The following is a 57,671-nucleotide window of genomic DNA, read 5'->3' on the forward strand; positions in this document are numbered from 1 at the left end:
CCCTTAAAGGCCGTCCCCCACCGTGGGTGCCTGCGTGCATCGTCCATCGTCCATCGGCCGCAGTCCAGCGTCCATCGTCCATCGTCCATCGTCCATCGTCCATCGTAGATTCCGCTCTCGTACTCAAGAGCTTGGTTCGAGGTCGGTCGTCCTCGCGAGGCACGGACGGGTGCGACGCTGAGGCGACGGTGCGCCAACGGCTCCCTCGGGCAATGGCATCGTGCCGGCAGACGGCTCCTCGGCTATCTCGGCACCCGCGACCGAAGCCGCATCCGCGGCCACCTTGGTTTGCGGACGTCTTGAGACTGCGCAGACAACTGATCAACCACAGACTCGAGCGCGATAACAGTCCGGGCAGCTTGTTCAACCCACTCGCGCACGTTAGCTGGGTATTCTTCCTCAGTCACTGCCTGGGTAGGGCTATTGAACGGCGAGGTGTGTCCGGCAGCGCCTCGTTTCGCACCCAACGTCGTCAGGGCGGCGAGCTGGATGTCCACGGCGTCATCAATGACGGCCCACTCTATGCCAACTAGCTTGGCGAGGTCTCGCACGTTGTCCGCCTTCAGGCCATGATTTTCGCGCACCTCGCTCGTGACGTACTCGATGGCCAACGGGGACGACATCACGCCCAGCCATTGTCGCTTGTTGTAGGTGGGTATGTCCCGATTCCACTCCAGCGCAGCTGCGAAGAAGGGCAGCAATCCGACGGGCACGGACACACCCTCGGCAATCACCCGACGAGCGCGGTTGAAGTGTTCCAGGAAGATTCCCTCGATGCGTTCCTCTAGGATCGCGTGCGCAACCAGTAAGTACGCCCTCGTGACTGTGCGCTCGCGGGTCGACAGCGGATCGGGTGGGGCGGTCGACACGTCGGAAAGGAGCGTCGACTCGATCTCGGCGATCTCCGCCAGGAGAGGATGATTAGTCACGTCTCAGGGAACCCGGCAACTCGTAGCTGACGCCAGTCGCTTCTTCTACGACCGACCTCCACACACGATGACGCGTGATGAACGCATCCGCTGTCTTCGTTGTAGCGCTTATGGATCGTATGAATGAGTCGTCGGACTCGCACCGTGACTGATACGCACCAATTACCACCTCAGCCTTTTCAGCAATGGCCATGCGCACCTCTGGAAGGCTGAGCGAGTATGCCTGGAAGTCGAAGACAGCGCGGTTGAGCGCCCGCTCCCACTTGCCACTGTTTCCGCTTTGGTCCGGGCCGGTCCACTTACGACAGAATCTGGAACCGAAAAGATATTGTCCAACTTCCAGCCCCTCAGCGAACTCCCCATACTCGTCCTGAAGTGAGGGCTCAATCTGCGGCCAACTCTTGGTGAATGTGCGCGAGGTGTCATCGAGGAAGCCTTTGAGATTACCCCGATACCGAAGCGGTGACTTACTGAACGCAATATGGCGGAGCAGGAGCTCGGCGTCAACCATGCGACGATCAGGATGCGAGATTCCCAGGAGCTTCTGGATCGACGGAGATGACCCCGACGTGTGATCGATCCATTGCATAAACCGGCCGGGGATAAGCGCTTGGCGCAGTTCCTGGGGCGAGAGGGCGACGCTACCCGTGTTCAAGCGAAGAAACAGAGAGAGAAGCAGGGCCTCTGAGTTCCAGCTGCTCAGAACCACTGTGCGGATGGTGGAGTTCTCAAGCGCGCTAAACGACTCAGGACGCTGCCCCTCGAGGTCGACGACGCTAGTTCCATTCAACTCTGAAAGGACTTCCAAGCCGGACAGGCGGAGCGCATCAAACTCGCCGTCTCTGGCGTCGTCGGCTACTGCAAAATACTGACGAAGGGCAAGCAATCGCTGCTTGCCGTCAAGAACAAAGTACTGTCCCCGCTGCCCCGGCTTCTCGGCCAGCACGATTTGGGGGATTGGGAAGCCCAAGATGATGGACTCAATTAGCTTGCTCTTTCGGTTCGCAAGCCACGCGTTTCGCCGTTGGAACGACGGATCCAGATCTATGCGTCCCTTCCGCATTTGATTTACGAGGGTCTCGACCGTCCAGTCCGTGCCACTGACGGAGGCGCTGAAGCCGTCCGCAGGAGGAGCCGCGTCCTCCTCTGACTCACCCTGGAACGGAACCAAGGGGATATCGTCGAAGGCCGCGTCGCTGTCGTAGTCCGCCGATTCGATGCTCACGCGACAATCCTGGCAGACTGCACGCCGAGGAGTTGAAGAGTCACGGTGGCCCTCGGGCGCTGGGTAAGTGATGTGTGGGCAGACTGCCGCGAGGAGAAGAGATTCTCTCCTTGGAGACGGAGACACGCACTCTCGCCACATTTCGCCGTTGCGGGCGACGAGATCTCCCGCAGGCACTAGAGAGGCGTGCCGCTCGCAGCCCAGCCGAGGCGCGTAGTGAGTGGATCTCTAGACAAGTACTACCGTGCGCTCGGGTGCACGTGTGATATGTCCGAGTTGTTCAAGTAGTGTGCGAGCGACGGCCTTGCCCGATTGAACCGCTCGACTTCACAACACACGGGATCTCCCGGTGGGCGTCCGTGTAGGGAGCTCCACCCTGTGGACGGCGGAAGCGAGATACGTCTTGAATGCAGTTAGGCGTCGGAGGCCGCCGATCTTGACTGAAGAGCTAATGCCACGGCCTCGAATTCAGCAAGTGCCGCGGCAAGATCTTCCACGATCTCGCGCACGATGACGTCGGGCGCTGGCAAGTTATCGAGATCTTCAAGCGATTCGTCGCGGAGCCAGGTGATGTCGAGGTTGACTTTGTCGCGTGAGATCAGATCGGCGTAGTCGAACGCCTTAAACCGCTCGGTCTCGACGCGCGCCTCGTGGTCGCTCCCGAACGACTCGACGAAGTCCTGGAGGTGCGCGCGGGTCAGCGGGTTCTGCTTGAGTGTGAAGTGCTGGTTGGTGCGCAGGTCATAGATCCAGAGCTTCGAAGTCCATGGACGCTCGCCCGCCGGCTTCTTGTCGAAGAAGAGCACGTTGGCCCTGACACCGCCGGCGTAGAAGATGCCTGTGGGCAGGCGCAGCATCGTGTGAAGGTCGAAATCCTTCAGCATGCGCCGGCGCAGGGTCTCGCCAGCGCCTCCTTCGAACAACACGTTGTCGGGCAGGACGACGGCGGCGCGACCGTTGATGTCGAGGATCGTCGCGATGTGCTGCAGGAAATTGAGCTGCTTGTTCGAGGTCGTGACGACGAAGTCCTGACGCTCGATCTCGAGGTCTTCGCGCGCTTCCCGTCCGTCGGCGCCGACCATCGTGAGAGACGACTTGCGCCCGAACGGCGGGTTCGACAGCACGACGCTCCAGCGCCGCCCCGGATCGGCGATGAGCGAGTCCTTGACCTCGATGAGCGACGGGCCGTTGGCCTCGCCGGCACCGTGCAGCAGCAGGTTCATCGCGGCCAGGCGCGCCGTTCCGTCGACGAGTTCCACGCCGTGGATCAGCTGCTTCTGCAGGTGCTCACGCTGCGGAGGAGTGAAGGATGCCGCGTCCCGCGACGCGTACTCGAACGCCTGCAACAGGAATCCGCCGGTGCCGCAGGCTGGGTCCGTAACGGTGTCGGCGACCGTGGGGCGGACGCAGTCGACGATCGCGTCGATGATCGCGCGCGGAGTGAAGTACTGTCCCGCCCCCGACTTGATGTCTTCCGCCCCCTTCGCGAGGAGAGACTCGTAGGCGTCACCCTTGATGTCGACGCCCGTCTGCGACCACTGCTCGGCGTCGATGAGGTCGTGGATGAGCCGCTTGAGCTTGGCCGGATCCTGCACTCGGTTCTGCGCCTTACGGAAGATCACGCCGAGCGTGCCCGGCTCGCGGCCGAGTCCCTGCAGAATGCGCGTGTACTCGGTCTCGAGCTCGGCTCCATCGGCGTCGAGTAGCCTCTGCCACGAGTACTTGTCGGGCACAATGCGCTCAGGACGCAGGGCACGCGTCGCCCGTTCGTGGGCCATCTTGAGAAACAGCAGGTAGGTGAGCTGCTCGGTGTAGTCGATGGTGCCGACGCCGTCGTCGCGCAGCACATTCGCATACGCCCACAGCTTGTCTACGAGGCGGCGGGGGTCGGTCATGAAGCGGGCTCCAGGTCGTGCGGTTCGGACGGCAATCGGGTCGAGTGGTGTGACTTCGTTACGGGTTCTGGCGACGTGTCAAGCGATTTGCCACGTCGACCGTGCGATGGGACTTGTCATGGCGTGCGCTCGGGACTACCACAACGACAAACTCGCGGTCACAGCGCAGCCGCAATTGCCTCGATGCGATCGGAATCGGACGCCGCGCCAGTGAGCTGCCCGGAGAAGGCTGCTGCGAGTAGGGCGCGGCGGAGCATCGAACATCGCTCTTGCGATACCTCGATCGTTCCGTTGAGTCGTGTCCGATCGTCCACAAGATCACTCAGCTCATTCGCGATTCGCGCTTGCTCATCCACGGAAGGCACTGGGAACAGGATGTGATCTCGGAACCGAGTCAGGCTCACCTTCCGCTGGGCGACACCACTTGTGATTCTGTCCATAACTCGTCGCACACTCGGTGACTGCATGGCGAACATCAGGTACGACGAGAGAAACCCCTCGGCAGGTCGCAGACGGATGACGTCCGCCGTGACGATTCCGGGCTTGATCGAGTCGTACACAGCTGCACTACCGGGCGGATCACCCATCTTCGTAATGACGAGATCGCCGTATCGCACGCCGTGCGCAGCTAGATCCGCAGCCTTCTCCGCGCTCACGAATCGGGTGGGCGATGTGAAGTCTCCTCGCACAACGTTTCGCACGAAGACGAGGGGGACTCCGTCGTCGCGGTAGTCCTTGGTCGTGAGGTTGCTACCGAATGGGCCAATGATGCTGCGAGAGCGGTCGCCGCCGGTGATCTCGTCCACCCCCACTTCGCGCCACCCATCAGGCTGCCAAGCGAAGGACTGTGCCACGTAGGCGCGCTCAAGGCCAGCGGCCCGAGCCATCGCCCGCGCGAGTGACGATTCCGCCGCGTCAAGGCGAGAGAGGTGATCATCGAGCAACTCGACGATTCGTCGCTGCTCGCTCAACGGCGCCGCCGGGATGGGGATCTGACGAATGGTCTTGAGGCCAAGCCTCGGCCGTCCGACCCCATGGAGCTGATCTCTCGCCCAGTCGCGAGCTTCGGGCCGCTGAAGCGCATAGAGCACCCAACGGGGTTCGACATCCATGGAGAGGCGTACCCGAATACAGTCCGCCTTCACGATTGCGGGACCAATGTCGGCCGGCATCAGACAGGCACGTGGAAGAACCTCGCCAAGCGACGCAATGAGCAGATCGCCTGCGGAAACCTCGTGCTTGCGAAGCATATCGAAGTGGTCGCGCGAGATATGAGCCGGTGAGCGTTTGTACTCTCCGTCACCGATGTTCTGCAGGCGAACGACCTGAGGGCCGCTGTCGGTGTAATGGGCGCTCGTGAGGTTCGAACCAAACGGACCATCGGTGATCGCACCCCGTTCCGCGCTCGCGAACGACTCGAGAGGCAGCTGCTTCCACGATGTCACGCGGTCAGCTCCGCGTTCAGTTCCTCGATCAGCATCCCCGCACTCGCTCCCAGATCACGTACCGCTCCATCGACCCCGCCGCGCTCCGTGAAGGGAGCAACGTCGAGATCAGCATCCGTCAATCCTGCCGAATTCGCGATGACGTCCGCCATTCGGTCGAGCCACCAACGCTGGGAGTCGGTGAAGGCCACGCCGGCGAGCTGCTGACGACCCAGCCACTCGTCGTAGCGCGAGCGCACCACGTCCGCATACGGCACGAGGTCGGTATCCTCCCCCAGTTCGTAGCGCAGGAGCGAGACCAGGTCGGTCAGTCGTGCGTGATCGTTCGGCCTGACCCGCTCGATCTGCACGGCTTCGTAGGCGTGCCAAATGAGGTCGACGGTCCAGTTGTGCGGTGGGCGTGCGATGCGCTCGGCAAGCTCCGAGATCGCGGCGAACGGCACACGACGAGTCTTCGCCTCGGTGAGCAGCTGGATCGCGCTGATCTCGCTGCGGTGCTCGGCGAGGTACGCGCGCCACGACTCGACGATCGAGCGAGCGCGGCTCGTGTCGACCACACCGTACGCGTCGACGAGCTCATCGACGGTGACCGCGTCGATCACCCGGTCGTGCGCGCGGCGCAGCTCTAGGATGCGCGAGCGCAGGTCGGGGTTCGCCGCGAGCGGCTCGATCGCGCCTTCGATGAGCGCGGTGACGGCCTCGTCTCGGTCGACGGCTGACGCCACCGCGGCGGCTTGTTTGTCGGGGTCGACGGCATCCACGATCCCGCGGACGATGTCGCGCAGTGATCCGCCGGCGACCTCGTCGAGTTCGGTGCGCTCGGCAGTCGTGAGCTGCAGCTCGAGGGCAGCCAGACGTGAGGCGAGGGTCGCGGTCTCGTCCTCGGTGATGGAAAGGTCGGCGACCTTCGCGAGCAGCTTTTGCAGCGAGATGCCCCGGTCGCGGTTGAGCGGCGGCTCGACGAAGGCGTGCTCGGTCACCCCGACGGCGTCGACGATGACGAACCGGGTCTTTTCCGTAGCATCTGGAGTCACGGCCTGAAAGTCGGCCGACGCGATCGTGCGCGCGCCGCGGCCCTTCATTTGCTCGAAGTACTGCGCGCTGCGCACATCTCGCAGGAAGAAGACGCACTCGAGCGGCTTGACGTCCGTGCCGGTCGCGATCATGTCGACCGTCACCGCGACGCGCAGCGTCGACGAGGTGCGGAACGCCTGCAGGTGTCCCTTCGGGTCCTTCGCGTTGTACGTGATCTTCGCCGCGAAGTCGTTGCCCTTGCCGAATACCTCGCGCACGAGGGTGACGACAGTCTCGGCGTGGTTGTCGTCCTTGCAAAACATCAGCGTCTTCGGCACGACGCGACGCCCCGGGAAGATCTCCGGCATGCGATCGCGGAAAGTCTCGAGGATCGTTCGCAGCTGTGACAGGTTCGTCACGGCGCGGTCGAGCTGGGACGGCGTGTAGTCCAGGTCCTCGTCGAGCGCTTCGAGCCGCTGCTGACGCGTGCGCCGGTCGACCTTCGGCACGACCGTGCCCGCCTCGATCAAGCCGCCTTCGTCGCTGACCCGCGTCTTGATGCGGTAGACGTCGAAGTCGACGTTGACGCCGTCGGCGACCGACTCGGGGTAGGTGTACTCCGACACGAGGTTCTGCTGGAAGAAGCCGAACGTCTGCTTGCCCGGTGTCGCCGTGAGGCCCACGATGTGCGCGTCGAAGTACTCCAGCACGCCGCGCCACACACCGTAGATGGAGCGGTGCGCCTCATCGACGATCACAAGGTCGAATGCCTCGGGCGGCAGCGTCGCGCTGTAGGCCACCGACACCGGCGTATCAGGCACGAAGTCGTCGATCCCCGGGTCGTCCTGGTCATCGACTTCCTTGCCCTGAAGTGCCCGGTGCACTCGCTGGATCGTCGAGATGACGACGCTCGAGGACTGCAGCATCCCGGCGCTCGTGAGCTTCGCGACCGGGTAAAGCTCGGTGAATCGCCGCCCGTCCCCGGGCGTGCGATAGTTCTGGAACTCCGCGAGCGTCTGATCGGCGAGGTTGTTGCGATCGACGAGAAACAGGATGCGGGTGAAACCGCCGAAGGCGAGCAGGCGATACGCCTGCGTGACCGCCGTGAAGGTCTTGCCGGCGCCGGTCGCCATCTGGATGAGTGATCGCGAGAACCGCTGCTCGCGCAGCGAGCGCTCGACCCCTTCGATCGCGTCGATCTGCGCCGGTCGCAGACTAAACGTGTCGAGCGCGGGCAGGGAGCGCACGTGCGCACGCCAGGTGGGGGCATCCGGTCTTTCGACGGCCTCCCGAACGTGCCGCGCGAGAGTCCTGGGTTGGGGAAACGCGAAGAGCCGTCGGGCGCGCGCATGCGGGTCGTAGCCGTTCGTGAAGTGCGTCTCGACTCCGGATGCCTCGAACACGAACGGCAGACGCCGGTCGACGACCACGGCGCGCTTGGCGTGCGCATCGGGCAGACCTGTCGCGTACATCGCTGACTGCCACTCGACGCCCGACAGCGGCGTACCGACGGGCTTCGCTTCGATGACGCCGACGACCTTCTTGTCGACGTACAGGAGGTAGTCGGCACGACCGTGGCCGGGCGCCATGATGAACTCGCGAACGGCGATGCCGTCCCCGGCGAAGAGGTTTAGCGCCTTGCGATCCTGCACAACCCAACCGGCCGCTTCGAGTTGAGAGTCGATGAGCTTTCTCGCCCGCGCTTCGGCAGGGAGGCGGTCATCGGCTGGCATGCCGTCAGAGTATCGAACGAGGAGAGTCTGCCATCGGATTGACCGGTCAGGCCGCACTGGTCTCTGCGAATCTCGGCGCTTCCCGCTAGGGATCGCGGCGGTGCAAGAGAATGTGAACATGCAACCTGACCTGCAGACCCCTATGAAGGTGTTTGGGCTGCCGCAGCATCTTGTGGTGCCGATTTATCAGCGTCCGTATGTGTGGAAGGAGGACGAGCAGTGGGCGCCGCTTTGGCATGACGTTCGACGGATGGCCGAGCTGAGGCTCGGCTCTTCCCAGTCCGGCGCCTCGCACTTTCTCGGTGCCGTCGTGCTGCAGACGCAGGAGGCGGCGCACGGCTCCGTGCCAGCGAGCAATGTGATTGATGGTCAGCAGCGTCTCACTACCCTGCAACTCCTGATGGATGCTGCCGGCGCCGTCCTCGATGAGTTCGGCGAGGATACGCTGTCGGGCCGGTTGGCCAACCTCACACACAACCAACCGATCTTCGTCGCGGATGGCGAAAGCCCACTCAAGCTTCGGCATACCAATCGCGACGCATTGGCCTTCGACGAGGTCATGAACGCGGAGCCACCCGTTGATCATCGATCGTTGCGGCATTCCGGCAGCAGGATTGTGCAGGCCCACGCGTACTTCGTGGGGTCGTGTCGCACCTGGCTGGACGAGGCAGCCCCCGAAGGACGCTCCGCGCGCGCGAGTGCACTCGTCAGCGTGCTGGAACAAGGGCTTCACCTCGTGACCATCACGCTGACGGCCAGCGAGAATTCGCAGGAGATCTTTGAGACGCTCAACGCACGGGGTACGCCCTTGTCCGCGGCCGATCTTATCCGCAACTTCGTCTTCCAGAAGCTAGCGCAGGAGGGAGTGGACACGGCGACGGCTCACAAGGAGCATTGGCCGTTCGAGACCGACTTCTGGGAGCGCGAGGTGAGCGTTGGTCGCTACTTCGTGAGCCGGAGTTCGCTGTACTTCAACCAATGGCTCGCATCGCGCACCGGCGAAGAGGTCAGCCCGCTCTCGACCTTCGCCAGGTTCAAGACGTACGTCGAGCATGAATCCGACACGCCGCTGAGGGTCCTGCTTCCCGTGATCAAGGGTCAGGCCGACCTGTACGAAGTGTGGACCCGCCATTCCGAGCAGGCTGACAGGCAGCTATCGCCGGTCGAGATGTGCATGTACCGCATGCGAAGCAACTCAATCGAGGTGCTGAAGCCCGCCATGATCTGGCTTCACGAGCCCGATCTCCGAATCCCCCAACCGGTCGCGGATGCGGTGATCGCGATCCTTGAGAGTTGGGTCATGCGCCGGTTGCTCCTCCGTCTAACAACTTCCGATCTCGGACGAATCGTCGCAGATGCGATCAAGGCGAACCGCGACGCTGCCCCCGATGAGCTGGAGAGTCGCGTCCGTTCTCACCTCGAGCGACTCAACCGAGCGAGCACATACTGGCCGGGGGACGAAGAGCTTCGAGAGGCGCTACGCACGGATCCGGTCTACCGACGCTTTAATCGGGGTCGCCTTCGCGTGATTCTCGAGGCGGTGGAGGACCGTTTTCGCGCCTTTACCAATCAGCCACAGGTTCCCCGGCGGGGATATCCCATCGAGCACGTTCTTCCGCAGAAGTGGGAGGACAACTGGCCGGTGCACGACGAGGTAGGCGCCGCGGTACGCGCGGACCACATCCATCGACTTGGAAATCTGACGCTCCTGACGACGAGTCTCAATTCGAAGGTCTCGAACGGGCCGTGGGAGGTGAAGCGCGAGGCGTTCCAAGAACATGACACCCTCCTTCTCACGAGTCGACTGCTGAAATCGGTTGAAGGAGCGGATTGGGATGAGTCGACGATCGACGCACGGACCGACCTCCTCACGGACGCGCTGCTCGCAATTTGGCCGGTATCACCGGGCCACACCGGGGCCATTGCTGATCCGCAATCTCGTGTAAGTGCGGAGGTGACCATTCGCGACCTGATCAAGAGTGGGGCACTTCCGGCCGGCACTCGGCTTCGACCACGTCATGGCGATCCCGCCAAGTTTGAGGCGGTAGTCGCGGAAGACGGCAGATTGCGCATTGGAGGGAAAGTCTTCGCGACTCCCTCCGGAGCGGGCGCCTTTGCACTTGGCCGAGCGGTGAACGGGTGGTACTTCTGGTTCTTACCCGACGGTCGTCTTCTCGAGGATCTACGTGCGATCCACCGTGGCCAACCGGTGTCCGCCCCTCGGTTCGACTGGGCGCCTCTGCACGCGATCCTCGAGGCAATCCCCGCGGGTCGCTGGACCACGTACGGGGCACTCGCGGAAGTCATCGGCACGGCTGCCCAGCCGCTTGGGGCACATGTTGCCGATTGCCAACAGTGCTCGCACGCGTATCGCGTTCTCACGAGCGATGGTCGTGTGTCGGGAGGGTTCCGATGGTCGGACGACGGGGATGGCGGGGACCCGACAGAAAGGCTCGCTGCGGAAGGCGTTCTATTCCAGGCAGGGCGCGCCTCGCGCGAGCACGAGCTCACGGCAGACGAACTCGCCGAGTTGCTGACGGAGGAGTGAGAGGCACGCTATATCTGTCCCCGTCCCCTTCTCCTCGGCACGCCGCCGAGGGTGAATGGCCCGATTCAGGGGACGCGCCGTGTATCACCTTTGCGCCAGCATCAGTCTTCGCCCTCGCTCCGACAATCAGCCCCCCAGCGATCGGGCGCGGCGCAGTGCTCGTCGTCGAACGGCTGCTAAGCGGAGCGCGCCAGCGCGGAGTCTGCAAGGAGTGAGCGGCGAGAACGGAGACGCGACCGAGCGCTACACTCTCGGCGTCGGAGGGAGGCGCCCCTCAGCCTCAACGTCAGTTCACGACGTCTTCCGTCAACTATCCACATCTGCCATCGGCGGCGTTGACGGCATCCGACCAGTGTCCGACACTGGCCCGATACTGACTGTCGAGCCGGCATGAGCGGAGGTCGAGATGGGCACCATCACCTCGTACGAAACGGCGAAGGGCCGCCGCTACCGCGTGCGCTATCGCAAGCCTGATCGCACCGAAGCGCAGAAGCGCGGCTTCACGACGATGCGCGAGGCGAAGCTCTACCTGTCGATGGTCACCGTGTCCAAGTCGAAGGGCGAGTACATCGACCCGGTGGCGTCGCGGGTGCCGGTGCGGATGTTCGCCGACAGCTGGCTGCGGTCGAAGCAGCCGCCGATGTCGAAGCCTTCGTACTACATGACGCTCGAGCGGGCGTGGAAGAACCACGTCGCTCCCGTCTGGGCCGACAGGGAGATCTGGTCTATCCGGCGGTCTGAAGTTCAAGACTGGGTGTCAGAGCTCGCAACCGAGAAGTCGCGCACGGTCGTTCTTCGCGCGCTGGGGGTCCTCGCAGGAATCCTCGATGTCGCCATCGATGATCGTCGCCTTGCGAACAATCCCGCGCGACACATCCGCAATCTCCCTCGGAGCGGACCAGGAAAGCGCCGCGTCTATCTCTCGCACGACCAGGTGGCGACGTTGGCGGCATGCTCGGCGCATCCGACAATGGTCCTGACCTTGGCCTACACCGGTCTGCGGTGGGGCGAGGCGACCGGGCTGCGGGTGCGCAGCGTGAACCGACTGCGTCGGCGCTTCGTCATCGAGGAGAACGCGGTAATGATCGCGTACGAGATCCACGTCGGCACGCCCAAGACGCACGAGAGGCGCTCGGTGCCCTACCCCGAGCGCCTCGCTCCGATGATTGAGCAGGCCTGCGCAGGCAAGGGGCCGGAAGGACTGCTCTTCGGCGACGGCGTCAACCACATGCGCAACTCAGGCGCACAGGGGTGGTTCGCGAACGCGGTCCGCCGCGCGCAGGCTGTGGACCCATCGATCCCGCGGCTGACGCCTCACGACCTGCGCCACACCGCCGCCTCGCTCGCGATCAGCTCTGGCGCCAACGTGAAAGCCGTGCAGCGGATGCTGGGGCACGCGTCGGCGGCCATGACGCTCGACACTTACGCCGACCTCTTCGACGACGATCTGGATGCCGTCGCATCGCGCCTCAACGACGCCATGCCGCTCGTGGCGCTGCCGGCGGGTCCGCAGACGCGCTACGCCCGACGGACGTAACGCCGGAGAGCAGACTGCTCAACTTTTCGACGAGGCTCAGGACGCCAGAATTGCTCGATTTCGTCGTTCCAAGGCGTCGAACGACGCTCCGTGAAGGGCGTCGAATCCGCCTCGGTTTCGGCTCACAGCTTTCTCAGATGCGGCCAAAAAGCGGCCAAAAACGCAATCTGAATGGTCTGACCACAGAAGAAAAACCTGGTCAGAGGCAAAAAGAGACTGTGCCCCTGGAGGGATTCGAACCCCCAACCGTTTCCTTAGGACGGAACTGCTCTTCCATTGAGCTACAGAGGCTGGCCTCCCGATTCTAGGCCAGCCGCGGCTCCGGACCGCCCTCACGAGCCACCCCGGATGTTGACGCCCACCCACCGAGCCGCGACAGTGTGAACGTGACCGACGAGCCCGCCGCATCCGCATCCGTCGCCCGACCGGTGCGCGAACGGGCACCAGCCCCCGCATCCGACACACGGCATACGGCCGTGCGCGCGGCGCTCGACCACCCGTTCCTGCTCGGATTCACCATCACGCTCGGCGGCCTCGCGGCGATCGTGTTCGGCCTGGCACTGGCATCCCTGTCGACGATCCTCATCTACATCGCCCTCGCGCTCTTCGCGGCCCTCGGGCTCGACCCGGTCGTCGGCCGCCTGGAACGCCGCGGACTTCCCCGACCGTGGGGCATCGCCGTCGTCTTCGCGGGGTTCCTGCTCGTCGCCGCCGCCGTCGTCGTCTGGGTGCTGCCGCCCGCGCTCGCGCAGATCGGCCAGTTCGTGCGCGCGATCCCCGCGCAGATCACCACGCTCCAGGCATCCGACTGGAACCGCGGCATGGAGGAGCAGCTCGGCGACGTGATCGGCTCCGGACTCGATCAGCTGAAGACCTTCCTCGCCGACCCGTCGAACCTGCTCGTGATCGCCGGCGGCGTCCTCGCGGTCGGCTTCGGCGTCGGCAACGCGCTCACCGGCGCCGTCATCGTCGTTGTGCTGACGCTGTACTTCCTCGCGTCACTCGATGCCATGAAGACGGCGTTCTACCGCCTCGCGCCGGCCCGCAACCGCGCCTCGGTTGCCAATCTCACGGAGCAGATCACCGATTCGATCGGCGGATACCTCATCGGCATGGTGATCCTCGCGGCCTGCAACGCGGCCTTCGCGACGATCCTCTACCTCGTGCTGGGCCTCCCCTTCCCCGCCCTCATGGGGCTCGCGGCGTTCCTCATCACCCTGATCCCGCTCATCGGCCCGGTGCTGTTCTGGGTCATCGGCACGGTCGTCGCGCTCCTCGCCGACCCGGTCGGGGCGCTCGTCTTCGGCATCCTGTACTTCGTCTACATGCAGCTCGAGGCATACCTGCTGACGCCGCGCGTGATGAACCGGGCGATCGCGATCCCCGGCTCCCTCGTCGTGATCGGCGCCCTCGTCGGCGGCACCCTGCTCGGCCTGCTCGGCGCCCTGGTCGCGATCCCGGTGACCGCCGCCATCCTGCTCATCATCAAGCACCTGTTCGTGCCGCGGCAGGATGCCAAGACATAACCCCGTCCGGCTGTCGGTACCCAGGAGGAGACTGAGCGGATGCTGCTGCACGAGGTCGTGATCACCACCGACGTCGTGGCGTCCACCACGTCACGGCTCGCGAAAGTCGACGCGCTGGCGGCACTGCTGCGGCTGCTCGAGACCGACGAGATCGCGCCGGCCATCGGGTTCCTCACCGCCAAGCCGCGGCAGGGCCGGATCGGCGTCGGGTGGCGCGGGCTGACGTCGCTCGAGGTCGATCATGCGGTGGAGCCGACGCTGACGGTGCTCGAGGTCGATGCCGCGCTCGAACGCCTCGCCGCGGCATCCGGCACCGGCTCGGCCGGCACGCGCCGCACCGAGCTCGACGCGCTGGCCGGGACGGCGACGGCGGCGGAGTGGGACTTCCTGGCCCGCGTCCTCCTCGGCGAGCTGCGCACCGGCGCGCTCGAGGGTGTCCTGCTCGACGCCGTCACGCGCGCGTCCGGGCAGCCGGCGGCTGTCGTGCGCCGAGCCGCGATGCTCTCCGGCGACCTCGGCGAGACGGCGCGCATCGCGCTGACAGGTGAGCCCGGCGAACTCGCGGAGGTCGGCCTCGTCGTCGGCCGCCCGGTGCTGCCGATGCTCGCCTCGACGGCGGGCTCGGTGGACGAGGCGATCACGACGATCGCGGGCGCGGCATCCGTGGAGTACAAGCTCGACGGCGCCCGCATCCAGGTGCATCGGGCGGGCGACCGGGTGCAGGTGTTCACGCGCAACCTCGCCGACATCACGCACCGGGTGCCCGAGCTCGTCGACATCGTGCGGGCGCTGCCGGTGGACGCCGTCATCCTCGACGGCGAGACGCTGTCGCTGGATGCCGACGGCGCTCCGCGCCCCTTCCAGGACACGATGTCGCGCTTCGGGTCGGAGACGATCAGCGAGACCCTGCTGCGGCCGTGGTTCTTCGACGTGCTCCACGTCGACGGGCGCGACCTGCTGGAAGCGCAGCTCGCGGAGCGGCAGCGCGAACTCGAGCGCATCGCCGGCGAGTGGCGGATGCCGGGCGTCATCACGGCGGACGCGGAGGTCGCCGCGCAGCTGTCGCGCGACGCGCTCGCGGCGGGGCACGAGGGTGTCGTCGTGAAGGCGCTCGACGCGCCGTACGCGGCGGGCAGGCGCGGGAAGAACTGGATCAAGATCAAGCCCGTGCTGACTTACGACCTCGTCGTGCTGGCGGTGGAGTGGGGGTCGGGCCGGCGCACCGGTCAGCTCTCCAACCTGCATCTCGGCGCGCTCGACCCGTCGGGGGAATTCGGGCCGCCGGGCGAGTTCGTCATGGTCGGGAAGACCTTCAAGGGACTGACCGACGAGCTGCTGCGCTGGCAGACCGCGCACTTCCCGACGATCGAGACGCACCGCAGCGCCCACGCCGTGCATGTGCGCCCGGTGACGGTCGTCGAGATCGCGATCGACGGCGTGCAGCGCTCGACCCGCTACCCCGGCGGGGTGGCGCTGCGCTTCGCGCGGGTGAAGGGGTATCGGCCGGACAAGAATCCGGACGAAGCCGACACGATCCAGACGCTCCGGGAGCTCCTGCGGTAGGCCCGCCGTGACCGGGCGCGTGCGATAGCGTCAGCGCATGGCTCCTCGTGGCATCCGTGTCGCCCTCACCGGCGCGGTCGCGGCTGTCCTGGCCGCGGTGCTCCTGACCGGCTGCACACCCGCCACGCCGGCGCCGCCGCCCTTGGGCGCCGCCTTCGACTATCAGCTCGGCGGCGCCTACGACCTCGATTCGGGAGTCGACGTCGTGGTGCGCGATCGCATCGCCCCGCCGGTCGCGGCCTACTCGATCTGCTACGTCAACGCGTTCCAGACGCAGCCGGGCGAGCGCGGCGACTGGCCGGATGAACTCCTCCTGCGGGATGCCTCGGGAGAGGTCGTGATCGATCCGGACTGGCCGGACGAGGCCCTCGTCGACACCTCCGACGCCGAGGCCGTCCTCGCGGTCGTGAGCCCGTGGATCCGCGGCTGCGCAGACGACGGATTCGACGCCGTCGAGTTCGACAACCTCGACAGCTACGCGCGTTCGGGTGGACTGCTGACACGCGGGGATGCCATCGTGCTCGCACGACGCCTCGTCGACGTCGCGCACGCCGCGGGGCTCGCGGCGGCACAGAAGAACGCCGCCGAGGACGCGGCGGTTCTGCACTCGTCCTCGCACTTCGACTTCGCGATCGCCGAGGAGTGCGCGGCCTTCCGCGAGTGCGAGGCGTACACCGACGTGTACGGGGATGACGTGCTCGACGTGGAGTACGCCGATGGGCTCGACGTGCCGTTCCGCGTCGTGTGCACGTTCCGCGAGCGGCCCCGCGCGATGATCCTCCGCGACCGACAGCTCGTCACCCCGGACGATCCGGCGTATGTGTACGAGCGCTGTCGCTGAGCGGGTTCTCAGGGCCTGGGATGTCGTCACGATGTTCCAATGTCGGAGGCCCTCTCTAGCATCTACTTATGGAGCTTTCGACGAAGGGCGACGGGACGCAGGACCTCTGGTCCGATCCCGCGCTCGTCGATGCGTACCTTGAGATGCGCGCCCGGGAGTACGAGGATCGGCTGACCTGGGGCGACCACGACGAGGCTGACGTCGAACCACCGGCCCTTCCTCCGGCATCCCTGGAGGACGAACTCCGAGAAGCGGAGAACGCCGTCCGCGCGAGCCGGCTCATGTCCGCGGCGCAGGACGAGATGTTCCACGGCGTGCTCCTGCGCGCGGCTGCCGACACGGTCCCCTGGCTCGGCCCCGACCCCACGCTCGACCCTGCCTGGATTCCTCCGCGCGGTGAGAGCATCGCCGCGGTCCGCGCCCGGCGACGCAGCCTCGCTGTGCGATCGGCGGCCGCCGACCTCAGCCTCCGCCTGCATGTCTCCGAGAATCACGTGCGCACCCGCGCGCATCGCGCCGAGGTGCTGAAGCGACGCTGCCCCGCCGTCTGGGCCGCGTACCGAGACGGATCGGTCCCCGAGCAGAACGCGGCGACGATCGCCGAGCTCGCCGCGAGCCTTCCGGCCGACCCGGAGATCTGGCAGGCGTTCGACGAGGGCGTCGCCGGGCCCGCGCAGGAACTCAGCCTCGGTCGCCTCCGCCGACGCGCGCGGGCGCTGCGCGAGCGCATCCACCCCGAGTCGATCGATGAGCGCCACGCGCGCGCCGCCGAGGATCGCGCGGCCTGGTTCGACTACGACGTCGACGGCATGGGGACGATCCTCGTCTCGGCGCCGGCCGCGAAGGTCAAGGCGATCGAGGAGCGCGTCGAGGACAATGCTCGCCACCTCGCCGCGCAGCCGGACGAACAGCGCACGCTCCCGCAGCTCCGCGCCGACGTCGCCTGCGACCTGCTGCTGACCGGTGACCTCGGCCTCGGCGTCACCTCGACGGTCCGCGTCACCGTGCCGGTCATGACGCTGCTCGGCCACTCCGACGAGCCTGCGACCCTCGACGGTGTCGGTCCCATCGATCGCGACACCGCCCGCCGCCTCGCCGGGGGTGCGACAAGCTGGATTCGCGTGCTCACCGACCCGATCTCCGGCACCGTGCTCTCCGTCGACCGCACGACCCGTCGCGTCCCGCGGGACCTGCAGCGCCTCCTCGGCGTCCTCTACCCGACGTGCACCTTCCCGGGGTGCCTCCGCCCCGCGCATCGCTGCGACATCGACCATCGCACCCGCTGGACCGACGGCGGCGCCACCTCAGCGGACAATCTCGGGCCGCTCTGCCCGCACCATCACCCCCTCAAGGACGAGACGCGCTGGTCTGTAGTGCCGAACGGCACCGGCACCCTCACCTGGACGAGCCCGACGGGCGTCGTCACCGCCACCGACCCGCCGCCGTTCTGATTGGGCCGACTCACGTCACCCACCGCACGGCCCCGCAGCACTCCCCGTAGGATCCCCGGCGCGCCCACCGCCCCTACTTGAAGATCCGCCGCCACACGTTCGTGTCCGCGAGGTCGAGCAGCTCGTCACCCCGCCCGGACAGCACCGTCTTGAGCGCCCACATCGTGAAGCCCTTCGCCTGCGCGAGCGTGATGGCCGGCGGGATCGACAGCTCCTCCCTCGCCGTGACGACGTCGATCAGCACGGGGCCACCGCTCGCGAACGCGGCCTCGAGGGCGGGCCGCAGCTCCGTCCCCTTCTCCACACGGATGCCGGTGATCCCCATGGCCTGCGCGACGTCCGCGAAGTTCGGGTTCTTCAGCTCGGTGCCGAACGTGACGATCCCGGCGGCCTTCATCTCCAGCTCGATGAAGTTCAGCGACGAGTTGTTGAACACGACGACGATCACCGGCAAATCGTTCTGCCGGGCGGAGAGCAGGTCGCCGAGCATCATCGCGAGCCCGCCGTCGCCCGCGAGCGCGATCACCTGCCGCGTCCGGTCAGCGGCCTTGGCGCCGAGAGCCTGCGGCAGGGCGTTCGCCATCGACCCGTGCACGAACGAGCCGAGCAGCCGCCGATCCCGCGTCATCGTCAGGTAGCGCGCCGCCCAGATCACCGGGCTGCCGACATCCGCCGTGAAGACGGCATCCGGCGCGGCCATCTCGTCGATCATCCGCGTCACGAACTGCGGATGCAGCGGCGTCTTGCCATCGTCGACGGCGAGGTCATCGAGCTGACGCCGGGTCTTCGCGTAGTGGTCGACGCTGTCGTTCAGATGCTTGCCACTGCGCCCCGACGCGACGAGCGGCAGCAGCGCCAGCGCGGTCTCGCGGACTCCCCCGACGACGCCGACGTCGATGGGGGTGCGCTTGCCGAGCTGCTCGCCGCGGATGTCGACCTGCACGATCTGCGCCTTCTCCGGGAAGAACTGCCGGTACGGGAAGTCGGTGCCGAGCATGAGCAGCGCGTCGCACTTCTCCATCGCCCGGTAGCCCGACGCGAAGCCGAGGAGTCCCGTCATCCCGACGTCGTACGGGTTCTCCCACTCGATGTGCTCCTTGCCGCGCAGGGCATGCACGATCGGCGCCTGCAGCGCCTCGGCGAGCGCGATCACCTCATCGTGCGCGTCGGCGACACCCGCCCCCGCGAGGATCGTCACCTTCTTCGCCCCGTTGAGCACGTCGGCGGCGGCGCGCAGCTCGGACTCCACCGGCACGACCTCGCTGAGCGCGCGGCGGATCGGCGCGGTCGGACGGCGGTCGGGGGCGTCCTGGAAGAACAGGTCCCCCGGCACCGTGACGACCGCGACTCCGCGCTTCTCCACGGCGGAGCGCATCGCGATCTCCAGCACCCACGGCAGCTGCGCGGGGTCGCCGACGAGCTCGGAGTAGACGCTGCACTCCCGGAACAGCTCCTGCGGGTGCGTCTCCTGGAAGTAGCCGCCGCCGATCTCGGCCGACGGGATGTGCGAGGCGATCGCCAGCACCGGCACCCGGTTGCGGTTCGCGTCGAAGAGCCCGTTGATGAAGTGCAGGTTGCCCGGGCCGCTCGACCCGGCGACGACGGCGAGCTCCCCGGTCAGTTCGGCATCCGCTCCGGCGGCGAAGGCGGCGGCCTCCTCGTGCCGCATGTGCAGCCAGTCGATCCGCCCGTCGCGCCGCAGCGCATCGGTGAACGCGTTCAGCGAGTCGCCGGCGAGCCCCCAGACGCGGGTCACTCCGGCTCGGACGAGGGTGTCGATGAAGAACTCCGCGACGTTGGGCATGCGCGCCACGGTACGCCGCGGGCGGCGGCAGCCCCAGGCCCTTGCGGACGAGGCCCGGACGTGACAGGGCGTCTCACCGGAAGTCGCGCGAGCGGTGCTGCACCCCCACACGGAGGTCGTCGAAGCGGTCGGCCAGCAGGTTCGTCACCCCCTCCGTCGAGCGTTCCAGGATGCCGCGGGCGATGAGCGCGGGGCTGTCGCGCAGCACCCGGCGATACCGGTTCCACACGCCGGTGGAGCAGATGACGTTGACGAGCCCGTGCTCGTCCTCGAGGTTCAGGAACGTGACACCGGATGCCGTCGCCGGGCGCTGCCGGTGCGTGACGAGCCCGGCGACCTCGACGCGGCGCCCGCTCTCGTGCGTGCGCAGCTCGCGGGAGGAGAGCACCCCGCGCGCATCGAGCTCGGACCGGTAGTGCGTCATGGGGTGGTCGTCGGTGGAGATCCCGGTGGCCCACAGGTCGGCGGCGAGGGTCTCGTAGCTCGTCGGATCGGGGAAGAGCGGCGGCTGCACGGCCACGAGCGAGTCCGGCAGGAACTCGATGCGGTCCTGCGCGGCATCCCCCGCCAGCCAGATGCCCTCCCGCCGCGTGACGCCGAGGCACTCGAACGCGCCTGCCGTCGCGAGCGCCTCCAGCTGCGCCGTGTTCGCACCCGTCCGCCGCACGAGATCGCGGAGGTCGCGGTACGGCCCGCGGGCATCGCGCTCCGCGACGATCCGCTCCGCGAGCCGCGCGCCGATGCCGGTGACGGCGGCAAGGCCCAGGCGCACGGCGAACGCGCCGTCCCGGCGGTGCGCGGCCGACTCGTCCGGCGCGTCGATGTCGAACGGGGCGACCGGCGGCTGCATCCGCTCGGCGCACGCGTCGCGGCCGGTCGGCGCGCCCGCGACACCGCCCGCGAGCACCTCCAGCCCCGCCTCCACCCCTGACCGCAGCAGGTCGGGGCGGCGCACCTCCACGCCGTGCCGGCGCGCGTCGGCGACGAGGGTCGCGGGCGAATAGAAGCCCATCGGCTGGGCGCGCAGGAGCCCCGCGAGGAAGACGCCCGGGTAGTGCAGCTTGAGCCACGACGACGCGTACACGAGCAGCCCGAACGACAGCGAGTGGCTCTCCGCGAACCCGAAGTTCGCGAACGCCTGGATCTTCGTATAGATGTCGTCGGCGACCTCGCCGACGAGCCCGTTCTCCGCCATCCCGGCGTACAGCTTGCGCTTGAGCGAGTCGATGCGCTCGATGCCGCGCTTGGAGCCCATCGCGCGGCGCAGCAGATCGGCATCCTCCCCCGTCAGCCCGCCGACCGCCATCCCCATCTGCATGAGCTGCTCCTGGAAGACCGGGATGCCGAGGGTGCGCTCCAGCACCGGCCGGAGCTTCTCGTGCGCGTACGTGACCTCCTCGCGCCCGAGCTTCCGCCGCACGTACGGATGCACGGCGCCGCCCTGGATGGGCCCGGGGCGGACGAGCGCGATCTCGATCACGAGGTCGTAGAACCGGCGCGGCTGCAGGCGCGGCAGCAGCCCCATCTGCGCGCGCGACTCCACCTGGAACACCCCGATCGAGTCCGCCCGGCACAGCATGTCGTAGACGGCCTGCTCCTCCTTCGGCATCGTCGCGAGCTCCCACCGCTCCCCCGTGGCGTCCTCGATCATGTCGAAGCAGTACTGCAGCGCCGCGAGCATCCCGAGCCCCAGCAGGTCGAACTTCACCAGGCCCATCCACGCGGCGTCGTCCTTGTCCCACTGGATGACGGTGCGGTCCGCCATGCGCGCGTGCTCGATCGGGACGACCTCGCCGACGGGCCGGTCGGTGAGCACCATCCCGCCGGAATGGATGCCGAGGTGCCGCGGCGCCTTCAGCAGCTCGGACGCGTACTCGATCACGCGGTCGGGGATGTCGTGGTCGGGCCCGGACTCGAGCATCGCCCCCCACCGCTCCACCTGCTTCGACCACGCATCCTGCTGCCCCGGCGAATGCCCGAGCGCCTTCGCCATGTCGCGGACGGCGTTCTTCGGCCGGTACTGGATGACGTTCGCGACCTGCGCCGCCCGCTCCCGCCCGTATGTGGCGTACACCCACTGGATGATCTCCTCCCGGCGGTCGGAGTCGAAGTCCACGTCGATGTCGGGCTCCTCGTCGCGCAGCGCGGAGAGGAACCGCTCGAACGGCAGCTGGTAGAAGATCGAGTCGATCGCCGTGATGTCCAGCAGGTAGCAGACGGCGCTGTTGGCCGCCGAGCCGCGACCCTGGCACAGGATGCCGCGGCGCCGCGCCTCTTGCACGATCCCGTAGACGATGAGGAAGTACCCCGGGAAGTCCTTCTGCTCGATGACGGCGAGCTCCCGCTCGATGCGCGCCCGGTCCTTCTCCGGCAGGTCGGGGTACTTGCGCGGCACCGCGTCCCACACGAGCTTCCGCAGCCACGTCATGGGCGTGTGCCCCTCCGGGACCGGCAGCTTCGGCAGTGCGGGCTTCGCACGCCGCAGCGGAAAGGCCAGCTCGTCGGCGAGCTCGACGGTGCGAGCGACGGCGCCCGGGTAGCGGCGGAACCGCCGCGCCATCTCCGCCCCGGAGCGCAGGTGCGCGCCGGCGTGCGAGGGCAGCCACCCGTCGAGCTCGTCGAGCCCCCGGTTCGCGCGGACGGCGGCGACGGCCGCGGCCAGCTGCACCTTCTCCGGCACGGCGTAGTGCACGTTGTTGCTCGCGAGGACCGGCAACCCCCGCTCCCGGGCGAGCGCGGCCAGCAGGTCGTTGTCGCGGGAGTCGGTGGGGTTCCCGTGGTCGATGAGCTCGACGTTGACGGCGTCCGGCCCGAACAGCGCGACGAGCCGGTCGAGCGCCTCGGCGGCCGCGGCGGGTCCGCCGGCGGCGAGCGCCTGCCGGACCGTGCCCTTCCGGCATCCGGTGAGGATCGCCCAGTGCTCCCCGCCCTGCGCGGCCAGCTCGTCGAGGTCGTAGAGCGGCCGGCCCTTCTCCTGCCCGGCGAGCTGGGCGTGGGTGATCGCGGCGGCGAGCCGGTGATACCCCTCCTCCCCGCGGGCGAGGACGAGCAGGTGGGACCCGACCGGGTCGGGCTCGCCGTTCTGCGGCTTCGGGAGGTCGAGCGACAGCTCCGCCCCGAATACCGTCTTCACCGCGAGGTGCTCGGCGGCCTCGGCGAAGCGGACGATGCCGTAGAACCCGTCGTGGTCGGTCACCGCGAGCGCATGCAGGCCGAGCCGTTCGGCCTCCTCGGCGAGCTCCTCCGGCGAGGATGCGCCGTCGAGGAATGAGAACGACGAGTGCGCGTGCAGCTCGGCGTACGGGATCGCGGTCTCGGGACGCTCGATAGGCGGCGGTGCGTACTTCCCGCGCTTGCGCGACCAGGCGGGGCTGTCGCCGCCGTCGGCGTTCGCGGGGGTGCCCTCGGGGCGGCGCCGGTCGCTGAGCACCCGTTCCATCTCCGACCACGGCACGGCGGGGTTGTGGAAGCCCATCAGTCGTACAGCCCTTCGGCGTGCCAGACGCCCTCCTCGCACACGAGCAGCCACGCGGTCTGCGTCATGTCGACGACCTGGAAGCGGTGCGCGCGCCGCGCCCGCGCATCCCACCCCCGTTCGATGACCGGCCAGGGGCCCGCCCACGTCCCGATCGCGCGGGACCTGCCGCCCGCGACGAGGGCGGCGGGGGATGCCGTGAGCTCGCCGCGGCCGTCGACGGCGACCATGTCGCCGTCCTGGTCGACCACGGCGACGGGCACCTGCTCGGCGAACACCGTCGCCGGCAGCGGATCGGGCAGGCTCCCCGGCCACGGCCGGTCGCGCGTCTGCGCGCCGACGGGCCGGTCGCCCCACGGCACGAGCATCTGCCGCTCGGCGAGCCACCGGCCGCCGCCGACGGCGGGCATGAGCACGCCCCGGTGCCCGAGCATCGCCTGCACGCGGGACAGGGCGTGGTGCACGCGCTCCTCCGGGCCGGAGCCGAACAGGGTCGCGGTGTGGTGCGCGGCGGCGTCGACCCCCTCCGGAGCGATCCGCACCCGCGCGACGGGGCTCTTGAGCCCCTGTTCGGCGAGCTGCCAGCGCACCCGGTCCACGACGGCGGCCGCGTCGAAGGCTCCGGGATGCAGCCACACCCGGTCGCTGCGGTCGCCCCGGTCGCCGGTGAGCACGACCCGCAGCTCCGTGCAGACGAGGTCGACGGCGCCGAGCCCCGCGATGAACTCCTCCGCCGCGATGCGCATGCCGAACGCGACCTGCTCGGCCAGCTCCAGCGGCGGCTCGAAGGAGACCTCGCGGTGCAGCTCCGGCGGCGGGGTGCGCGGCGTCACGGGGCGGGAATCCGATCCGGCGGCCAGCGCGTGCAGCCGCGCCCCGCGCGGCCCGAACCGCTCGACGAGACGCTCCGGCGCCATCTCCGCCACCTGCCCGAGGGTCCGCACCCCGAGCCGCGCGAAGAGGTCGACGACGTCGTCCTCCAGCGCCGTCACCGGCAGCGGAGCGAGGAACGCGGCGGACTCCCCCGGCGGCACGATCCGCAGCGGATCCTCCCGCCGCGTCCCGGCACGCGCGGCCTGCTCGGCGGTGAACGGCCCGTCGGCGATGCCGGCGCGGACATCGGCCAGCCCCGCATCGGCGAGCGCGCCGACGAGCACCGTCGCGGCGGCCGCCTCGCCGCCGTAGAAGCGAGATGGGCCGCGGGCGCGCAGGGCGCACAGCCCGGGCTGCAGCAGCTGCACGCCCGGCGCGAGCTCTTCGAGCCGGGCGATGAGCGGTGCGAACGCGCGGTGGTCGCGCGCCTCGTCGGCCTCGACCACGAGGAGGTGCGGGCAGCGCGCCTGCGCGTCACGCCGGCGCTGCCCGCGCCGGACGCCCTCGGCGCGGGCCGCCGCCGAGCACGCCGCGACGGCGCCCTTCGCGAACACCGCGATCGGCAGGCCCGGGTCGGGTGGATCGTCGCCGTCGCGGGTGAGGGCGACGACCGGCCAGTCCGGCACCCACACGATGAGGCTGCGGAGGGGCTCCATCTCAGCCCACCGCCCGCATCGGCATCGGGGTCGGCGCCGGTGTCCAGGTCGGCGCCGACTCCGGGCGTCTCCGGTCGTCCCGCATCGGCGCGACCGTGCCGTCCGGCGCGGGCAGCAGCATCCGCTCGGAACGGGGGGTCGGGAACCGGCGACTGGAGACGGTCACGGTCAGCTCGCGCGCCGACAGCATCCCGTACCCGTCGCCGAGACCCGACCACCGCGGCTCGGCGACGTCGATCATCGCCTCGGTCTGCGGCCACGGCCCCTGCACGAGCAGCACCGACCCGCGCTCCCGCATGCGGGCGGCGAGGCGGGAGATGTCGGCATCCTTCGCCCGCGCGGGCGGGCGCACCACGACGAGCGGGAGCACTTCGGCGATCGTCGCCGTCACGACCATCCAGCGCTGCCCCGGATCGGGGATCAGCACGAGACGCGACAGGTCGACGCCGACCTTCTCGGCCGCCTCGGCCCCGAACCCGGGCACGCCCACGACCCCGCACCACGACCCGGCCTGCGAGGGCTGGGCGAGCAGCGCGAACAGCAGCGACATCGACGAGCCCAGCGAATACGATGACCCGGGCCGCAGCCCGCGTCCCGGCAGCAGCCCCGCCAGCGCCGGATGCGTCGGCAGCACGGGCGCGTCCATGCGGCGCCCCTGCACCTTCTCCAGCTGGGCGCGCAGTCGCTGCACCTCCTGCACCGCAGCCGCATTCCGCACGATCGTCCTCACTTCAACAGCTTAGAACCTATGTTCTAGTTCCTCAATGCTGTCTTCGAAGATACGGACGACCTCCGACATCGGCATCCGTGCGGAGGATGCCGGCCGAATCGGGCGGTCAGGCGGCCAGCGCCAGGTACGGCTCCCAGACCGGATCGCCGCGTTCGGTGCCGCGGACCGTCCACTGCGCGCCGCGCGGCGGCTGCGGGATGATGCGCAGCTGCCAGCCCATCTCCTGCGGCGTGCGGCTGCCCTTGGCGTTGTTGCACCGGAGGCAGCAGGCGACGAGGTTCTCCCAGGAGTCCGCCCCGCCACGCGAGCGCGGCAGCACGTGGTCGATCGTCGTGGCGCTCTTCGCGCAGTACCCGCAGCGGTGCCCGTCACGGCGCAGCACGCCGCGCCGCGTCACGGGGACGCGCCGGGCGCCGGGCACCCGCACGTATCTGGTCAGCAGGATCACCGCCGGTCGGTCGTAGGAGGCGCGGGTTCCCCAGACGGGATCACCGTCCACCCGTTCGATCACGGTCGCCTTGTCGTTCATCACGAGCACGAGGGCTCGTTTGAACGACACGACGGCCAGCGGTTCATATCCTGCGTTCAGCACCAGGGTGCGCATGCGGTGTCCTCTCGAACGGCCGTGACGGCTTCAGCGGTTGTTCGTTGCGGCGATCACGTTCCCCGAGGAGAGTGCAGGCACGAAAAAAGGCGCTGTCACGAAGACAGCGCCTTGCTCCCACGACGGATGTCGCGGCATTCGTGCACACGATGACGAAGGACATAGCGACCTAGCGCATTCACGGTTCGAATGCGGGGTACTGCGTCCATCGGCTCCCCCTCGGCTCACGCGAGCGTCGGGATCAGGGTAATACAGCCTGGGGACACCGGGCCCGAAACGCCCGAGGGAATCCTCGTGTCGCGAGATCAGCCGGCGTTGGCGGCGAGGAAGCCCTCGGCGTTGACCCAGGAGCCGCCGACGTAGATCTCGAGGTGCAGGTGGGTGCCGAAGGCACGTCCGGTGTCGCTGACCTGACCGATCAGCTGCCCGGCCGACACGGTCTCGCCGACCGTGACGCGCCGCGTGCCGTAGCCCATGTGGGCGTACAGCGACGTGACGGTGCGGCCGCCGATGTTGTGCGCGATCTTCACGTACACGCCCCAACCCGGGCCACTCTCGCTGGAGGCGACGACGACGCCGTCGGCGATCGCGTAGATCGGGGTGCCGCGGGCGACCATGTAGTCGGTGCCCTTGTGGCCGGCGTACGGGGTGCCGAAGTTGTCGAAGTGCGGCAGGGGACGCACGACCGATCCCGCGGCGGCGATCGACGCCGGGACGTCCATGCTCATGGAGGAGCTGCTCGAGCTCCTGCTGCTGGCGACGGAGGCGGCGGCCAGACGGGCGGCGAGCGCCTTCTTCGCGGCTTCCTCGGCCTTCGTCTTGTTGATCTCCTCGGGCGTGGTGGCCGAGTATCCGCCGCGGGCGAGCGCCTCCGGGGTCGCCTCGGAGGCGACGACGAGGTTCTGCGCGTTCTCTGCGGCGACCTGCTGCAGCGTCACGGCTTCGGCGGTCGCGCCGCGGGACGCGGCGAAGGCGGGGATCGCGACGGTGGCGACGAGGCCGGCGACGGCGGTGACCGTCAGCAGGCTGCGCACGGGGTGCACGGTGCGCGTGCGGGGACGAGAACGTGCGGATGCCGTGGCGACGGCGGTGCTGCGCGCTTCCGGCGCGAGCGGAGTCTGAGAAGCGGAGCGACGCGCCAGCAGACGGCGCACGCGGTCCCGCTTCAGGGGACTCGTCTCGTCGGTTTCGGGTGATTCCGACGACGAATCGATCTGTTCAGCCAAAAGTTCCTCCGGCGCCTCCGCGTTCGCACGCTGGCTCGTCGGTGATCAGTGTCAGGCACAGATGTACGGGTGTCACCACGCGAACGACGAGCCGGAGAGGCAATTCGTGCGGCGGTCCTGTGGCGGGCTTCTCGCCGTTGGACTTTTCGAGGCTACCGGAAGGTAACGAATATGTCACGCAGGAGGGGTGGTGCACATCAGGTTCTCCGGTGACTGCCAGATTCGGGCGGTCAGACCGACTCGACGGCGAGGCGCTCCCGTGCGTCCACCAGGAAGATGTGGGATGCCACTTCGACGGGCAGCTCGAGGCCTTCCTCGTTGCCGTCCATCTGGACGAGGACGTAGCCCTCGCTGAACCGGTACTCCCCCGACGCGCCCGGGACGACGCCCGCGGCGCGCAGCTGGATGAGCAGCTCCGGGTCGACCTGCACGGGCTCGGCGAGCCGCCGCACCGTGCCGACGACGGGTCCGCCGACCTGCTCCAGCAGCCGCACGAGTCCGACGACGCCCTCGTCGAACGTGCGCGCCGGCATGTCGCCGAGCTGGTCGAGGCCCGGGATCGGGTTGCCGTACGGCGATTCGGTGGGGTGGTCGAGAAGTTCGATGAGGCGCCGCTCGACGAGCTCGCTCATGACGTGCTCCCAGCGGCACGCCTCCTCGTGCACGTACGCCCAGTCCAGGCCGATGACATCGCTGAGGAGGCGCTCCGCGAGGCGGTGCTTGCGCATGACGTCGACGGCCTTCTGCCGACCGGCGCCGGTGAGCTCGAGCCGGCGGTCCTCCGACACCACGACGAGCCCGTCGCGCTCCATGCGCCCGATCGTCTGCGACACGGTGGGTCCGGAGTGGCCGAGCCGCTCGGAGATGCGGGCGCGGAGGGGGATGATGCCCTCCTCCTCGAGCTCGAGGATGGTGCGCAGGTACATCTCGGTGGTGTCGATCAAGTCGGTCATTCGGTGCCTTCGTGCGCGTCGGGACAGTCCCCGCCAGCCTATCGGCTCGGGGCGTAACGGGAACGGGGAGGGGCCTGCGCCGGATCTAGACTCAAGACATGGCCCACGTGACGCTGCCTCGCGAGATTCTGCCCGCCGACGGACGATTCGGCTGCGGCCCGTCCAAGATCCGCGAGGAGCAGATGGCCTCGCTCGCCGGCCCCGGCGCCGTGTTGATGGGCACCTCGCACCGCCAGCCTGCCGTGAAGAACCTCGTCGGCCAGGTCCGCGCCGGCCTCTCCGACCTGCTCCGCCTGCCGGAGGGCTACGAGATCATCCTCGGCAACGGCGGCTCCACCGCGTTCTGGGATGCCGCCGCGTTCGGTCTCATCGACAAGCGCGCGCAGAACCTCGTCTTCGGCGAGTTCGGCGGCAAGTTCGCCGCCGCCGCCGGCGCCCCGTGGCTCGAGACGCCCGACGTCCGCAAGGCGGAGCCCGGCACGAGCACGACGGCGGAGGCCGTGGAGGGCGTCGACGTCTACGCGTGGCCGCACAACGAGACCTCGACGGGTGTCGCCACCGAGGTCACCCGCGTGCACGGCGACGAGGGCGCGCTGACCGTCATCGACGCGACGAGCGCCGCCGGCGGCATCAACCTCCGCGTGTCGGAGAGCGACGTCTACTACTTCGCGCCGCAGAAGAACCTCGGCTCCGACGGCGGCCTCTGGTTCGCCGCGGTCTCCCCGGCCGCGATCGAGCGCATCGAGCGCATCGCGGCATCCGGTCGCTACATCCCCGAGTTCCTGAGCCTGAAGAACGCGGTCGACAACTCGCGCCTCAACCAGACGCTCAACACCCCCGCCGTCGCGACGCTGCACCTGCTGGACAAGCAGCTCGAGTGGATCAACGGCAACGGCGGCCTCGGCTGGGCGAGCGAGCGCACCGCGGAATCCTCCGGCGCCCTCTACGACTGGGCCGAGGCCTCGAGCTTCGCGACGCCGTTCGTCGCGAACCCGGCCGACCGCTCCCCCGTCGTCGTGACGATCGACTTCGACGACTCGGTCGATGCGGCCGCGGTCGCCAAGAGCCTGCGCGCCAACGGCATCCTCGACACGGAGCCGTACCGCAAGCTCGGCCGCAACCAGCTGCGCATCGCGACGTTCGTCTCGATCGAGCCCGACGACGTGCGCCGGCTCATCCAGTGCATCGACTACACCGTGGAGCACCTGGCCGACTGAGCCCGCGCGCAGCGCGCGCGTCGCGCCCGGCGCGACCCGACTGCGTACTCACGGCGCCCGGCGCGCCTCTCGCGGCGCCGAGAAACCACATCCGGCATGACACACACGCCCACGCGTGGTTTCTCACGCAGGATGTGGTTTCTCACGCAGGATGTGGTTTCTCACGCCCGTGCCCGACCGCGGGCACCGGTCGCCCACCGGGTCGCGGTCCGGCGCCGCACTCGACACCCTTCCCTGCGCTCCCGCGCCCCACACAGCGCCGACTGCGCCCGTCACGGCGCCGAGAAACCACATCCGGCATGAGACACACGCCCTGGCGTGGTTTCTCACGCTGGATGTGGTTTCTCACGCGGATGCCCGGGCCTCGCGCACCGGTCGCTCACGCCGGATGTGGTTTCTCACGCAGGTGCCCGGGCCTCGGGCACCGGTCGCCCGCGCGGGATGTGGTTTCTCACGCGGGATGTGGTTCCTCGGCCGCGACGCGGGCGGGCCGGTAGCGCTGGAGGACTGCGCCGGAGCGGAACTCACGGCGCTCCACCGGCTCGAGCCGGATGCGCTCGCGCAGGCCCGCGAGCAGCCTCGGTCCGTGCCCGGCGAGGACCGGCTGGACGACGAACTCGTACTCGTCGATCAGGCCCAGGTCCGCCAGCGCGAGGGGCAGCGTGACGCCGCCCACCCACAGTCCCTCGCCGGATCCCTGCTTGAGGTGCTCCACGGCGGGTCCCAGGTCGCCGCGGACGAGCTCGGCGTTCCAGTCGACGGCGCTCAGCGTGCTCGACACGACGTACTTCTTCGCCCGGTGGATCGCCTCCGCGAATGGGATCTCCCACTCCTCCATCCAGTCCGGCCACACCCCGCCGGCCGGCTTCCGCCAGGCGGACTGCATCATCTCGTAGGTCACCCGGCCGTAGAGAAGGGCGTCGGCGCGCTCCATCAGGGCCGTCCAGTGCCCCATCGACTCCTCGTCGGGAGGCAGGCCCGCCTCATGGTGGCAGCAGCCGTCGAGCGTGACGTTGATCGAGTAGCGAAGCGGTCTCATCTCGCCGATCCCCCTTGATGCGGGCCAGGATCGGACAACCCTAGCCGCGCGGGGACCGGAGCGGGAGGTCAGTCCTCGTCTTCGTCGTCCTCGTCGTCCTCGTCGTCCTCGTCGTCCTCGTCGGCGTCCGCATCCTCGTCGAGCACGTCGATGTCGACGCCGTCGACGTCGCCGGCGTGCAGGATGGGCGACCCGTCCTCGTCGAAGTCCGCGGCGTCCATGTCGTCGAGGTCGCCGAGCGCATCGTCGTCGTCCTCGTCCGCATCCTCATCGGCGTCGCCGTCCGCGGACTCGCCCGCAGCCTCGGCGAGCGCCGCCTGCGCGGCCTGGTAGTCGGCGAGACGCTCCGCCCACGGGGTCCACTCGGGCGCCAGCAGCGCGCCGTCGCCGGGCAGCAGCTCGACCTCGAGGACCGTGGGCTCCGCGCCCTCGACGACGGCGAGGCTCACGGTCCAGAACCAGCCCGGGTACCCCTCGAGGCGGTTGTGGAACCGCAGCGAGACGACCCCGTCCTCCTCCAGTGTGTAGCCGGCGGCATCGCCGACGGTGGCCGGTGCCGTGATCTCGTACAGCGCCGCACGAGCGAGATCGTGTGCGCTCAGGAGCCGCTCGTCGGCGGGCTCAGGCGTCGAGGTCATCGGCGACCTTCCGCAGCACGGCTGCGATCTTGCGTCCGTGCGACGGGGTCGGGTAACGGCCGTGGCGGAGGTCGCCGCCGATCCCGTCGAGCAGCTTGACGAGGTCCTCGACGATGATCGCCATGTCGTCGGCGGGCTTCCGGTTGCGCTTGGCGAGGCTGACCGGCGCCTCGAGCACCCGCACCGCGAGAGCCTGCAGCCCGCGCTTGCCGTCGGCCACACCGAAGTCGAGTCGGGTGCCCTGCTTCAGAGTCGTGACTCCGGCGGGCAGCGCCGTGGCGTGCAGGAAGACGTCCTGGCCGTCATCGGTCGTGATGAAGCCGAACCCCTTCTCCTCGTCGTAGAACCTGACCTTGCCGGTGGGCATCTCAACCTCGCTCTCGCCCGCATGCGGGCGCAGTCCAACCGGGACCGTTCAGCCCCGCCCTCCAGCCTACGACACCGGCCGCGACCCAGTAGGCTGGAACGGATGAGCACACCACACTCCGGCGAGGATCTGCCGGTTCGCCGGATCGATCGCATCCTCGCGTTCATGTCCCTGGGGCTGCTCGTGCTGTCCATCCTGTGCTTCCTCGCGATCATCATCGGCACGACAGCCGGCGCCGACTTCAGCGCCGGTCTGTGGCCGGCCCTCGGCACGATCGTCTACATCGCGCCGATCCTGGCCTTCGTGCTGCTCGTGGCGGTGCTCGTGATGACCTTCGTCAGAAGGGCGCGGGCCAACAAGGGCTCCTGACGTGGCCGCCACGGATGCCCGAGTCCTCGCGAGCACGCTCGCGGCGCTCGCGGACGAGCCCTTGCGGCGGATCCTGGCCGAACGGCGCGTCCCGCCGGCCACCGCGTGGGCCGATTACTACGACATGGCCGAGGCGCTCCTCGACCCGGTCCTGCTCGGCCGCGGGATCGCCGCGCTGTCCCGCACGGACGCGGACGCCCTGCAGCGGGCGCTGGATGACGGCACGCCGGTGCCGCCCGGCCCGCACCGCGACGACCTGACCGCGCGGGGCTTCCTCGACGACGAGGGGATGCCGTTCCGCGGCCTCCGCGACGTCTGGCCGGGCCTCGAGCCCGCTGTCTCCCTCGACACCGCTCCGGCCGCGGCGGACTCGGCCGAGCACGCCGCCGAGCGCGCGTTCGCGGCATCCACGTCCCTCGCCGACATCCTGCAGCTGAGTCTCGCGGCGCCCCTGAACCGGATCGGCTCCGGCGCGCTGGGTGCCGGAGACCGCCGGCGGCTCGTCGATTCCGGCGCCGCGAGCGACGGCGAAGAGGCCGACGAGCTCATCGCGATCGCGGAGCATGCCGGGCTCATCGCCCCGAGCGACCGGCAGTGGCTCGTCACCGCGACGGGCGTCGAGTGGCTCGCGACGGGCACCGTCCCGCGCTGGGCGAGCATCGCCCGGGCGCTGCGCGACACGCTCCCCTCCGCGCTGCACGACGGCGACGGCGGCTGGATCCCGCTCCCGCAGTGGCCCGGCGCCTACCCGTTCGACACGACCTGGCCGCTGCGCGCCGCCCGCAGCCGGCGGATGCTCGAGCGCTGGGCGATGATCGACGGCTCCGGAGCGACGCCCCCGTGGGCCGCGGGCCTCGCCCGCGGCGGCGACGCCGATCATGCCGCGCTGCAGGCGCTCCTCCCGCCCGAGGTCGACCGCGTCTACCTGCAGAACGACCTCACCGCCATCTCCCCCGGCCCGCTCGCGCCGCACCTCGACATGCGGCTGCGCACGATGGCGCGCCGCGAATCCCGCGCACAGGCGTCTACCTACCGCTTCACGGCGGAGTCGCTGAGCTCCGCGCTCACGGCGGGCGAGACGGCCGAGACGCTCCGCAGCTTCCTCGAGGAGCTGTCCCTCACCGGCCTCCCGCAGCCTCTCGCGTACGAGATCGAGCGCAGCGCGGCCCGCCATGGCACCATCCGGGTCGGTCCGGATGCCGCGGGCCGCACCCGCGTCACGAGCCACGACCGCGCGCTGCTGCGCGCCGTGGCCGTCGACCAGGCGCTCCGCCCGCTCGGCCTCTACCTCGACGGCGAGGTGCTGATCAGCCGGAGCCTCCCCGAGACGGCGTTCTGGATGCTGGCCGACGCCCGCTACCCCGTCGTGTCCGTCGACATCGACGGGAACCCCCGCGCCCTCGATCGGCACCGCCTCGCGGCGGAGCCGCACGGCCTGCCCGCCGACCCCTACGCGGGTCTCCTGGCCCGCCTGCGCGGGGCGAACAGCGACGACTCGGATGCCGCGTGGCTCGGCCGCGAACTGGAGCAGGCCGTCCGCTCCCACGCCATCGTCACGATCGTCGTGCGCCTGCCGGACGGCTCGGACCGGGAGATCACGATGGAGGCCACCGGGCTCGGCGGCGGCCGCCTCCGCGGTCGCGACCGCGCCGCCGACGTCGAGCGGACCCTGCCCGTCTCGAGCATCGTCAGCGTCCGCCCCGGTGCCTGACGGCGCCCGCACCGGCCCGCGCCCCGGCCGCTCCGGTAGAATCGTCCGTTATGGCTGACGGCCCCCTCATCGTGCAGAGCGACCGGACGGTGCTGCTCGAAGTGGCACACCCCCACGCCGAAGACGCGCGCCACGAGCTCGCGGTCTTCGCGGAGCTGGAGCGCGCCCCCGAGCACATCCACACCTACCGGATCACGCGGCTCGGGCTGTGGAACGCCCGCGCGGCCGGTCACGACGCCGAGGACATGCTCGCGACCCTCGACCGCTGGTCGCGCTTCCCCGTGCCGCCGTCGGTGTCCATCGACATCCGCGAGACCGTCGGCCGGTACGGCCGACTCACGATCGAGCGCGACGACGAGGGCACCCTCATCCTCAAGTCGACGGATGCCGCGGTGCTGTCCGAGGTGGCCCGCAACAAGCGCATCCAGCCGCTGCTGATCGGGCAGCCGGCCGCCGGCGTCTACGTCATCGACGCGTGGGCGCGCGGGCACATCAAGCAGGAGCTGCTGAAGATCGGGTGGCCCGCCGAGGACCACGCCGGGTACACGCCCGGCACGCCGCACGAGATCGACCTGCACGAGGACGGCTGGACGCTGCGCCCCTACCAGCGCAAGGCCGTCGACACGTTCAGCGCCGACGGGTCGGGCGTCGTCGTGCTCCCCTGCGGCGCCGGCAAGACGCTCGTCGGCGCGGCGGCGATGGCCGACACGAAGACGACGACCCTCATCCTCGTGACCAACACGGTGAGCGCGCGGCAGTGGCGCGACGAGCTGCTCAAGCGCACGTCGCTGACCCCCGAGGAGATCGGCGAGTACTCCGGTCAGTCCAAGGAGGTCAAGCCGGTCACGATCGCGACCTACCAAATCCTCACCGCGAAGCGGAAGGGCGAGTACGCCCACCTGGCGCTGCTGGACGCCCTGGACTGGGGCCTCATCGTCTACGACGAGGTGCACCTGCTCCCGGCGCCCGTGTTCAAGCTCACGGCCGACCTGCAGGCGCGGCGCCGGCTGGGCCTGACCGCGACGCTCGTGCGCGAGGACGGCCGGGAGGGCGACGTGTTCAGCCTCATCGGCCCCAAGCGGTTCGACGCCCCGTGGAAGGAGATCGAGTCGCAGGGCTTCATCTCCCCCGCCGTCTGCTACGAAGTGCGCATCGACCTCCCGGCATCCGATCGCCTGGAGTACGCCGCCGCCGCAGACGAGGACCGCTACCGTCTCGCCGCGACGGCGCACGCGAAGATCGGCGTCGTCCGCGACCTCGTCGCGCGGCACGCCGGCGAGCAGATCCTCGTCATCGGGCAGTACCTCGACCAGATCGACATCCTCGCGGAGGCCCTGGACGCCCCGTCGATCACCGGCGCCACGCCCGTCGACGAGCGCGAGGTGCTGTACGCCGCGTTCCGTGAGGGCCGCATCCCGCTCCTGGTCGTCTCCAAGGTCGCGAACTTCTCGATCGACCTGCCCGAGGCGTCCGTGGCGATCCAGGTCTCCGGATCGTTCGGCTCACGCCAGGAGGAGGCCCAGCGCCTCGGCCGGCTGCTGCGCCCGAAGACCTCGGGGCACACCGCGAGCTTCTACACGCTCATCGCGCGCGACACCGTCGACCAGGACTACGCGCAGAACCGCCAGCGCTTCCTCGCCGAGCAGGGCTACAGCTACACGATCCTCGACGCCGACCAGCTCGCCGCCGCGTAGGGCGCCGGGGGTCCGGGTGGCCGGGTGGGTCCGGGGTGCCGGGCCGCCCGGCATCCGGCATCCCGATGTCACACCTCGCGCGGGTACCCGCGCTACTCGGTCGCGCGTTCTGTGACACGCCGCGCGCCGATGTCACGAGTGACGACGGTGCGCGCGGCGATACCCGCAGCTTCTGTGACGCGCTACGCCGACGGCGACGCCGACGGCGCCGGCACCGGCGGGGTCAGCACGAGCGTGCGGCCGAGCTTCGCGCGGCGGAACATGAGCTCCACGGCGCCGACATACGCGGCGATGACGATCGCCGACCAGAAGAAGCTCGCAAGGCCGGGCGAGGAATCGTTCACGTCGCCGAGCCCCGCGAGTGCGAGCAGGAACGCCAGCAGGTTGTTGACGACGTGCAGCGCGATGGCGGCCTCGAGCCCTCCGGTCCGCCACGTGAGCCAGCCCGCGGCGATCGCGAAGATCCCCACGCTCACCTGCCCCAGCGGGTCGTAGAGGTGACCGAGGACGAAGAGCGGCACCGGCAGCAGGATCGCGAACGCCGGATGCCGCAGCCACCGCCCGATGGCCTGCTGCAGGTAGCCGCGGAAGACGTACTCCTCCGCCGCGGCCTGCAGCGGGATGAGCAGCAGCAGCACGGCGAGGGTCGCCCACAGCGCCGGGTTCTCCTGCGGCGGCACGACGCCGCCGCCGTCCCCCGCCTCGGCGGGCAGGAGCGCGGAAAGGCCGCTCAGCGCCAGGGAGATGACGATCGCGACGGCGCCGCACAGCAGCATCCACCGCCAGCGCAGCCGCCCCGCGGCGGACGAGACGAGCCCCACCCGGCGGCCGTTGACGATGAGGGATGCCAGGACGTACGCCGGGAGCATCAGCACGATGGTGCCGAGGGTGAGGGCGATGAGGAACGGGTCGGTCAGATCGAAGGCGATGCCCTGGCCGAGGGTCAGGATGCGCTCGGCGAACGCCGGGTCGGCGAGGGAGACCGCGATGAGGGCGACGAGCACGATGCCCAGCAGCGCCGCGTAGAACGCGATGCCGAGGATGCCGACGACGAGCGGCGTCCACCAGGCGCTCCGGCGCCGCGCGAACACGAGCCGGTGGAACGCGAGCCCGCCGGTGAGCGCATCGACGGGAAGCGGGGCGGGAGCGGGCGCGGGGCGGAGAGCCGGCGGCGCGGGGGTGGGCGTCGTCATGCCTCCATCTTCGCCGATCCGGACGGAGGGACGGCGAGCGGGTTCAGTCGGCTCCACCCGCCCGGCGCAACCAGTCCACGGCGAGGGCCGCGACGGCGTCCGGGGCGTCATCCGTGACGAAGTGGGCGGCGTCCGGGATGAAGGCCAGTTCGAAGCGCTCGGCGTAGCGGTCGTGGTCGCGGCACATGCCGCGCACGACCGGCTCGGTGAACGGCCGGTCCTCTTGCCCGAACGCCAGCAGGGTCGGCGGCTGCAGGCGCATCCGCTTGTAGTGGGTGCCCATCAGCCGGGGCAGCTCGGGGCCGATCATCCCGAGGACGACCTTGCGGGTAGCCCGCGCCACCTCGGGCCGCTGCTCCACACGCAGGTAGCTATCCAGCGTCGCTTCCGACATCGGATGCACCGCCCACGGCGGCCCGAGGGTCCAGCGCAGCGACTGCCGATGCCCGCCCCACAGCATCCGGGGGTACACGCGGAACGCCGGCAGCATCCGCGGCGTGAACCGCATGAAGCCCGGCGGGACCGACATCTGCACGAGCGTGCGCACCCGTGCCGGATGCGCGTAGGCCAGGTGCATCCCGGTCACCGCCCCCAGATCATGGGTTATGACGTGGGCGCGGTCGATCCCGAGCACCTCCATCAGTGCGATGAGGTCGTGCATGCGCGTCTCGTGGCCGATGCGCGGGTCGTCCGCCTCCGTCCAGCCCGCACCCCGCAGGTCGGGGCAGATCACGCGGTACCCCTGCGCCGCGATCGCGGGGGCGATGTCGCGCCATTGCCACCAGTGCTCCGGGAAGCCGTGCAGGAGCAGGACGGGCGGTCCCTCCCCGACCGTGGCGACGTGGGTGCGGAGCCCCGGCGTCTCGACGATCGTGTGGGCGAAGCCCGGCGCGGCCGGCAGCGGCGGGCTCCAGATCGTGGTGTCGGCGGCCGGCCCGCCGGCGTGTGGCGTGTCCATGCGGCGACGATACTACGTTCGTAGTGCCCGCGTCGGCCGTAGGGTCGGAGCGTGACCGACACCCGCAGCCGCGCCCTCGACGCCGCCGTCACCCTCGTCGGCGAGCAGGGCATCCGCGCGCTCACGCACGCGCGCGTCGACGAGCGCGCCGGGCTCCCCAAGGGATCGACGTCGAACTGGTTCCGCACGCGCCACGCGCTCGTCGCCGGTGTCACCGCCTGGATCGCGGAGCGGGAGCGCGCCGACTTCGCCGCCGCTTCCGGCGACGCGCCGCGCGACGCGGACGAGCTCATCGACGCCTTCAGCGCGATGGTCGCGGCGGAGACCGGCCCGTTCGCATCCCGCAGCCGGGCCCGGTACGCCATGTTCCTCGAGGGGGCGGCCGACCCGGAGCTGCTCGCCCCGCTGCTGGCGCAGCGTGCGGCGTTCGAAGAATGGATGCGGGCGCTCCTGGCCGGCATCGGGATCACGCCGGACCACGACCTCACGCGGGCGACCATGGCGGGGCTGGAGGGCCTCGTCCTGCACCGGCTGACCGTGGATCCGAACGCCGAGATCCGCCCCGTCGTCGCCCGGATCGTGCGGGGCGCCAGGGTCCGCTGAGCCCGGCGTACCGCCGATATCCAGCACACACATGAGATCCGGTGCCAGGATGGGGCTATGACCGCAGCGCGCATCCTCGTCGTCGACGACGAGCCGAACATCCGGGACCTGCTGGTGACGAGCCTCCGCTTCGCCGGCTATCAGGTCCGCGCCGTCGCCAACGGGGCGCAGACGATCTCCGCCGTCCTGGAGGAGGAACCCGACCTCATCATCCTCGATGTCATGCTCCCCGACATGAACGGGTTCAGCGTGACCAAGCGGCTCCGCGGCGCCGGCTACACCGCACCCATCCTCTTCCTCACCGCGAAGGACGAGACCGAGGACAAGATCGAAGGTCTCAACGCCGGCGGCGACGATTACGTCACGAAGCCGTTCAGCCTCGACGAGATCGTCGCCCGCATCGAGGCGATCCTCCGCCGGACGATGCAGGCCGACGAGGAGTCCACCATCCGCGCCGGCGAGCTGACGATGGACCAGGACACCCACGACGTCCTCGTCGGCGACGTGTCGATCGACCTGTCCCCCACCGAGTTCAAGCTGCTGCGCTACCTGATGCTGAACCCGAACCGGGTGCTCAGCAAGGCGCAGATCCTCGACCATGTCTGGGAGTACGACTTCAACGGGGACGCCGGGATCGTGGAGAGCTACATCTCCTACCTGCGCCGCAAGATCGACCCGTACTCGTCCGAGCCGCTCATCCAGACCAAGCGCGGATTCGGCTACATGCTGAAGGCCGGCAAGACCTCGTAGGACCCGGGAGGCCCGGGTGGCCGCGCAGGAGAAGAAGACCGACCGGGTCACCGCATGGTGGCGCGGCATCAGCCTGCGCGCCAAGGTCACGGGCGTCACCGTCGCCGTCCTGACGATCGGCCTGTTCGCGTCCGGCATCGGGACGATGATCTTCCTCCGAAACGCCCAGGTCGCCGAGCGCGACCAGTCGCTGAGCCAGACCGTCACGACGGACCTCGCCAGCAGCCTGCTCGACGTCGAGGTGGTCGACGGCGTCGCGCGGTTCGAGCGGCGCGACGCGTCGACGCTCAGCCCCTTCTTCATCGCCGTGTACGGCGCCGACGGCACCCTGCTCGCCACCGACGGGCCGTCCAGTGCCGTCTGGCCGGACTTCCCGGAGACCGTCGCGCTCGACGAGCCCCTCATGCGCGGCACGGCGCCCTTCGAGCTGACCTCCGAGGCGGGCACCGCGACCTTCCACGCGAGCGTCGACACGCTGCAGATCGCGGGCGCCCGCGAGCTCAACGTGCAGCTGCTCGCCCTGCCACTGGCCCCGGTCAATCAGACGGTCGCGAACTTCATCGGCATCTACACGGCGCTCGCGATCCTCACGATCCTGCTCGGGGCCCTCACGACGCGACTGCTCGTGACGTTGACCTTCCGCGGTCTCGGGCAGGTGGAGGCGACGGCCATGTCGATCGCGGCGGGCGACTTCACGCAGCGGATGACGGACATCACGCCCCGCACGGAGGTCGGTCGGCTGAAGACCGCGATCAATGCGATGCTCGACCGGGTCGATCAGGCCCTCGGACAGCGGGACGCCTCGGTGCAGCAGATGCGCCGCTTCATCGGCGACGCCAGCCATGAACTGCGGACGCCGCTGGTCACGGTCCGCGGATACGCCGAGCTGTACCGGATGGGGGCGATCTCGGGGCCGGAGCAGACCGCCCAGTCGATGGAGCGCATCGAGAAGGAGGCGATCCGGATGGGCGTGCTCGTCGAGGACCTCCTCGCACTCGCGCGACTGGACGAGCGTCGCGACCTCGTCGTGACCGCCGTGGATCTCCGCCCTATCGCGCAGGATGCCGTGCTGGACGCCCGAGTGACCGCCCCGGAGCGGGAGGTCACCTTCGTCGACACGACGGCCCTGCCGGAGCGTGAGACGAAGGATGCCGTGCCGACGGGGCCGGCGGCGGCCGGCGGGCCGGCAGGCGCGACGCGGCGGCCGAACGCTGCCCGGACGGGCGCGCCGTTCTCCCTGCTCCGTCGGCGACCCCGGCCAGGCAGCGCGGCCGAGCTGGCGGGGTCCGGCGCGGCGCTCAGTGAGCCCACCCCCCTGCCGGACGCCCGCGACGACGTCGCGCCCGTCGTGCTGGGCGATGAGAACCGCATCCGCCAGGTCGTCGCGAACCTGCTGGGCAACGCCCGCCGCTACACTCCGCCCGGGTCGCCGATCGAGATCGCGGTCGGCCTCGATGCCCGCAACGGCATGGGATGGATCGCCGTGTGCGACCACGGCGAAGGCATCCCGGAGCAGATCCGCGACAAGATCTTCCAGCGCTTCTGGCGCGCCGACACGTCCCGCACGCGCGAGACCGGCGGCTCCGGGCTGGGCCTGTCCATCGTCGCCTCGATCGTCGACGCGCTGCACGGCTCGATCGCCGTCACCGAGACGCCCGGCGGCGGCGCGACCTTCCGCGTGTCCCTTCCCCTGGCCCAGGAGCGGAACCCGCAGGAGCACCTGCTCATCGAGACGCAGCCGCTGCCCCGGATGCGGCCCGCCGAGCAGTAGCGGGCGGCGCCTCCTCCCCAGCCAGCATCCCCGCGGCCCCGTCCCCCGGCATCCGCGCGCGTGCCCGTGGGTCGATGCGCGTGCGTACCGTGGCGGGCATCACCCCGTGAAGGAGCTCACCATGGCCGTCTTCTCCGTCGACAGCGACGCCGTCCTCACCGCCACCTCCGCCGTCCGCGCCACGAGCGATCGCCTGCAGGGCGAGACGGCGGCGATGCTCGCCCAGCTCACTCAGCTGCAGGGATCGTGGACGGGTGCCGCCTCCGTCGCCTTCCAGGGGGTCGTGGAACGCTGGCGCGCCGCACAGCGCGATCTCGACGCCGCCCTCGCCGACATCAACGCCGCCCTGACCTCGGCGGGCACGCAGTACGCGCAGACCGAGTCGTCGGCGGCGGGCCTCTTCCGGTGAGCTGACCGGTGACCGGTGACCGGTGACCCCGGCACGCAACGACGAAGGGCCCCGACCGGAGTCGGGGCCCTTCGCTGGATCAATCGCTGGGACTCAGAAGTCCATGCCACCGGTCGGGTCGCCGGCCGGAGCCGACGCCTTCTCCGGCTTGTCGGCGACGACGACCTCGGTCGTGAGGAACAGACCGGCGATCGACGCGGCGTTCTGCAGCGCCGAGCGGGTGACCTTCGCCGGGTCGATGATGCCCGCGGCGAACATGTCGACGTACTCGCCGGTGGCCGCGTTCAGGCCGTGACCGGCCTCGAGCTCGGCGACCTTGTTGGCGACGACACCCGGCTCGAGACCGGCGTTCAGCGCGATCTGCTTGAGCGGAGCCTCAATGGCCACCTTGACGATGTTCGCACCGGTCGCCTCGTCGCCCTCGAGCTGGAGGTTGCCGAAGACACGCTGACCGGCCTGAATGAGCGCCACGCCACCACCGGGGACGATGCCCTCCTCGACAGCCGCCTTCGCGTTGCGGACGGCGTCCTCGATGCGGTGCTTGCGCTCCTTGAGCTCGACCTCGGTCGCGGCACCCGCCTTGATGACGGCGACGCCGCCGGCGAGCTTCGCGAGGCGCTCCTGGAGCTTCTCACGGTCGTAGTCGCTGTCCGTGTTCTCGATCTCGCGGCGGATCTGCGTGACGCGGCCCTCGATCTGGCCGGCGTCGCCGGCACCCTCGATGATCGTCGTCTCGTCCTTGGTGATGATCACCTTGCGGGCGCGGCCGAGCAGGTCGGTCGTGGCGTTCTCGAGCTTGAGGCCCACCTCTTCGGTGATGACCTGGCCGCCGGTGAGGATCGCGATGTCCTGCAGCTGAGCCTTGCGACGGTCGCCGAAGCCGGGAGCCTTGACGGCGACCGACTTGAAGATGCCGCGGATCTTGTTGAGCACGAGCGTCGCGAGAGCCTCGCCCTCGACGTCCTCGGCGATGATGAGGAGCTCCTTGCCCTCCTGGATCACCTTGTCGACGATCGGCAGAAGGTCCTTGATGTTCGAGATCTTCTGATTCGCGATGAGGATGTACGGGTCCTCGAAGACCGCTTCCTGGCGCTCCGGGTCCGTGACGAAGTAGGGGTTGATGTAACCCTTGTCGAAGCGCATGCCCTCGGTGAGCTCGAGCTCGGTGCCGAAGGTGTTCGACTCCTCGACGGTGACGACACCCTCCTTGCCGACCTTGTCGATGGCCTCGGCGATGAGCTCGCCGATCTCCGGGTCAGCAGCCGAGATGGATGCCGTGGCGGCGATCTCCTCGCGGGTCTCGACCTCCTTGGCAGAGGACAGCAGCTCGTCGGAGAGAGCCTTGACGGCCTTCTCGATGCCCTTCTTCAGGGAGATGGGGTCGGCGCCGGCTGCGACGTTGCGCAGGCCTTCGCGGACGAGCGCCTGAGCGAGGACCGTGGCGGTCGTCGTGCCGTCACCGGCGACGTCGTCGGTCTTCTTGGCGACCTCCTTGACGAGCTCCGCGCCGATCTTCTCGTACGGGTCGTCGAGTTCGATCTCCTTGGCGATCGAGACGCCGTCGTTCGTGATGGTGGGGGCGCCCCACTTCTTCTCGAGCACGACGTTGCGACCGCGGGGGCCGAGCGTCACCTTGACGGCGTCAGCCAGGATGTTGAGGCCGCGCTCGAGGCCGCGTCGGGCCTCTTCGTCGAAAGCGATGATCTTTGCCATAAGTGTGTCGTCCCTCCCGGACGTGAGGATGAGTCATTAGCACTCGCTATCCGTGAGTGCTAACCCATTCTGGCACTCGGCCATGGGGAGTGCAAGCTGCGCGGGACGCGTCAGCCGGTGACCGAGATGCTTCCGGAGGTCGGGACCAGCTCCACCCACGTGTTGCCGGGCGCCAGCCGGATCTCGCCGCCGGCGGCGTTCGTCAACGCGATCGGGGAGGTCTGGCTCTGCTTCGACCAGCGACCGCGGATGACGCTTCCGCCGGTGGAGACCCAGGCGTCGCCGCTGTCGACCATGACGGTGCGCGGCACGATGCCGTAGGACCAGTCGATCGCCACCTGCAGCACCACGACGTTGGTCGCCCGCAGCTGTGCGCCCGCCGCGTCGAGGTCGGCGCGGCCGTCCTGCGAACGGAGGTAGGCGGCCGAGCCGGCATCCCATCGCCACGACCGTGCCGACACGGTCGAGAACCGCACGTCGATGCCGCCGGCGGCGGCGCCGAAGATCGGCGCGTGCCCGCGCGGGGCGAAGAGGAACTGCACGGGCGGGGGCGCGATCGTGGCGTACTCCGCACGCAGCTCCCGCGCCTCGACGACCACGTTGTGCGGCGCCGTGTGCGACGTCGCACGGTACATGAACCGGTCGTCCGCACCGCCGTGGATAGCGTTGTGCACGTCGGTGTCCTGCATCATCGCGACGAAGCGCTCCTGCCCGCCGGAGTAGGCGGCGATCCCGCCGAACGGCGCGATGATGTCGGGGTCCATGGGCCGGATGCTGCGGACCGGCCCGATCTCGTCGGGCACGTCGGAGTGCCAGACGGCGACGTAGCGCGTGATGCCGCCCTCGACGAGCTCTTCGAACACGATGTCGGTGTGCTCCAGGCCCCACTGCGGCCGGGCATCCGGGTGGTTGTCGATCTTGGCGGACAGCGCCGGCCCCAGGGCCGCGGCATCCTCGACGACGGTGCCCCGCAGCGGCGCGGTCTGGACGACGGGGACCGGTGTGGGAGTGGATGACGGCGTCGGCTCCGCGGAATGCGTGACGCGCGGCGTCGGCGGGGGCGCGGCGGCCGGGGTGGGCGCGCACGCGGAGAGGAGCAGACCCGCCGTCGCGAACGCCGCAGCGCCCGCGAGGCGAGCACGACGGAGGTTCACGCCCACAGGCTACTGCGCGGCGGCCGCACCGGCGCTCAGACGGGCCGCACGGATTCGGCCTGCGGACCCTTCTGACCGGTGCCGACCGTGAACTCGACCTTCTGGCCCTCTTCGAGGACACGGAAGCCGTTCATCTCGATGTTCGAGTAGTGCACGAACACATCCTGGCCGTCGACGACGGTGATGAAGCCGTAGCCCTTCTCTGCGTTGAACCATTTGACAGTGCCCTGGGTCATGCGAATCTCCTGAAGCTGTGGGACCTCGCCATGCTAGCCACGCGGCCGCGGCCGGATCCCGGCATCCGGGAACTGTTGACCGCGCCGCATAGAACTGTTCACACGCGTGAAACACACGCCGCGCGCGGCGCCGATCAGGGGGTCGGCGTGGAGTCGCCGGCGGCGCCGGCGCGATCGAGACCGATCACGACGGCGAGCTGGCGCGCGTCCGGGTCGTCGGCGGGCTGGTACGCGTCGTCGAGCACGAGCCGCGTCGCGCCGACGAGCTGAGCGACGCCGCGCGCGGCACCCTCGTCCTCGGCCGTCGGGTAGTACACCGTCGTCAGCTCGAAGTCGTCCGCGCCCGCCTCGCTGGCCAGCACGGCCTCGCCGGCCCAGCCCGCATCCAGGATCTCGTCGCGGACGAGATTGGCGAGGCCGCGCTCCCCCGTCGCGTTGAGCACGAGCACGGTGTAGCCGGTGTCGATCGTGGGCTCGGCCGTCGCGACGGGAGCCGGAGATCCGGACGGCGCCGGGAAGGGCACGACGCGGCCGGTGGCGACGAGGGTCCCGAAGATCCCGATGGCGATCAGGGCGACCGTGGCGACCGCGGACCAGAGGAGGACGAGCCCGCCGCGCAGCCGGGGGTTCTCCGCGCGGTGCGCGCCGACGCGGCCGCGATCGACCGGGAGGTCATCGAAACGGTCCTTCGGGTCGGGCGTTTTCGGCACCAGAGAATGCTACCGGGGGGATGCTGTGAGCACGGACGCCCGGGAGAGGCGAGCCCGCTCGCGGGCGTCGCGGAGGCGGCGCAGCCGGTGCACGAGCATCGGGTCGTGGGCCAGTGCGTCGGCGTCGTCGATGAGGCGGCCGAGGAGCTGGTAGTACCGCGCCGGGGTCAGACCGAGCTCGACGCGGACGGCCTCCTCCTTCGCGGCGCCGTGCCGCTGCCACCGCGCCTCGAACGCCAGCAGGTCGCGGTCGCGGTCGGAGAGGGGCACGTCCTCACGCTAACCCGGAGGCTGCCCGCCGCCGCGGCGCCACACCCGGCTCGGCCGGATGCGGGGCGCTGTGGCGGCGTGGGACGTCGCGCTGCGCGCGGCGGGCACGCGGTCGCACTGCAAAACGCAGGGCCGAGTGTGACTCGTGGGGCGCGACTGGCTCACAAGCCCCACCGGTCACAACCGATCCTGCAGTTCGCTGCGAATCGCCGCCCAGCACGGCGGACATGACGCCACGGCCGCCCAGTCCCCCGCACGCCAGGGAAGGCTCAGAACCGCAACCAGGCCCCGAGCGGATCGGCGGCGGCCAGCACCTCGCCGTCCAGGGCCACGGCGAAGCCGCCGGGCCAGTCCGCGATCGGCGCGTTCCAGCCGTCGTGGAGCGCCGGGTCGTCGATCGTGACCCAGCGGCCCGCACGCCGGGCGGCCTCGATGACGCGGCGGCGGTCGGCCGACGGGATGTGCGCGAGCACGCCGGGCGTCGTGACGACGAGCGTCGCGTCGGCCGGCGCCTCGGCGGCGACCGACGCGAGGAGGTCCACAGCGTCGCCGGCGACGAGGAGCGGCGGGTCGGCGGCGGCGACCGCGACGGCCGCGGCGATGCGCTCCGCACGTCCGGTCTCGCCGGGCCAGACGAGCCGCGTGAGCCACGCCGCCGTATCGGGCGCCGTCGGGTCGAGCGGATTGAGGTCGATCCCGGCGCGCCAGACCACCTCGGGCAGCCGCAGCGGCGGAAGCGTCCCGCGCACCTCGCACACGAGCTCCACCGCCGACGGCCCGTCGGCGGGATCGAGGCGCACGTCGCCGCCGTCGCCGGAACCGCCGACGTATCGGTACGAGTACCGGTCGGGGTACAGGCACAGGCCCGCGCTCGCGCCGATCTCGAGCAGCGCGATGGGTCCCGGGATGCGGCTGAGCGCGGGCAGCAGCGCGGCGCACCGCAGCGGCTCGTTGGATTGCAGCGACCGGCGCGCGCACTCGGCGACGACGCCGTCGGCGTGCGCGAGCAGCCACGCGCGCCACCCGTCGAAGGACGGCTCCCCCGCGCCCAGCAGCCGCGTGACGGCGAAGACGAGCGGCGGCTGGCGCCGGTTCGCCGGGATGCGGGCGAGCACGGCCTGCACGTCGGCATCGGCCGCAACACCCGCGGCCCACTCCTCGTACACCGCGGACCGGCCAGGAGCCTCCGCGGCGGCGAAGCGGGCGTAGCGCGCGGCGACCGCATCCGTCTCGCTCTGCGTCACCATCCGACCATTCTGGGGGAACACTCCCGCCCGCACTCGGGTTGAATGGAGGTGAGAAGGAGTCGACACATGACATACCGCGTGGACAAGACCGAAGACGAGTGGCGCCGCGAGCTGACGCCCGAGCAGTACGCCGTGCTCCGCGAAGCCGGGACGGAGCGCGCCTGGACGGGCGAGCTCCTGGACGAGAGCCGCACCGGCCTGTACACGTGCGCCGCGTGCAACGCCGAGCTGTTCCAGAGCGGCACGAAGTTCGATTCGCACTGCGGCTGGCCGAGCTTCTACGAATCCGTGCGCCCCGACGCCGTCGAGCTCATCGAGGACCGCTCGCACGGGATGGTCCGCACCGAGGTGCGCTGCGCCGCATGCGGCTCGCACCTGGGGCACGTCTTCCCGGACGGGTTCGGCACGCCCACCGGCGACCGCTACTGCATGAACTCGCTGTCGCTGAACTTCGCCCCGGAATCGTGACCGGCGCCGCGCTCGAGGCGGTCCGGGCCCGCCGCTCGTGGTCGAAGGTGACGGCCGAGGCGCCGACGCGCGCCGAGCTGCTCACCCTCGTCGCCGCGGCGGCGCGGGTCGCCGATCACTCGAACCTTCGGCCGTGGCGGCTCATCGAACTGCGCGGCGAGGACCGGGAGCGCCTCGGGCGGGCGATCGCGAAGGCCGACGGCGACACGAAGCCGTCGAGCAAGCCGCTGCGCGCACCCCTGCTCATCGCGGTGGTCGCCAGCTACCAGAAGAGCGGCAAGGTCCCGCGGTGGGAGCAGGAGGCCGTCGCCTCCGGCGTCGCGCACATGCTCAGCCTGCTGCTGGACGAGGCCGGCTGGGGCGTCATCTGGCGCACCGGCCATTACACGCGGGCGAAGGCCGTCGCGAAAGCGCACGGCCTGGAGAAGAACGAAGAGCTCCTCGGCTGGCTGTACGTCGGCGGCAAGCCGGCGGGCGCGCGCACGGGGCGCCGCAAGGCCGTCGACGCGCGGAAGCTCCTGACCCGGATGCCGAAGAGCAAGAAGGATGCCGCAGCGGCCGCCGCGGAACGCGCGGCGTCGCAGGAGGCGGCCGTCGAGCCGGACCTTCAGCCCTGAGCCGCGCCGCCCCGTCCCGGGCGGCGTCGCGGACGCCAGGAGCGGGGTGCGGTCGCGACGACGACGGAGCACAGGGCGATCAGCACGGTGACGATCCCGAGCACGACGCCGGCGCCGGCCGCTGCCGGCCAGAGCAGATCGAGCAGGAACGCCGCGATCAGCTGACCCGCGACGGCGCCGAGCCCGAGCAGCAGCACCCCGGTGTGCACGACGAGCGCCGCCGACAGGAAGATGTAGATGACGCCGAGCACGCCGCCGAGGTAGAGCCAGGGCTCCGTCGGCACCGTCAGCGTGGGCGCCGTGGCGGCGCCGTGCACGACGGCGGCGAGGACGAGGACGAGCGTGCCGCCGGCGAAGTTCACGAACGTCGCCGTGAGCGGCGTGCCCACCCGCTGCCGCAGCCGGCCGTTCGTGGCCTGCTGCCACGCGATGCCGATCCCGGCGAGGAACGGCATCAGCAGCATCCACCACGGCACCTCGTCGAGCACGCCGCCCTGCAGCGACACGACGACGGCGAGGAGGGCCAGCGCTCCGCCCGCGACGCGCGGCATCGTCACGGCGACGACGCCGGCGGGCCCGTAGCCGACACGGTCGAGGACGAGCCCGCACAGCGTCTGCCCCGCGACGACCCCGACCGTGAACAGCGAGACGCCGATCACGGCGACGGCGATGCCCTGGGTCGCGACCGTTAACGCCCCGGCGAGGCCGCCGGCCAGCATCCACCACGGGATGGTGCGCGCGCGCACGCCCTCGATGAGCCGCGCGACGCCGCGCCGGCCGGCCGGCAGCGCGACCGACAGCACGAGGAGCAGCAGCAGACCGGAGCCGAACGAGATCGCCGCGGCGGTCAGCCCGTCGCCGATGCGCAGGCCCAGCTGGCCGTTGACCCGCGCCTGCACGGCCGTGAGCACCCCGACCAACACCGCACCCGACAGCGCCAGCCACGCGGGCAGGCGCGCCGGGGCGGAGGACATCATATGTCCAGCCTAGCGAGGCCGAGACAGGCGGCCCGACCGTGACTATCGTCGGGGGATGAGCTCCCTGCGCATCCTCTTCCTCGGCGGCACCGGCACGATCAGCACCGCGTGCGTGCGCGCGGCCGTGGCCGCCGGCCACGACGTCACCGTCCTCAACCGCGGCACCCGCCACCGCGAACTCCCGCCGGAGGTCCGGACGGTCCGCGGTGACGTGCGCAGCGCCGACGACATCCGCGCGGCGATGGGCGATGACCGCTACGACGTCGTCGCCGACTTCCTCTCCTTCGTGCCGCCGCACGTGCAGACCGTCCTGGATGCCGTGGAGGGCCGCACCGGGCAGTACATCTTCATCAGCTCGGCATCCGCGTACGAGAAGCCGCCGCGCGCACTGCCGGTGACCGAGTCCACTCCCCTGCGGAACCCGTTCTGGCAGTACTCGCGCGACAAGATCGACTGCGAGGACCTCCTCGTCGCCGCGCACCGCACCCGCGCGCTGCCGGTGACGATCGTGCGGCCGTCGCACACGTACGACGAGACGCTGCTGCCGACGATGGGCGGGTGGACCGACATCGCCCGGATGCGGGCGGGGAAACCCGTCGTCATCCACGGCGACGGCACGAGCCTGTGGACCATCACGCATTCCGACGACTTCGCCGTCGCGTTCACGGCGCTGCTCGGCAACCCCGCCGCTATCGGCGACGCGTTCACCATCACGGGCACGCACGCGCCGACCTGGAACCAGATCTACGGCTGGCTGGCGGATGCCGCGGGCGTCGCCGCGCCGGAGTTCATGCACGTGACGAGCGACGCCATCGCGCGCATCGCGCCCGACCTCGGACCGACGCTCCTCGGCGACAAGGCGCACTCGATGCTCTTCGACGCCGCGAAGGTGACGCGGCTCGCACCGGACTTCCGCACGACGGTGACCTTCGACGAGGGCGCCCGGCGGATCCTCGCGTTCTACGACGCGCACCCCGACCGGCAGGTCGTGAAGCCGGAGCTGGATGCCGCGTTCGACGCCATGGCGGCGTACGCGGCGCGGGCCGGGGCCTGAGGCCGGACGCGCCGCGACGCACTCCCGGCTACGCGGCCGCCGCCCGCACCTGGCGCGCCGCGTCGGCCGGCGAGCCGTGCCACGGCGTCCCGTGGCCGGGCAGCACCCACGCGGCGTCGAGCGCCGCGAGCCGGTCGAGCGAGGCGAGGGCCTGATCCGGTTCGTCCGTGAAGGGCGCCGGCTGCGCACCGGGACGGCCGGTCAGGACGTGCCGGGTCGTCAGCGCATCGCCGACGAAGACGGCCTCGACGGCCGGGACGTGCACCGCGACGCTCCCGGGCGAGTGGCCGGGCATCCCGATGACGCGCGGCGATCCGGGCAGGTCGAGCACCTCGCCGTCGGCGACCTCGACGACATCCTGCAGGTAGTGCGTGCGCCAGCCGCGCTTGCGGAGGGCGTAGGCGAAGAACCCGAGCGTCGCACCGATCCGCGCCGTGCCCATGGGCGTCTTGGGCTTGTCGCCGCCGCGCGCCCGGTCGGCGTCGGCGGCGTGGACGAAGACGGGGATGCCGTACTCGCGGCGGAGCCGCTCGGCGAAGCCGATGTGATCGCTGTCGCCGTGCGTGAGGACGATGCCCTTGATGTCGCTCAGCGGACGGCCGAGCGCGGCCAGCTCCGCGCGAAGGTCGGCGATGTGGCCGGGCAGCGCGGCGTCGATGACGGTGATGCCGTCGGGCAGCACGACGAGGTAGGCGGCGACGATGTCGTTGCCGATGCGGTGCAAGTGCGGTGCCAGTTCCATGAGATCCCCCGATCCCTCGATGGCTAATATGTGTAGCCATGATAGCTTAGATTCATAGCCATGGGGAGGGCAGGATGCCGACACCGGAGCGCACCTCGCTCGCCGCGATCGTGACCGCGGGCCGCGACCTGCTGGAGCAGCGCGGTCCGGCGGGCGTCAGCATGCAGGCCGTCGCGGAGCGCGTCGGCGTGAAGGCCCCGTCCCTGTACAAGCGCGTCCGCGACCGCGACACCCTGCTGCAGCTCGTCGCGGAGGCGACCGTCGACGACCTCGGGGAGCGGCTCGCGGGCTCCGACGGCAGTCTCGGCGGCCTCGCCCGCGCCTACCGGGACTTCGCGCACGCCCGCCCGGAGGGGTTCCGGCTCATGTACGCCGTCTCGGGCAGCGCCGAGGCCCTGCAGCGGGCGAGCGAACCCGTGCTGCGCGCGGCGCGGGCGGCGGTCGGCGAGGAGCGTGCGCTCGACGCGGCGCGCCTGCTCACCGCGTGGGCGACGGGTTTCCTCAGCATGGAGCTCGCCGGCGCCTTCCGGCTCGGCGGGAGCGTGGACGAGGCGTTCGCGTACGGCCTCGCCCGCCTCGAAGAGGTGCTCGCCGGCTGACGCTCAGCCGTCGAGTCGCGCCTGAGCCTGCTCGGCGGCACGCCGTGCGGCGGCGGCCTGCTCCCCCGCGCTCTTCCGCTCGGCGGCGAGCGCGTCGATCTCCGCGTGCAGGGCGTCGGATTCCGCACGGACCCGTGCGAGGTCGGCCTCGAGCGCCTCGATCCGGTCCTCGAGCAGCACGGCGCGCTCGCGGGCCGTTCGCCATCGCTCCTCGAGTTGGCTGTGCTCCCGCTCGGCATGTGCGGCGTCGCGTTCGGCGTCGCGCGCGGCGCGCTCGGCATCCCGCCGCTCGCGTCGCGCCTTCAGCTCATCCGTCGGCGCCGCGGCCTCGGCGGGCCGGGCGACATCCAGTGGCCCGGCGACGGCGTCCGCGAGGTCGACGGCATCCATCCCGGAGGCCTCCAACCGGCGCACGAGACGACCGGATGCCACGGCCGCCGCCGCACCGGCATCCCGCATGGCCGCGTTCAGGGTCTGCTCGACGCTCTCCACCGCGGCGGCGCTCACCGTCGCGCCGTGCGCCTCCGCCAGGGCGGCCGCGCGGCGCGCGAGCGCGCGAGTGAGCGTCCGCCGCTCGCGACCCAGGGTCGACAGCGCGACCGCGTCGAGGTCGTCCTGCGCCGCACGCAGCTCGTCGGCGAGCCGGAGCGCCTCGCCGAGCGCGTCGGCATCCTCTCTTGCGAGCACGTTGACGACCCAGGCGGCGAGCAGCGGCTTGCGCAGCGCCCGCACCTCGGCGGCGAGCGCGGTGTCGCCGAGGCTCTTCGCCCGCGCGTTGCGCGCCGCGACGAACTCCTCCGGCGGCAGCGCGCACAGCTCGGCCGCGATCTCGACGATCGTCTGCGGCGCAGCCATGAGCCCATTGTGCCCGGTGGCACTGCGCCCGGTGGCACTGCGCCCGGTGCGACTGCGCCCGGTACGACGGCGCCCGGCGCGACGGCGCCCGACCGGTCAGGTCACCCGGAGCTCCTCCGGCAGCACGACGACGTCGACGAGCGCGCCGTTGCGCCAGACCGTCATCTCCATGCGCCGCCCGATGGCGCCCTCCACCATGCGGCGCTGCACGGCGGTCGGGTCGGCGATCGCCTCGCCGTCGAGGGAGAGCACGATGTCGCCGGTGCGCGCGCCGGCCACCGCGGCGGGACTGTTCGGCGCGACCGAGACCACCTGCATACCCACGCGCGAGCCCGCTTTCGCCGCGACAGCGGGACCGAGCGGCACGGTCGACCCGGCGATTCCCAGCCACGCCCGCCGCACCCGGCCGAAGATCCGCAGGGCGTCGATGATCTCGCGCGTCGTGGCGTTGATGGGCACCGCGAGGCCGAGCCCGATACCCGCGACGGCGGTGTTCACGCCCACCATGCGCCCCGCACTGTCGGCGAGCACCCCTCCGCTGTTGCCGGGGTTGAGCGCCGCGTCGGTCTGGATGACCTCGTCGATGACCCGTCCCGCGCGCGTCGGCAGCGAGCGGCCCATCGCCGACACGATGCCGGCGGTGACACTGCCGGAGACCGCGCGGGTTCCCGAGCGCGACGACGAGCTGCCCCACGCCGAGGGCGGACGCATCGCCGAGCCGCACGGGCGGTGGGGCCGCGCCGTCGGCGCGCAGCACCGCGAGGTCGGAGAGGGGGTCGGCCCCGACGACGGCGGCCGCGGACACGGAGCCGTCGTGGAACGCGAGCTCCACGGCGACGGCGCCTTCCACGACGTGCGCGCTCGTCAGGAGGTGCCCCTCCTCCGTGATGACCGACGCGCTCCCGGCGCCCGCCCCCTGGCGCGTGCGCACGCTCACCGCCGCGACCGACGGCAGCACCGTCTTGGCGACGCGCATGACCGTCGAGGAGTAGGCGTCGAGCGCTTCCTGGTCGTCCACGTGACCAGTGTCGACCTCTCTCCGGGATGCCCAGGCGCGAGTTCGCGCACGGCGGACGGGGCCTGTGGGGAGGACGGCGAGGAGGGGAACGGTGCCGGCTACAGGACTTGAACCTGCAACCCCCGTATTACAAGTACGGTGCGCTACCAATTGCGCCAAGCCGGCAGAGCGCCCAGTCTATCCGGGCGACGGGGGGGGTTACGGCGTCGGGGAGACGGTCGGTGTGGGCGTCGCCTGCGTCTTGTAGAACGCGTCACTGGCGCTCGTCAGCACGAACTGCGAGAACTCGGCGGGGTCGCCGAGCACGCCCACGTACTGCTGACCGTTGACGAGGATCATCGGGGTGCCGGTGAGGCCGAGACCGTCGGTGCCCGGGATGCCGGAGACGGCGCGCTCGGTGGCATCCTTCACCCAGGAGATGTACGCACCGTCGCGGATGCAGGAGCGCACCGTCTTGGGGTCCTCCACACCGGCGGCCTGAGCGAGGTCGGCGAGCTCCTCGTCGGAGAACCCGTCGGAGTCGACCGCCGGCTGGCGCGTCAGCAGCTCGCTGTTGAAGGTGAAGAACGTGGCCGGGGAGTGCGTGGCGACGCAGGCGGCGGCACCGGCGGCGCGCAGCGAGTACTTCGTCCCGTTGGACTTCGCTGTCAGCATCGACACCGGGTGGTAGGCGAGGGTCACGGCGCCGTCGTTCACCCAGGAGGACATCTGCTGCGCGTTCGCGATCTGCCACTCCCGCGCGCCCGGCGAGAGGTAGTCGACGTAGACGTCGATCTCCACGGCGGGGACGCCGGCGGCCTCGGTCTCCTCGGCGGCCGGCGTCGGCGTGGGGGTGGGAGTCGGCGTCGCCTCGGCGACGGCGCCCGCGGCCGGCGCGGACAGGGACCCCGTGATGGACGTGACGGCGAAGCCGTCGTCATCCAGGTTCTGCGGGGACAGCTGCGGACGGCCCATCGCGGAGGACACGGCCCAGGTCACGACGACCGCGAGCGCGGCGACGGCGGCCACGGCTCCGAGCGCCAGCGCGGAGCGGCGCACGAGGCGCGCACGCGACTGCTGGGCGCGCACCTGCTGAGCCTTCTCGCGGACAGCCTCGCGGCGGTCACGCGGTGACGGCGCGTTCGGGGTGTCGCTGGACATGGAACCTTCTCGAGATCGTGCGGCCGTTTCCGGCGGAGTCGCCCGGGCGTGGCGATGGATCCGATGCTAGTAAGACAGGCTGGGAAAAGCCCAGACGCCCCCCTCCCGAACCCCTGCCCCCGTGCCATACTGAACACGCGCCCGATGGCGGGCGCGCGGGGAGACCCGCTCATCTTCACTACGGATCGTCCGGCACGTACCTGCCGGTGAAGGAGAAGAAACGATGGCGTCCGTCACATTCGACAACGCAACCCGCCTGTACCCCGGGGGCACCCGTCCCGCCGTGGACAAGCTCAACCTCGAGGTCGCCGACGGCGAATTCCTCGTCCTCGTCGGCCCGTCCGGCTGCGGCAAGTCCACGTCCCTGCGCATGCTGGCCGGCCTCGAAGAGGTCAACTCCGGCCGCATCCTCATCGGCGACCGCGACGTGACCGACGTGCCGCCGAAGGACCGCGACATCGCGATGGTGTTCCAGAACTACGCGCTGTACCCGCACATGACCGTCGCCGAGAACATGGGCTTCGCCCTGAAGATCGCCGGCGTCGGCAAGGAGGAGCGCGCTCAGCGTGTCCTCGAGGCCGCGAAGCTCCTCGACCTCGAGGAGTACCTCACCCGCAAGCCGAAGGCGCTCTCCGGTGGTCAGCGGCAGCGCGTCGCGATGGGCCGCGCGATCGTCCGCCAGCCGCAGGTGTTCCTCATGGACGAGCCCCTGTCGAACCTCGACGCGAAGCTGCGCGTCCAGACGCGTACGCAGATCGCGTCGCTGCAGCGTCGCCTCGGCGTCACGACGGTCTACGTCACGCACGACCAGACCGAGGCGCTCACGATGGGCGACCGCATCGCCGTGCTCAAGGACGGTCTGCTCCAGCAGGTCGGCACGCCGCGCGACCTGTACGAGAAGCCGAACAACGTGTTCGTCGCCGGCTTCATCGGCTCGCCCGCGATGAACCTGTTCCCGGCGGACCTCGCCGAGGGCGGCATCCGCTTCGGCACCGAGGTCGTCCCGCTCGACCGCGACACGGTCGGCCGCGCGAACGGCAGCCAGGTCACGGTCGGCGTCCGCCCCGAGGACATCGAGGTCGGTCCGGCCGACGGCAAGGGCCTCTCGGTCCAGGTCGACCTGGTCGAGGAGCTCGGCGCCGACGGCTACCTGTACGGCCACACCGAGATCGCCGGCAAGCGCACCGACATCGTCGCGCGCGTGGACGGGCGCAGCCACCCGAACGCGGGCGAGACCGTGACGCTGGCCGCCAAGGCCGGCCACGTGCACGCGTTCGACCTCGAGACGGGCGACCGCCTCAACGACAAGGTCGAAGCGTCGCTCTGATCGAAAACCACGCATCGCGGCGCGGGGGGTCTCCGGACTCTCCGCGCCGCGTCGTTCGACCCGAGAGGTGGGCGACACCGTGCCGGCGTCCCTGACCATCACCGCCAGCAGCATCGACGCGGGGCTGCTGGCCCTCCCCTGGGCCACGCCGCTCGGCGAATGGCCGAGCGAGACGATCGTGTCGCTGCCGAAGGGCATCTCGCGCCATCTCGTGCGTTTCGCGAACCTCTCCGGCCGGGTCGTCGCCGTCAAGGAGACGACGGCCGAGATGGCCCGCCGCGAGTACGAGATGCTCGGCTCGCTCGCCCGCCTCGACGTGCCGTGCGTCGACCGCGTCGCCGTCATCGGCGGCCGCCGCGATGCGAAGGGCGAAGAGCTCCCCGCCGCGCTCGTCACGTCGCACCTCCGGTTCTCCCTCCCCTACCGCGCCCTGTTCACGCAGGTCCTGCGCCCCGACACCGCGAACCGCCTCGTCGACGCCCTCGCCCTGCTCCTCGTGAGACTGCACACCGTGGGCTTCTTCTGGGGCGACGTGTCGCTGTCGAACACCCTCTTCCGCCGGGATGCCGGGGCTTTCGCGGCGTACCTGGTCGACGCGGAGACGGGCGAGCTGCACGAAGCCGGCCTGACCCGCGGCCAGCGCGAGCACGACCTCGACGTCGCCCGCACCAACATCGCCGGCGAGATCATGGACCTCGAAGCCGGCGGCCGGCTGGAGGGCGGGGTGGATGCCGTCGCGATCGCCGACGGCATCGTCTCGTCGTACCACTCGCTGTGGGCCGCCCTCACCGACAGCGAGACGTTCTCCGTCGACGAGGCGTGGCACATCACCGAACGGGTCCAGCGCCTGAACGATCTGGGCTTCGACATCGGCGAGATGTCGATCGACACGACGCAGGACGGCACGCGCGTGTCCATCCAGCCGAAGGTCGTGGATGCCGGTCACCACCAGCGCCGCCTGCTGCGGCTGACGGGTCTCGATGTGCAGGAGAACCAGGCGCGGCGTCTCCTCAACGACATGGACGAGTTCCGCGCCCGCGTCTCCCGCCTGGGCTCGGACGAGGAGATGGTCGCGCACGAGTGGCTCACCCGGGTGTTCGAGCCGGTCGTCAAGGCGATCCCGTGGGACCTCCGCGCCAAGCTCGAGCCCGCCGAGGTGTTCCACCAGGTGCTCGAGCACCGCTGGTACATGTCGCAGGCGCGCGGACGCTCGGTGCCGCTCGCGGAGGTGCTGTCCTCCTACGTGGACAACGTCCTGCGGCACCGCCGCGACGAGGCGACCGTCATGGGCCCGCCGACGGAGACCATGACCCTGTCGACGATCGACCCGGACACGCCCGACGACGAGGTGCCGACCGATTCGGGAACCGTCGACTGGCGCGACCTCGTCTGAGACCGCCCGGACGCGTGCGCGTCAGTAGCCGACGGTGAAGCGCTGCCGCACGTGCCGCGGGTTCTCGATCTCGTCGAGGATCGCGATGGCGAAGTCGGGGCCGGAGATGAAGCTCTCGCCCTCGGCATCCGTCACGATGACGTCCCCGCCGACGCGGTAGCTGCCGGTGCGCTCCCCCGGGTTGAACGCGCCGAACCCGCCGGCCGGGTGCACGAAGAACCAGTCGCGTCCGGACCGGTCGGCCTGGAGGTCCTCCAGCACACCGATGGCCTCGAGCGCCTCCGCCTTGAACTCCTCCGGGAAGCCGCTGTCCACGACGCGCGGCCCGCCGGGCGCCACGAGGCTGCCCCCCGCGCCCCCGACGACGCCGAGGCGCACGGACTCGGGCAGGACGGCGTTGAGGGCGGCGAGGTTCGGGCGGTACAGGCCCTGCATGTCGCCGCGCGGCGCGATGGCCGAGACGACGACGTCGACGCCCTCGAGCTCGGCGACGAGGGACGGGACGTCGAGCAGCGTGCCCTCGAGGTAGGTGGCGCCCTCCACGCGGTCGGCGGGAAGGGTCCGGGCGACGGAGAGCACGGTGTGGCCGCGCTGCACCGCCTCCGCGACGATGTGACGACCGGCGTAGCCGGTGCCTCCGAGAACGGCGATGCGGGCCATGGTGTTCCTTTCGTCGGACGTGTCGGAGAGAACAAGCCGCCCGGGGGCGGCGCTATTCCCGCGAACCGGTCACTCGGTCCCGGCGCGGAGCGTGGCGACCTGGTAGAGCGCGACGGATGCCGCGATGCCGGCGTTGAGCGATTCGGTCGCCGCGGAGATCGGGATCGAGACGATCTGGTCGCACGTCTCGGTCACGAGGCGGGACAGTCCCTTGCCTTCGGAGCCCACGACGATGAGGACGGGGCGGTCGGCGAGTTCGAGCTGCGGCAGCGACACGTCGCCTCCGCCGTCGAGGCCGAGCACGAAGACGCCCTGCTTCTTGAACTCCTTGAGCGTCGTCGTGAGGTTGGGTGCGATCGCGACCGGGATGCGGGCTGCCGCGCCGGCGCTCGTCTTCCAGGCCGCCGAGTTGACGCCGGCGGACCGGCGCTGCGGGATGATGAGCCCCTGGCCGCCGAAGGCGGCGGTGGAGCGGATGATCGCCCCGAGGTTCCGCGGGTCGGTGACGCCGTCGAGGGCGACGAGAAGCGGCAGTTCGCCGCGGTCGATGATCTCCTCGAGGAGGTCCTGCGGGTGCGAGTACTCGTAGGGCGGCACCTTCAGCGCGACGCCCTGGTGCACGCCGTCGAAGCCGGCCATGCGGTCCAGCTCGGGGCGGGTGACCTCCATGACGGGGATGCCGCGGTGCGTCGCGATCGACAGCATCTCCTTGACGCGGTCGTCCATCTCGACGCGCTGCGCGAT

General features: G+C 70.2%; 49 protein-coding genes, 2 tRNA genes and 1 pseudogene (1 of these 52 running past the window's edge). 20 read left to right on the top strand and 32 right to left on the bottom strand.

Features of this window, described 5'->3' with window-relative positions:
- Window positions 1–242 precede the first annotated feature (242 nt).
- From MSA03_RS10950 to MSA03_RS10970, 5 genes are all read right to left on the bottom strand, one after another.
- Window positions 243–929 carry a hypothetical protein gene (locus MSA03_RS10950; protein ID WP_147051021.1) on the bottom strand — a complete coding sequence of 229 codons (687 nt, stop codon included), beginning with the start codon at window positions 927–929 and terminating at the stop codon, window positions 243–245.
- Window positions 922–2,154 carry a DUF262 domain-containing protein gene (locus MSA03_RS10955; protein WP_170245489.1) on the bottom strand — a complete coding sequence of 411 codons (1,233 nt, stop codon included), beginning with the start codon at window positions 2,152–2,154 and terminating at the stop codon, window positions 922–924. The genes MSA03_RS10950 and MSA03_RS10955 overlap by 8 nt, the downstream gene beginning before the upstream one ends.
- A 413-nt stretch (window positions 2,155–2,567) precedes the next feature.
- A complete protein-coding gene (locus MSA03_RS10960; protein ID WP_147051023.1) occupies window positions 2,568–4,049 on the bottom strand; it encodes a class I SAM-dependent DNA methyltransferase in 1,482 nt (493 codons plus the stop codon).
- 158 nt (window positions 4,050–4,207) lie between these two features.
- A complete protein-coding gene (locus MSA03_RS10965; protein WP_147051024.1) occupies window positions 4,208–5,494 on the bottom strand; it encodes a restriction endonuclease subunit S in 1,287 nt (428 codons plus the stop codon).
- Entirely contained in the window at window positions 5,491–8,241 is a 2,751-nt protein-coding gene (locus MSA03_RS10970; RefSeq protein WP_174799878.1) for a type I restriction endonuclease subunit R, read from the bottom strand. The genes MSA03_RS10965 and MSA03_RS10970 overlap by 4 nt, the downstream gene beginning before the upstream one ends.
- Before the next feature lie 118 nt (window positions 8,242–8,359).
- Between MSA03_RS10970 and MSA03_RS10975 the strand changes: the two genes are divergently transcribed.
- Window positions 8,360–10,789: a GmrSD restriction endonuclease domain-containing protein gene (locus MSA03_RS10975; protein ID WP_170245491.1), complete on the top strand. Its 2,430-nt coding sequence runs from the start codon at window positions 8,360–8,362 to the stop codon at window positions 10,787–10,789.
- 406 nt (window positions 10,790–11,195) lie between these two features.
- Window positions 11,196–12,326, top strand: a complete 1,131-nt coding sequence (locus tag MSA03_RS10980; protein ID WP_147051025.1) for a tyrosine-type recombinase/integrase — start codon at window positions 11,196–11,198, stop codon at window positions 12,324–12,326.
- A gap of 219 nt (window positions 12,327–12,545) precedes the next feature.
- Here the strand turns inward: MSA03_RS10980 and MSA03_RS10985 are convergent.
- Window positions 12,546–12,617: transfer RNA gene (locus tag MSA03_RS10985), tRNA-Arg, on the bottom strand.
- Between the two features lie 95 nt (window positions 12,618–12,712).
- Between MSA03_RS10985 and MSA03_RS10990 the strand changes: the two genes are divergently transcribed.
- The 4 genes from MSA03_RS10990 to MSA03_RS11005 all read left to right on the top strand — a co-directional run bounded on the left by MSA03_RS10990 (window position 12,713) and on the right by MSA03_RS11005 (window position 17,707).
- On the top strand, window positions 12,713–13,852 hold the full coding sequence (locus MSA03_RS10990; RefSeq protein WP_147051026.1) for an AI-2E family transporter: 1,140 nt from the start codon (window positions 12,713–12,715) through the stop codon (window positions 13,850–13,852).
- A 39-nt stretch (window positions 13,853–13,891) separates the two neighbouring features.
- Entirely contained in the window at window positions 13,892–15,415 is a 1,524-nt protein-coding gene (locus MSA03_RS10995; protein ID WP_147051027.1) for an ATP-dependent DNA ligase, read from the top strand.
- A 37-nt stretch (window positions 15,416–15,452) separates the two neighbouring features.
- On the top strand, window positions 15,453–16,256 hold the full coding sequence (locus MSA03_RS11000) for an endo alpha-1,4 polygalactosaminidase (protein WP_147051028.1): 804 nt from the start codon (window positions 15,453–15,455) through the stop codon (window positions 16,254–16,256).
- A gap of 68 nt (window positions 16,257–16,324) precedes the next feature.
- The gene (locus MSA03_RS11005; RefSeq protein ID WP_147051029.1) at window positions 16,325–17,707 is read left to right on the top strand and encodes an HNH endonuclease signature motif containing protein; all 1,383 of its coding nucleotides are present in this window, start codon (window positions 16,325–16,327) and stop codon (window positions 17,705–17,707) included.
- A 73-nt stretch (window positions 17,708–17,780) separates the two neighbouring features.
- Here the strand turns inward: MSA03_RS11005 and poxB are convergent, their stop codons facing one another.
- The 7 genes from poxB to MSA03_RS11040 all read right to left on the bottom strand — a co-directional run bounded on the left by poxB (window position 17,781) and on the right by MSA03_RS11040 (window position 28,028).
- Window positions 17,781–19,511 carry a ubiquinone-dependent pyruvate dehydrogenase gene (gene poxB / locus MSA03_RS11010; protein ID WP_147051030.1) on the bottom strand — a complete coding sequence of 577 codons (1,731 nt, stop codon included), beginning with the start codon at window positions 19,509–19,511 and terminating at the stop codon, window positions 17,781–17,783.
- 73 nt (window positions 19,512–19,584) lie between these two features.
- Window positions 19,585–22,986 carry an error-prone DNA polymerase gene (locus MSA03_RS11015; RefSeq protein ID WP_147051031.1) on the bottom strand — a complete coding sequence of 1,134 codons (3,402 nt, stop codon included), beginning with the start codon at window positions 22,984–22,986 and terminating at the stop codon, window positions 19,585–19,587.
- Window positions 22,986–24,515 carry a DNA polymerase Y family protein gene (locus MSA03_RS11020; protein WP_147051032.1) on the bottom strand — a complete coding sequence of 510 codons (1,530 nt, stop codon included), beginning with the start codon at window positions 24,513–24,515 and terminating at the stop codon, window positions 22,986–22,988. The genes MSA03_RS11015 and MSA03_RS11020 overlap by 1 nt, the downstream gene beginning before the upstream one ends.
- Before the next feature lies 1 nt (window position 24,516).
- Entirely contained in the window at window positions 24,517–25,233 is a 717-nt protein-coding gene (gene imuA', locus MSA03_RS11025) for a DnaE2-dependent mutagenesis accessory factor ImuA' (RefSeq protein ID WP_244946408.1), read from the bottom strand.
- 118 nt (window positions 25,234–25,351) lie between these two features.
- Window positions 25,352–25,849, bottom strand: a complete 498-nt coding sequence (locus tag MSA03_RS11030; RefSeq protein ID WP_147051033.1) for an HNH endonuclease — start codon at window positions 25,847–25,849, stop codon at window positions 25,352–25,354.
- A gap of 305 nt (window positions 25,850–26,154) precedes the next feature.
- Complete coding sequence (locus MSA03_RS11035; RefSeq protein WP_231478548.1) at window positions 26,155–27,003, bottom strand: M23 family metallopeptidase; 849 nt, start codon at window positions 27,001–27,003, stop codon at window positions 26,155–26,157.
- 302 nt (window positions 27,004–27,305) lie between these two features.
- Complete coding sequence (locus tag MSA03_RS11040) at window positions 27,306–28,028, bottom strand: iron-dependent transcriptional repressor DtxR (protein WP_147051034.1); 723 nt, start codon at window positions 28,026–28,028, stop codon at window positions 27,306–27,308.
- A gap of 98 nt (window positions 28,029–28,126) precedes the next feature.
- On the opposite strand from MSA03_RS11040, the gene serC reads away from it, so the two are divergent.
- The gene (gene serC / locus MSA03_RS11045) at window positions 28,127–29,245 is read left to right on the top strand and encodes a phosphoserine transaminase (protein WP_147051035.1); all 1,119 of its coding nucleotides are present in this window, start codon (window positions 28,127–28,129) and stop codon (window positions 29,243–29,245) included.
- Between the two features lie 451 nt (window positions 29,246–29,696).
- On the opposite strand, the gene MSA03_RS11050 is transcribed toward serC, so the two are convergent.
- The 3 genes from MSA03_RS11050 to MSA03_RS11060 all read right to left on the bottom strand — a co-directional run bounded on the left by MSA03_RS11050 (window position 29,697) and on the right by MSA03_RS11060 (window position 31,289).
- On the bottom strand, window positions 29,697–30,284 hold the full coding sequence (locus tag MSA03_RS11050) for a dihydrofolate reductase family protein (protein ID WP_147051036.1): 588 nt from the start codon (window positions 30,282–30,284) through the stop codon (window positions 29,697–29,699).
- Between the two features lie 68 nt (window positions 30,285–30,352).
- Window positions 30,353–30,922, bottom strand: a complete 570-nt coding sequence (locus MSA03_RS11055; protein WP_147051037.1) for a DUF3027 domain-containing protein — start codon at window positions 30,920–30,922, stop codon at window positions 30,353–30,355.
- Complete coding sequence (locus MSA03_RS11060) at window positions 30,906–31,289, bottom strand: cold-shock protein (protein WP_028495028.1); 384 nt, start codon at window positions 31,287–31,289, stop codon at window positions 30,906–30,908. The genes MSA03_RS11055 and MSA03_RS11060 overlap by 17 nt, the downstream gene beginning before the upstream one ends.
- A gap of 102 nt (window positions 31,290–31,391) precedes the next feature.
- Here MSA03_RS11060 and MSA03_RS11065 point away from each other — a divergent pair, with 102 nt between their 5' ends.
- From MSA03_RS11065 to MSA03_RS11075, 3 genes are read left to right on the top strand one after another with little or no spacing between them, the layout of a single operon-like run.
- A complete protein-coding gene (locus MSA03_RS11065; RefSeq protein WP_147051038.1) occupies window positions 31,392–31,658 on the top strand; it encodes a multidrug ABC transporter ATPase in 267 nt (88 codons plus the stop codon).
- Between the two features lies 1 nt (window position 31,659).
- Window positions 31,660–33,369, top strand: coding sequence for a helicase-associated domain-containing protein (locus tag MSA03_RS11070; protein ID WP_147051039.1), 1,710 nt, complete (start codon window positions 31,660–31,662; stop codon window positions 33,367–33,369).
- Window positions 33,370–33,419: 50 nt separating this feature from the next.
- Window positions 33,420–35,063: a DNA repair helicase XPB gene (locus tag MSA03_RS11075; RefSeq protein WP_147051040.1), complete on the top strand. Its 1,644-nt coding sequence runs from the start codon at window positions 33,420–33,422 to the stop codon at window positions 35,061–35,063.
- Between the two features lie 182 nt (window positions 35,064–35,245).
- Here the strand turns inward: MSA03_RS11075 and MSA03_RS11080 are convergent, their stop codons facing one another.
- Together MSA03_RS11080 and MSA03_RS11085 are read right to left on the bottom strand one after the other, a co-directional pair.
- The gene (locus MSA03_RS11080; protein WP_147051041.1) at window positions 35,246–36,256 is read right to left on the bottom strand and encodes a CPBP family intramembrane glutamic endopeptidase; all 1,011 of its coding nucleotides are present in this window, start codon (window positions 36,254–36,256) and stop codon (window positions 35,246–35,248) included.
- Between the two features lie 43 nt (window positions 36,257–36,299).
- On the bottom strand, window positions 36,300–37,214 hold the full coding sequence (locus MSA03_RS11085) for an alpha/beta fold hydrolase (protein ID WP_147051042.1): 915 nt from the start codon (window positions 37,212–37,214) through the stop codon (window positions 36,300–36,302).
- Between the two features lie 51 nt (window positions 37,215–37,265).
- Here MSA03_RS11085 and MSA03_RS11090 point away from each other — a divergent pair, with 51 nt between their 5' ends.
- From MSA03_RS11090 to MSA03_RS11105, 4 genes are all read left to right on the top strand, one after another.
- On the top strand, window positions 37,266–37,817 hold the full coding sequence (locus tag MSA03_RS11090) for a TetR/AcrR family transcriptional regulator (RefSeq protein ID WP_147051043.1): 552 nt from the start codon (window positions 37,266–37,268) through the stop codon (window positions 37,815–37,817).
- Window positions 37,818–37,874: 57 nt separating this feature from the next.
- The gene (locus tag MSA03_RS11095) at window positions 37,875–38,567 is read left to right on the top strand and encodes a response regulator transcription factor (RefSeq protein ID WP_028495022.1); all 693 of its coding nucleotides are present in this window, start codon (window positions 37,875–37,877) and stop codon (window positions 38,565–38,567) included.
- A 145-nt stretch (window positions 38,568–38,712) separates the two neighbouring features.
- Window positions 38,713–40,338: a sensor histidine kinase gene (locus MSA03_RS11100; protein WP_170245494.1), complete on the top strand. Its 1,626-nt coding sequence runs from the start codon at window positions 38,713–38,715 to the stop codon at window positions 40,336–40,338.
- A gap of 106 nt (window positions 40,339–40,444) precedes the next feature.
- Entirely contained in the window at window positions 40,445–40,747 is a 303-nt protein-coding gene (locus tag MSA03_RS11105) for a WXG100 family type VII secretion target (protein ID WP_371863098.1), read from the top strand.
- Window positions 40,748–40,840: 93 nt separating this feature from the next.
- On the opposite strand, the gene groL is transcribed toward MSA03_RS11105, so the two are convergent.
- From groL to MSA03_RS11135, 6 genes are all read right to left on the bottom strand, one after another.
- Window positions 40,841–42,460, bottom strand: coding sequence for a chaperonin GroEL (groL, locus tag MSA03_RS11110; RefSeq protein ID WP_028495019.1), 1,620 nt, complete (start codon window positions 42,458–42,460; stop codon window positions 40,841–40,843).
- Between the two features lie 110 nt (window positions 42,461–42,570).
- Window positions 42,571–43,614: a DUF3048 domain-containing protein gene (locus MSA03_RS11115; protein ID WP_170245493.1), complete on the bottom strand. Its 1,044-nt coding sequence runs from the start codon at window positions 43,612–43,614 to the stop codon at window positions 42,571–42,573.
- A 35-nt stretch (window positions 43,615–43,649) separates the two neighbouring features.
- The gene (locus MSA03_RS11120; RefSeq protein WP_028495017.1) at window positions 43,650–43,850 is read right to left on the bottom strand and encodes a cold-shock protein; all 201 of its coding nucleotides are present in this window, start codon (window positions 43,848–43,850) and stop codon (window positions 43,650–43,652) included.
- A 134-nt stretch (window positions 43,851–43,984) separates the two neighbouring features.
- A complete protein-coding gene (locus MSA03_RS11125) occupies window positions 43,985–44,560 on the bottom strand; it encodes a LytR C-terminal domain-containing protein (RefSeq protein ID WP_147051046.1) in 576 nt (191 codons plus the stop codon).
- 9 nt (window positions 44,561–44,569) lie between these two features.
- Complete coding sequence (locus MSA03_RS11130; RefSeq protein ID WP_028495015.1) at window positions 44,570–44,830, bottom strand: DUF3263 domain-containing protein; 261 nt, start codon at window positions 44,828–44,830, stop codon at window positions 44,570–44,572.
- 269 nt (window positions 44,831–45,099) lie between these two features.
- A complete protein-coding gene (locus MSA03_RS11135) occupies window positions 45,100–46,077 on the bottom strand; it encodes a DUF2332 domain-containing protein (RefSeq protein ID WP_147051047.1) in 978 nt (325 codons plus the stop codon).
- A 66-nt stretch (window positions 46,078–46,143) separates the two neighbouring features.
- On the opposite strand from MSA03_RS11135, the gene msrB reads away from it, so the two are divergent.
- Both msrB and MSA03_RS11145 read left to right on the top strand, forming a co-directional pair.
- Entirely contained in the window at window positions 46,144–46,545 is a 402-nt protein-coding gene (gene msrB / locus MSA03_RS11140; protein WP_147051048.1) for a peptide-methionine (R)-S-oxide reductase MsrB, read from the top strand.
- Window positions 46,542–47,162 (top strand): nitroreductase family protein, encoded by a 621-nt coding sequence (locus MSA03_RS11145; protein ID WP_244946404.1) that lies wholly within the window; start codon window positions 46,542–46,544, stop codon window positions 47,160–47,162. The genes msrB and MSA03_RS11145 overlap by 4 nt, the downstream gene beginning before the upstream one ends.
- On the opposite strand, the gene MSA03_RS11150 is transcribed toward MSA03_RS11145, so the two are convergent.
- Window positions 47,153–48,139: a DMT family transporter gene (locus MSA03_RS11150; RefSeq protein WP_371863100.1), complete on the bottom strand. Its 987-nt coding sequence runs from the start codon at window positions 48,137–48,139 to the stop codon at window positions 47,153–47,155. The genes MSA03_RS11145 and MSA03_RS11150 overlap by 10 nt on opposite strands.
- A 55-nt stretch (window positions 48,140–48,194) precedes the next feature.
- Here MSA03_RS11150 and MSA03_RS11155 point away from each other — a divergent pair, with 55 nt between their 5' ends.
- Complete coding sequence (locus MSA03_RS11155; RefSeq protein WP_147051050.1) at window positions 48,195–49,193, top strand: SDR family oxidoreductase; 999 nt, start codon at window positions 48,195–48,197, stop codon at window positions 49,191–49,193.
- 28 nt (window positions 49,194–49,221) lie between these two features.
- On the opposite strand, the gene MSA03_RS11160 is transcribed toward MSA03_RS11155, so the two are convergent.
- Window positions 49,222–49,935, bottom strand: coding sequence for an MBL fold metallo-hydrolase (locus tag MSA03_RS11160; RefSeq protein ID WP_147051051.1), 714 nt, complete (start codon window positions 49,933–49,935; stop codon window positions 49,222–49,224).
- A gap of 74 nt (window positions 49,936–50,009) precedes the next feature.
- On the opposite strand from MSA03_RS11160, the gene MSA03_RS11165 reads away from it, so the two are divergent.
- Complete coding sequence (locus MSA03_RS11165; protein WP_147051052.1) at window positions 50,010–50,534, top strand: TetR/AcrR family transcriptional regulator; 525 nt, start codon at window positions 50,010–50,012, stop codon at window positions 50,532–50,534.
- Window positions 50,535–50,537: 3 nt separating this feature from the next.
- On the opposite strand, the gene MSA03_RS11170 is transcribed toward MSA03_RS11165, so the two are convergent.
- The 4 genes and pseudogenes from MSA03_RS11170 to MSA03_RS11190 all read right to left on the bottom strand — a co-directional run bounded on the left by MSA03_RS11170 (window position 50,538) and on the right by MSA03_RS11190 (window position 53,547).
- Window positions 50,538–51,389 carry a transposase gene (locus MSA03_RS11170; RefSeq protein ID WP_147051053.1) on the bottom strand — a complete coding sequence of 284 codons (852 nt, stop codon included), beginning with the start codon at window positions 51,387–51,389 and terminating at the stop codon, window positions 50,538–50,540.
- A 96-nt stretch (window positions 51,390–51,485) separates the two neighbouring features.
- A pseudogene (locus MSA03_RS11180) lies at window positions 51,486–52,365 on the bottom strand (S1C family serine protease).
- Window positions 52,366–52,499: 134 nt separating this feature from the next.
- Window positions 52,500–52,572: transfer RNA gene (locus MSA03_RS11185), tRNA-Thr, on the bottom strand.
- A 33-nt stretch (window positions 52,573–52,605) separates the two neighbouring features.
- Window positions 52,606–53,547, bottom strand: a complete 942-nt coding sequence (locus MSA03_RS11190) for a DsbA family protein (protein WP_147051054.1) — start codon at window positions 53,545–53,547, stop codon at window positions 52,606–52,608.
- 223 nt (window positions 53,548–53,770) lie between these two features.
- Between MSA03_RS11190 and MSA03_RS11195 the strand changes: the two genes are divergently transcribed.
- Together MSA03_RS11195 and MSA03_RS11200 are read left to right on the top strand one after the other, a co-directional pair.
- Complete coding sequence (locus MSA03_RS11195; RefSeq protein ID WP_028495005.1) at window positions 53,771–54,874, top strand: ABC transporter ATP-binding protein; 1,104 nt, start codon at window positions 53,771–53,773, stop codon at window positions 54,872–54,874.
- Between the two features lie 79 nt (window positions 54,875–54,953).
- Complete coding sequence (locus tag MSA03_RS11200) at window positions 54,954–56,267, top strand: DUF4032 domain-containing protein (RefSeq protein ID WP_147051080.1); 1,314 nt, start codon at window positions 54,954–54,956, stop codon at window positions 56,265–56,267.
- A 21-nt stretch (window positions 56,268–56,288) separates the two neighbouring features.
- Here the strand turns inward: MSA03_RS11200 and MSA03_RS11205 are convergent, their stop codons facing one another.
- On the bottom strand, window positions 56,289–56,927 hold the full coding sequence (locus MSA03_RS11205; RefSeq protein ID WP_147051055.1) for an NAD(P)-dependent oxidoreductase: 639 nt from the start codon (window positions 56,925–56,927) through the stop codon (window positions 56,289–56,291).
- 69 nt (window positions 56,928–56,996) lie between these two features.
- A protein-coding gene (gene rlmB / locus MSA03_RS11210; RefSeq protein WP_147051056.1) for a 23S rRNA (guanosine(2251)-2'-O)-methyltransferase RlmB crosses the window boundary here: on the bottom strand, window positions 56,997–57,671 show its 3' portion. The gene runs 321 nt beyond the window's last position; only the last 675 of its 996 coding nucleotides appear in the window; its start codon lies off the right edge, out of view — the gene reads right to left on this strand; the stop codon is at window positions 56,997–56,999.

This window comes from Microbacterium saccharophilum (genome assembly GCF_007992455.1).
GTDB classification, from domain to species: Bacteria; Actinomycetota; Actinomycetes; order Actinomycetales; family Microbacteriaceae; genus Microbacterium; species Microbacterium saccharophilum.

Coding starts and splice junctions, on each gene's coding strand:
- poxB (WP_147051030.1), bottom strand. CDS start 19,511: ATGCCCAACGTCGCGGAGTTCTTCATCGACACCCTCGTCCGAGCCGGA.
- MSA03_RS11195 (WP_028495005.1), top strand. CDS start 53,771: ATGGCGTCCGTCACATTCGACAACGCAACCCGCCTGTACCCCGGGGGC.
- MSA03_RS11075 (WP_147051040.1), top strand. CDS start 33,420: ATGGCTGACGGCCCCCTCATCGTGCAGAGCGACCGGACGGTGCTGCTC.
- MSA03_RS11120 (WP_028495017.1), bottom strand. CDS start 43,850: ATGACCCAGGGCACTGTCAAATGGTTCAACGCAGAGAAGGGCTACGGC.
- MSA03_RS11060 (WP_028495028.1), bottom strand. CDS start 31,289: ATGCCCACCGGCAAGGTCAGGTTCTACGACGAGGAGAAGGGGTTCGGC.
- MSA03_RS11165 (WP_147051052.1), top strand. CDS start 50,010: ATGCCGACACCGGAGCGCACCTCGCTCGCCGCGATCGTGACCGCGGGC.
- MSA03_RS10970 (WP_174799878.1), bottom strand. CDS start 8,241: ATGCCAGCCGATGACCGCCTCCCTGCCGAAGCGCGGGCGAGAAAGCTC.
- MSA03_RS11015 (WP_147051031.1), bottom strand. CDS start 22,986: ATGGGCTTCCACAACCCCGCCGTGCCGTGGTCGGAGATGGAACGGGTG.
- serC (WP_147051035.1), top strand. CDS start 28,127: ATGGCCCACGTGACGCTGCCTCGCGAGATTCTGCCCGCCGACGGACGA.
- MSA03_RS11150 (WP_371863100.1), bottom strand. CDS start 48,139: ATGATGTCCTCCGCCCCGGCGCGCCTGCCCGCGTGGCTGGCGCTGTCG.
- MSA03_RS11190 (WP_147051054.1), bottom strand. CDS start 53,547: ATGTCCAGCGACACCCCGAACGCGCCGTCACCGCGTGACCGCCGCGAG.
- MSA03_RS11080 (WP_147051041.1), bottom strand. CDS start 36,256: ATGACGACGCCCACCCCCGCGCCGCCGGCTCTCCGCCCCGCGCCCGCT.
- MSA03_RS11155 (WP_147051050.1), top strand. CDS start 48,195: ATGAGCTCCCTGCGCATCCTCTTCCTCGGCGGCACCGGCACGATCAGC.
- MSA03_RS11085 (WP_147051042.1), bottom strand. CDS start 37,214: ATGGACACGCCACACGCCGGCGGGCCGGCCGCCGACACCACGATCTGG.
- MSA03_RS11095 (WP_028495022.1), top strand. CDS start 37,875: ATGACCGCAGCGCGCATCCTCGTCGTCGACGACGAGCCGAACATCCGG.
- MSA03_RS11005 (WP_147051029.1), top strand. CDS start 16,325: ATGGAGCTTTCGACGAAGGGCGACGGGACGCAGGACCTCTGGTCCGAT.
- MSA03_RS10975 (WP_170245491.1), top strand. CDS start 8,360: ATGCAACCTGACCTGCAGACCCCTATGAAGGTGTTTGGGCTGCCGCAG.
- MSA03_RS11135 (WP_147051047.1), bottom strand. CDS start 46,077: ATGGTGACGCAGAGCGAGACGGATGCGGTCGCCGCGCGCTACGCCCGC.
- MSA03_RS11020 (WP_147051032.1), bottom strand. CDS start 24,515: ATGGAGCCCCTCCGCAGCCTCATCGTGTGGGTGCCGGACTGGCCGGTC.
- MSA03_RS10960 (WP_147051023.1), bottom strand. CDS start 4,049: ATGACCGACCCCCGCCGCCTCGTAGACAAGCTGTGGGCGTATGCGAAT.
- MSA03_RS11040 (WP_147051034.1), bottom strand. CDS start 28,028: ATGACCGACTTGATCGACACCACCGAGATGTACCTGCGCACCATCCTC.
- MSA03_RS11055 (WP_147051037.1), bottom strand. CDS start 30,922: ATGACCTCGACGCCTGAGCCCGCCGACGAGCGGCTCCTGAGCGCACAC.
- MSA03_RS10995 (WP_147051027.1), top strand. CDS start 13,892: ATGCTGCTGCACGAGGTCGTGATCACCACCGACGTCGTGGCGTCCACC.
- MSA03_RS11065 (WP_147051038.1), top strand. CDS start 31,392: ATGAGCACACCACACTCCGGCGAGGATCTGCCGGTTCGCCGGATCGAT.
- MSA03_RS11030 (WP_147051033.1), bottom strand. CDS start 25,849: ATGCGCACCCTGGTGCTGAACGCAGGATATGAACCGCTGGCCGTCGTG.
- MSA03_RS11000 (WP_147051028.1), top strand. CDS start 15,453: ATGGCTCCTCGTGGCATCCGTGTCGCCCTCACCGGCGCGGTCGCGGCT.
- MSA03_RS10980 (WP_147051025.1), top strand. CDS start 11,196: ATGGGCACCATCACCTCGTACGAAACGGCGAAGGGCCGCCGCTACCGC.
- MSA03_RS11160 (WP_147051051.1), bottom strand. CDS start 49,935: ATGGAACTGGCACCGCACTTGCACCGCATCGGCAACGACATCGTCGCC.
- MSA03_RS11170 (WP_147051053.1), bottom strand. CDS start 51,389: ATGGCTGCGCCGCAGACGATCGTCGAGATCGCGGCCGAGCTGTGCGCG.
- MSA03_RS11100 (WP_170245494.1), top strand. CDS start 38,713: ATGATCTTCCTCCGAAACGCCCAGGTCGCCGAGCGCGACCAGTCGCTG.
- MSA03_RS11205 (WP_147051055.1), bottom strand. CDS start 56,927: ATGGCCCGCATCGCCGTTCTCGGAGGCACCGGCTACGCCGGTCGTCAC.
- groL (WP_028495019.1), bottom strand. CDS start 42,460: ATGGCAAAGATCATCGCTTTCGACGAAGAGGCCCGACGCGGCCTCGAG.
- msrB (WP_147051048.1), top strand. CDS start 46,144: ATGACATACCGCGTGGACAAGACCGAAGACGAGTGGCGCCGCGAGCTG.
- MSA03_RS11050 (WP_147051036.1), bottom strand. CDS start 30,284: ATGAGACCGCTTCGCTACTCGATCAACGTCACGCTCGACGGCTGCTGC.